General features: G+C 73.6%; 55 protein-coding genes and 1 riboswitch (2 of these 56 running past the window's edge). Of the genes, 37 read left to right on the top strand and 18 right to left on the bottom strand.

The features are described from left to right. Positions 1-615, top strand: the final stretch of a protein-coding gene (locus AB0C04_RS13530) for a SpoIIE family protein phosphatase (RefSeq protein ID WP_357052949.1). It extends 3024 nt beyond the left edge of the window; only the last 615 of its 3639 coding nucleotides appear in the window; its start codon lies beyond the left edge, outside the window; the stop codon is at positions 613-615. Positions 616-640: 25 nt separating this feature from the next. Here the strand turns inward: AB0C04_RS13530 and AB0C04_RS13535 are convergent, their stop codons facing one another. Then, positions 641-955 carry an STAS domain-containing protein gene (locus AB0C04_RS13535; RefSeq protein ID WP_357052951.1) on the bottom strand — a complete coding sequence of 105 codons (315 nt, stop codon included), beginning with the start codon at positions 953-955 and terminating at the stop codon, positions 641-643. A 94-nt stretch (positions 956-1049) separates the two neighbouring features. Between AB0C04_RS13535 and map the strand changes: the two genes are divergently transcribed. Beyond that, positions 1050-1907 (top strand): type I methionyl aminopeptidase, encoded by an 858-nt coding sequence (gene map, locus AB0C04_RS13540; protein ID WP_357052955.1) that lies wholly within the window; start codon positions 1050-1052, stop codon positions 1905-1907. Continuing rightward, on the top strand, positions 1904-2620 hold the full coding sequence (locus AB0C04_RS13545; protein WP_357052958.1) for a VIT1/CCC1 transporter family protein: 717 nt from the start codon (positions 1904-1906) through the stop codon (positions 2618-2620). Before map ends, AB0C04_RS13545 begins: the two co-directional genes overlap by 4 nt. Positions 2621-2629: 9 nt before the next feature. Here the strand turns inward: AB0C04_RS13545 and AB0C04_RS13550 are convergent, their stop codons facing one another. The 7 genes from AB0C04_RS13550 to AB0C04_RS13580 all read right to left on the bottom strand — a co-directional run bounded on the left by AB0C04_RS13550 (position 2630) and on the right by AB0C04_RS13580 (position 9126). Beyond that, positions 2630-3367 (bottom strand): nucleotidyltransferase domain-containing protein, encoded by a 738-nt coding sequence (locus AB0C04_RS13550; RefSeq protein WP_357052961.1) that lies wholly within the window; start codon positions 3365-3367, stop codon positions 2630-2632. 116 nt (positions 3368-3483) lie between these two features. Then, the gene (locus AB0C04_RS13555; RefSeq protein ID WP_357052965.1) at positions 3484-3984 is read right to left on the bottom strand and encodes a nitroreductase/quinone reductase family protein; all 501 of its coding nucleotides are present in this window, start codon (positions 3982-3984) and stop codon (positions 3484-3486) included. Positions 3985-4040: 56 nt separating this feature from the next. After that, a complete protein-coding gene (locus tag AB0C04_RS13560) occupies positions 4041-6845 on the bottom strand; it encodes an FtsX-like permease family protein (RefSeq protein WP_357052968.1) in 2805 nt (934 codons plus the stop codon). Beyond that, positions 6842-7576: an ABC transporter ATP-binding protein gene (locus AB0C04_RS13565; protein WP_357052972.1), complete on the bottom strand. Its 735-nt coding sequence runs from the start codon at positions 7574-7576 to the stop codon at positions 6842-6844. Before AB0C04_RS13565 ends, AB0C04_RS13560 begins: the two co-directional genes overlap by 4 nt. After that, positions 7573-8163, bottom strand: a complete 591-nt coding sequence (locus AB0C04_RS13570) for a PadR family transcriptional regulator (protein ID WP_350869770.1) — start codon at positions 8161-8163, stop codon at positions 7573-7575. The genes AB0C04_RS13565 and AB0C04_RS13570 overlap by 4 nt, the downstream gene beginning before the upstream one ends. Positions 8164-8242: 79 nt before the next feature. Further along, entirely contained in the window at positions 8243-8680 is a 438-nt protein-coding gene (locus AB0C04_RS13575; RefSeq protein ID WP_357052976.1) for a ferritin-like domain-containing protein, read from the bottom strand. Then, positions 8677-9126: a hypothetical protein gene (locus tag AB0C04_RS13580; protein WP_357053702.1), complete on the bottom strand. Its 450-nt coding sequence runs from the start codon at positions 9124-9126 to the stop codon at positions 8677-8679. The genes AB0C04_RS13575 and AB0C04_RS13580 overlap by 4 nt, the downstream gene beginning before the upstream one ends. A 241-nt stretch (positions 9127-9367) precedes the next feature. Between AB0C04_RS13580 and rimP the strand changes: the two genes are divergently transcribed. The 11 genes from rimP (at position 9368) to AB0C04_RS13635 (ending at position 19959) form a co-directional block, all read left to right on the top strand. Then, positions 9368-10063: a ribosome maturation factor RimP gene (gene rimP / locus AB0C04_RS13585; RefSeq protein ID WP_357052979.1), complete on the top strand. Its 696-nt coding sequence runs from the start codon at positions 9368-9370 to the stop codon at positions 10061-10063. Next, positions 10060-11103: a transcription termination factor NusA gene (gene nusA / locus AB0C04_RS13590; protein WP_357052982.1), complete on the top strand. Its 1044-nt coding sequence runs from the start codon at positions 10060-10062 to the stop codon at positions 11101-11103. Before rimP ends, nusA begins: the two co-directional genes overlap by 4 nt. Before the next feature lie 15 nt (positions 11104-11118). Then, positions 11119-11451, top strand: a complete 333-nt coding sequence (locus AB0C04_RS13595) for a YlxR family protein (RefSeq protein WP_350869778.1) — start codon at positions 11119-11121, stop codon at positions 11449-11451. Positions 11452-11544: 93 nt separating this feature from the next. After that, entirely contained in the window at positions 11545-14550 is a 3006-nt protein-coding gene (gene infB / locus AB0C04_RS13600; protein ID WP_357052986.1) for a translation initiation factor IF-2, read from the top strand. A 91-nt stretch (positions 14551-14641) separates the two neighbouring features. Further along, positions 14642-14935 (top strand): DUF503 domain-containing protein, encoded by a 294-nt coding sequence (locus tag AB0C04_RS13605; protein WP_350869781.1) that lies wholly within the window; start codon positions 14642-14644, stop codon positions 14933-14935. A 180-nt stretch (positions 14936-15115) separates the two neighbouring features. Beyond that, positions 15116-15604, top strand: a complete 489-nt coding sequence (rbfA, locus tag AB0C04_RS13610; protein WP_357053705.1) for a 30S ribosome-binding factor RbfA — start codon at positions 15116-15118, stop codon at positions 15602-15604. Positions 15605-15642: 38 nt separating this feature from the next. Next, positions 15643-16671 (top strand): bifunctional oligoribonuclease/PAP phosphatase NrnA, encoded by a 1029-nt coding sequence (locus AB0C04_RS13615; protein ID WP_357053708.1) that lies wholly within the window; start codon positions 15643-15645, stop codon positions 16669-16671. 73 nt (positions 16672-16744) lie between these two features. Continuing rightward, a complete protein-coding gene (locus AB0C04_RS13620; RefSeq protein ID WP_357052990.1) occupies positions 16745-17158 on the top strand; it encodes a hypothetical protein in 414 nt (137 codons plus the stop codon). Continuing rightward, positions 17158-17367: a DUF6186 family protein gene (locus AB0C04_RS13625; RefSeq protein ID WP_357053711.1), complete on the top strand. Its 210-nt coding sequence runs from the start codon at positions 17158-17160 to the stop codon at positions 17365-17367. The genes AB0C04_RS13620 and AB0C04_RS13625 overlap by 1 nt, the downstream gene beginning before the upstream one ends. A 488-nt stretch (positions 17368-17855) precedes the next feature. After that, complete coding sequence (locus tag AB0C04_RS13630; RefSeq protein WP_357052993.1) at positions 17856-18374, top strand: AAA family ATPase; 519 nt, start codon at positions 17856-17858, stop codon at positions 18372-18374. Between the two features lie 244 nt (positions 18375-18618). Continuing rightward, entirely contained in the window at positions 18619-19959 is a 1341-nt protein-coding gene (locus tag AB0C04_RS13635; RefSeq protein ID WP_357052996.1) for an MATE family efflux transporter, read from the top strand. Between the two features lie 9 nt (positions 19960-19968). Here AB0C04_RS13635 and AB0C04_RS13640 read toward each other — a convergent pair whose 3' ends face one another. Continuing rightward, positions 19969-20991 (bottom strand): hypothetical protein, encoded by a 1023-nt coding sequence (locus AB0C04_RS13640; RefSeq protein ID WP_357052999.1) that lies wholly within the window; start codon positions 20989-20991, stop codon positions 19969-19971. Between the two features lie 198 nt (positions 20992-21189). Between AB0C04_RS13640 and truB the strand changes: the two genes are divergently transcribed. The 7 genes from truB (at position 21190) to AB0C04_RS13675 (ending at position 29118) form a co-directional block, all read left to right on the top strand. After that, positions 21190-22074, top strand: coding sequence for a tRNA pseudouridine(55) synthase TruB (gene truB, locus AB0C04_RS13645; protein ID WP_357053002.1), 885 nt, complete (start codon positions 21190-21192; stop codon positions 22072-22074). A gap of 80 nt (positions 22075-22154) precedes the next feature. Continuing rightward, on the top strand, positions 22155-23084 hold the full coding sequence (locus AB0C04_RS13650) for a bifunctional riboflavin kinase/FAD synthetase (protein WP_357053005.1): 930 nt from the start codon (positions 22155-22157) through the stop codon (positions 23082-23084). A gap of 226 nt (positions 23085-23310) precedes the next feature. Further along, the gene (rpsO, locus tag AB0C04_RS13655; protein WP_067302624.1) at positions 23311-23580 is read left to right on the top strand and encodes a 30S ribosomal protein S15; all 270 of its coding nucleotides are present in this window, start codon (positions 23311-23313) and stop codon (positions 23578-23580) included. A gap of 224 nt (positions 23581-23804) precedes the next feature. Then, the gene (locus tag AB0C04_RS13660) at positions 23805-26192 is read left to right on the top strand and encodes a polyribonucleotide nucleotidyltransferase (RefSeq protein ID WP_357053009.1); all 2388 of its coding nucleotides are present in this window, start codon (positions 23805-23807) and stop codon (positions 26190-26192) included. Positions 26193-26240: 48 nt separating this feature from the next. Next, entirely contained in the window at positions 26241-27641 is a 1401-nt protein-coding gene (locus AB0C04_RS13665; RefSeq protein ID WP_357053012.1) for a pitrilysin family protein, read from the top strand. A 160-nt stretch (positions 27642-27801) separates the two neighbouring features. Next, positions 27802-28575, top strand: a complete 774-nt coding sequence (dapB, locus tag AB0C04_RS13670; protein WP_357053015.1) for a 4-hydroxy-tetrahydrodipicolinate reductase — start codon at positions 27802-27804, stop codon at positions 28573-28575. 54 nt (positions 28576-28629) lie between these two features. Then, positions 28630-29118, top strand: coding sequence for a GNAT family N-acetyltransferase (locus AB0C04_RS13675; protein ID WP_357053018.1), 489 nt, complete (start codon positions 28630-28632; stop codon positions 29116-29118). An 83-nt stretch (positions 29119-29201) separates the two neighbouring features. On the opposite strand, the gene AB0C04_RS13680 is transcribed toward AB0C04_RS13675, so the two are convergent. Continuing rightward, positions 29202-31328 (bottom strand): glycogen debranching N-terminal domain-containing protein, encoded by a 2127-nt coding sequence (locus AB0C04_RS13680; RefSeq protein WP_357053021.1) that lies wholly within the window; start codon positions 31326-31328, stop codon positions 29202-29204. A 145-nt stretch (positions 31329-31473) separates the two neighbouring features. Here AB0C04_RS13680 and AB0C04_RS13685 point away from each other — a divergent pair, with 145 nt between their 5' ends. The 4 genes from AB0C04_RS13685 (at position 31474) to AB0C04_RS13700 (ending at position 35833) form a co-directional block, all read left to right on the top strand. Next, a complete protein-coding gene (locus AB0C04_RS13685) occupies positions 31474-32466 on the top strand; it encodes a substrate-binding domain-containing protein (RefSeq protein ID WP_357053024.1) in 993 nt (330 codons plus the stop codon). Positions 32467-32492: 26 nt separating this feature from the next. Further along, positions 32493-33743 (top strand): extracellular solute-binding protein, encoded by a 1251-nt coding sequence (locus tag AB0C04_RS13690; protein ID WP_357053027.1) that lies wholly within the window; start codon positions 32493-32495, stop codon positions 33741-33743. A 73-nt stretch (positions 33744-33816) separates the two neighbouring features. Continuing rightward, positions 33817-34938: a sugar ABC transporter permease gene (locus AB0C04_RS13695; protein ID WP_357053030.1), complete on the top strand. Its 1122-nt coding sequence runs from the start codon at positions 33817-33819 to the stop codon at positions 34936-34938. A gap of 1 nt (position 34939) precedes the next feature. Further along, positions 34940-35833, top strand: a complete 894-nt coding sequence (locus AB0C04_RS13700) for a carbohydrate ABC transporter permease (RefSeq protein WP_357053033.1) — start codon at positions 34940-34942, stop codon at positions 35831-35833. A gap of 44 nt (positions 35834-35877) precedes the next feature. On the opposite strand, the gene AB0C04_RS13705 is transcribed toward AB0C04_RS13700, so the two are convergent. Then, positions 35878-36258, bottom strand: a complete 381-nt coding sequence (locus AB0C04_RS13705) for a VOC family protein (protein ID WP_357053036.1) — start codon at positions 36256-36258, stop codon at positions 35878-35880. A gap of 143 nt (positions 36259-36401) precedes the next feature. Continuing rightward, entirely contained in the window at positions 36402-36983 is a 582-nt protein-coding gene (locus tag AB0C04_RS13710; RefSeq protein ID WP_357053039.1) for a GNAT family N-acetyltransferase, read from the bottom strand. A 35-nt stretch (positions 36984-37018) separates the two neighbouring features. Here AB0C04_RS13710 and AB0C04_RS13715 point away from each other — a divergent pair, with 35 nt between their 5' ends. Then, entirely contained in the window at positions 37019-38296 is a 1278-nt protein-coding gene (locus AB0C04_RS13715; protein WP_357053042.1) for a glycosyltransferase 87 family protein, read from the top strand. On the opposite strand, the gene AB0C04_RS13720 is transcribed toward AB0C04_RS13715, so the two are convergent. Further along, complete coding sequence (locus AB0C04_RS13720) at positions 38195-38749, bottom strand: GNAT family N-acetyltransferase (protein WP_357053045.1); 555 nt, start codon at positions 38747-38749, stop codon at positions 38195-38197. The genes AB0C04_RS13715 and AB0C04_RS13720 overlap by 102 nt on opposite strands. Positions 38750-38828: 79 nt before the next feature. Here AB0C04_RS13720 and AB0C04_RS13725 point away from each other — a divergent pair, with 79 nt between their 5' ends. The 5 genes from AB0C04_RS13725 to AB0C04_RS13745 all read left to right on the top strand — a co-directional run bounded on the left by AB0C04_RS13725 (position 38829) and on the right by AB0C04_RS13745 (position 44385). Next, positions 38829-40058 carry a crosslink repair DNA glycosylase YcaQ family protein gene (locus tag AB0C04_RS13725; protein ID WP_357053048.1) on the top strand — a complete coding sequence of 410 codons (1230 nt, stop codon included), beginning with the start codon at positions 38829-38831 and terminating at the stop codon, positions 40056-40058. A gap of 55 nt (positions 40059-40113) precedes the next feature. Beyond that, on the top strand, positions 40114-40632 hold the full coding sequence (locus tag AB0C04_RS13730) for a DUF2752 domain-containing protein (protein WP_357053714.1): 519 nt from the start codon (positions 40114-40116) through the stop codon (positions 40630-40632). 295 nt (positions 40633-40927) lie between these two features. Beyond that, positions 40928-41671, top strand: a complete 744-nt coding sequence (gene thyX / locus AB0C04_RS13735; protein WP_357053717.1) for an FAD-dependent thymidylate synthase — start codon at positions 40928-40930, stop codon at positions 41669-41671. Positions 41672-41717: 46 nt separating this feature from the next. Next, positions 41718-42644: a 4-hydroxy-tetrahydrodipicolinate synthase gene (gene dapA / locus AB0C04_RS13740; protein ID WP_357053051.1), complete on the top strand. Its 927-nt coding sequence runs from the start codon at positions 41718-41720 to the stop codon at positions 42642-42644. A 52-nt stretch (positions 42645-42696) separates the two neighbouring features. Next, a complete protein-coding gene (locus tag AB0C04_RS13745; protein ID WP_350869823.1) occupies positions 42697-44385 on the top strand; it encodes a ribonuclease J in 1689 nt (562 codons plus the stop codon). A 96-nt stretch (positions 44386-44481) separates the two neighbouring features. Here the strand turns inward: AB0C04_RS13745 and AB0C04_RS13750 are convergent, their stop codons facing one another. The 3 genes from AB0C04_RS13750 to AB0C04_RS13760 all read right to left on the bottom strand — a co-directional run bounded on the left by AB0C04_RS13750 (position 44482) and on the right by AB0C04_RS13760 (position 47776). After that, positions 44482-45537 carry an LPXTG cell wall anchor domain-containing protein gene (locus tag AB0C04_RS13750; protein WP_357053054.1) on the bottom strand — a complete coding sequence of 352 codons (1056 nt, stop codon included), beginning with the start codon at positions 45535-45537 and terminating at the stop codon, positions 44482-44484. 122 nt (positions 45538-45659) lie between these two features. Next, the gene (locus AB0C04_RS13755) at positions 45660-47249 is read right to left on the bottom strand and encodes a YbjN domain-containing protein (protein ID WP_357053720.1); all 1590 of its coding nucleotides are present in this window, start codon (positions 47247-47249) and stop codon (positions 45660-45662) included. Positions 47250-47296: 47 nt separating this feature from the next. Beyond that, positions 47297-47776 (bottom strand): YbjN domain-containing protein, encoded by a 480-nt coding sequence (locus AB0C04_RS13760; protein WP_357053057.1) that lies wholly within the window; start codon positions 47774-47776, stop codon positions 47297-47299. Positions 47777-47889: 113 nt separating this feature from the next. Here AB0C04_RS13760 and AB0C04_RS13765 point away from each other — a divergent pair, with 113 nt between their 5' ends. Continuing rightward, entirely contained in the window at positions 47890-50346 is a 2457-nt protein-coding gene (locus AB0C04_RS13765) for a DNA translocase FtsK (protein WP_357053060.1), read from the top strand. Next, entirely contained in the window at positions 50339-50719 is a 381-nt protein-coding gene (locus AB0C04_RS13770) for a VOC family protein (RefSeq protein ID WP_357053063.1), read from the top strand. The genes AB0C04_RS13765 and AB0C04_RS13770 overlap by 8 nt, the downstream gene beginning before the upstream one ends. A gap of 53 nt (positions 50720-50772) precedes the next feature. Here the strand turns inward: AB0C04_RS13770 and AB0C04_RS13775 are convergent, their stop codons facing one another. Continuing rightward, a complete protein-coding gene (locus tag AB0C04_RS13775; protein WP_357053723.1) occupies positions 50773-51018 on the bottom strand; it encodes a hypothetical protein in 246 nt (81 codons plus the stop codon). 119 nt (positions 51019-51137) lie between these two features. Beyond that, positions 51138-51452 carry an SMR family transporter gene (locus AB0C04_RS13780; RefSeq protein ID WP_357053066.1) on the bottom strand — a complete coding sequence of 105 codons (315 nt, stop codon included), beginning with the start codon at positions 51450-51452 and terminating at the stop codon, positions 51138-51140. Between the two features lie 63 nt (positions 51453-51515). Continuing rightward, positions 51516-51582, bottom strand: a riboswitch (guanidine-III (ykkC-III) riboswitch). A gap of 132 nt (positions 51583-51714) precedes the next feature. On the opposite strand from AB0C04_RS13780, the gene AB0C04_RS13785 reads away from it, so the two are divergent. The 4 genes from AB0C04_RS13785 to rimO form a co-directional block, all read left to right on the top strand. Then, complete coding sequence (locus AB0C04_RS13785) at positions 51715-52638, top strand: ornithine cyclodeaminase family protein (RefSeq protein ID WP_357053069.1); 924 nt, start codon at positions 51715-51717, stop codon at positions 52636-52638. A gap of 160 nt (positions 52639-52798) precedes the next feature. Beyond that, positions 52799-53365: a LemA family protein gene (locus AB0C04_RS13790; RefSeq protein ID WP_357053072.1), complete on the top strand. Its 567-nt coding sequence runs from the start codon at positions 52799-52801 to the stop codon at positions 53363-53365. Between the two features lie 11 nt (positions 53366-53376). After that, a complete protein-coding gene (locus AB0C04_RS13795; RefSeq protein ID WP_357053075.1) occupies positions 53377-55275 on the top strand; it encodes a hypothetical protein in 1899 nt (632 codons plus the stop codon). A gap of 171 nt (positions 55276-55446) precedes the next feature. After that, positions 55447-56651, top strand: the 5' portion of a protein-coding gene (gene rimO, locus AB0C04_RS13800; RefSeq protein ID WP_357053726.1) for a 30S ribosomal protein S12 methylthiotransferase RimO. Its footprint extends 280 nt past the window's final position; only the first 1205 of its 1485 coding nucleotides appear in the window; its start codon is at positions 55447-55449; the stop codon falls past the right edge of the window.

Below are 56651 nucleotides of genomic sequence, written 5' to 3' on the forward strand. Positions count from 1 at the left end.
CCGGACACGTCGTACCGGACGGTGGCGGGCGAGCTGGCCCCCGGCAGTCGGCTGCTGCTCTACACCGATGGGCTGATCGAGGACCGGCAGGTCGGCATCGACGCGGCGTTGGCGCAGCTGCGGGCGGACGCGGCGAGCCCGAGTGAGCACGTGGTGGACCTGGTCGACGGCGTGGTGGCCCGGGTCGCGGAACGGCCCCGACGCGACGACGTGGCGGTGCTCGCGCTGGAGGCCGCCGAGCTCAACCGGTTCGCGCTGCGGCTGCCGGCCGACCCGACCCGACTCAGCGTGTTGCGCAAGCGGCTGGAGGACTTCCTGGTCGCGCACGGCGTCGGCGAGACGGACCTCTTCGACCTGACCGTGGCGATCTCGGAGGCCGCCGCCAACGCCATCGAGCACCCGGTCACCCCCGCCGAGGCGACGATCAGCGTCGAGGTGGCGATCGAGGACGGAACGGTGGTGGCCACGGTGCGCGACAGCGGACAGTGGCGGGAGTCGACCGGGTCCGGATTCCGGGGGCGCGGGCTCTCGCTGATCCGCGCGTTGGGGGAACTCTCGGTCAGCCGTACCTCGAGTGGCACCGAGGTGACGCTGCGCCGGAGGTTGCAGAGCTGAGCCGCCGTCCGGCGGGCGCCGCGGCTCAGACGGGACGGAGCCAGGGCTGCTCGCCGAGGCCTGCGATCTCCAGCACCCGGCGGACCTGCCGGGACGGCAGCACGGTGAGCGTGCCCGGGAACTGCCGGGCCAGCTGGACCACGGCGTGGATCGCGGCCGAGTCGAAGAAGGTCACCGCCCGCAGGTCGAGCGTGACCCGCGCCGCGGGTTCGCGGAACGCGGCCTGGCGCATGGCGTCGGCGGTCGACATGTCGACCTCTCCCGCCACCACCACCTGGAGGTGATCGCCGTCGATCTCCGCGGTGGCGGAGAAGACAGGCGGCGCTGCCCCTTGATCCACGCAGACACAGTGGCACAGCGGGCCAGGTGGGGCAACAACCCTTCGGAGCGGGCCGTGGCGGGGCTCACCCCCAGCACGACGATAGGCTTGGGCCATGACCGTCCGTTCGCCGCTGACCCCAGGCACGCTCTCCCCGTGGCGACCGGTGCCGGCCCACATTCCTCGCCCCGAGTACGTGGGCAAGAAGGGCCCGCAGGAGTGGCGGGGGTCGCACGTCCAGACCCCGGAGACCATCGAGAAGATGCGGATCGCCAGCCGGCTGGCCGCCCAGGCGACCCAGCTCGCCGGGGAGCACTGCAAGCCGGGCGTCACCACCGACGAGATCGACCGGGTGGTGCACGAGTTCCTCTGCGACCACGGCGCCTATCCGTCGACGCTGGGCTACCGGGGCTTCCCGAAGTCCTGCTGCACCAGCCTCAACGAGGTCATCTGCCACGGCATCCCGGACTCCACCGTGCTCGCCGACGGCGACATCATCAACGTCGACGTCACCGCGTACATCAACGGTGTGCACGGCGACACCGACGCCACGTTCTGCGTCGGCGAGGTCAGTGACGAGGCCCGGCTGCTGGTCGAGCGGACCCACGAGGCGATGATGCGGGGCATCCGGGCGGTCGTCCCGGGCCGGCAGATCAACGTGATCGGCCGGGTCATCGAGTCGTACGCCAAGCGCTTCGGCTACGGCGTGGTCCGGGACTTCACCGGCCACGGGATCGGCGAGTCCTTCCACAGCGGGCTCTACGTGCCGCACTACGACAGCCCCCGGCCGACCGACGTGATGGAGCCGGGCATGACCTTCACCATCGAGCCGATGATCACGCTGGGCACCTACCAGTACGACATGTGGGACGACGGCTGGACCGTCGTCACGAAGGACCGGAAGTGGACCGCGCAGTTCGAGCACACCATCCTGGTGACCGAGGACGGCCACGAGATCCTGACCCTGCCGTGACCGACACGCCGGCCGCGCTGCGCGAGGCCCACCACGCCGACGTGTCCGGCGGATGGCTGCGACCGGCCGTGTTCGGGGCGATGGACGGCCTGGTCACCAACATCGCGCTGATCGCCGGTGTCGGCGGTGGCGGCGTGTCACCGCGCAGCATCGTGCTCACCGGCACGGCCGGCCTGGTCGCCGGGGCCATCTCGATGGGGCTGGGCGAGTACACCAGCGTCCGATCGGCCAACGAGCAGGTCGCCGCCGAGGTGGCCAAGGAGCGCCGCGAGCTGGAGCGGCACCCCGAGGCGGAGGCCCGCGAGCTGGCCGAGGCCTGGGTGGCCCGGGGGCTGCCCCGGGACCTCGCCGTGCAGGTGGCCGAGGCGGTCCGGCGCAACCCGGAGGAGGCGCTGCGGGTGCACGTCCGGGAGGAGTTGGGCGTCGACCCGGACGACCAGCCGAGCCCGTGGGCCGCCGCGATCTCGTCGTTCATCTTCTTCTCGGTCGGCGCGCTGGTGCCGCTGCTGAGCTACCTGATCGGCTTCACCAGCCTCGGGCTGGCGCTCGGGGTGGGCGGGCTCGGTCTCTTCGCCGCCGGCGCGGTGGTGGCCCGGTTCACCAACCGGCGCTGGTGGACCAGCGGGCTGCGCCAGCTGCTGCTGGGGGCGGCCGCCGCCGCGGCGACCTACCTGGTCGGCGCGTTGATCGGCGTCCAGGGTGGCCTCGGCTGAGCTGGCCGGTCAACCGGTGAGCAGGTCGTCGACGCTGCCGTCGACCGGCTGGCCACGGGCGGCCAGCTCGGCCGACTGACCGGCCAGCACCGCCCCCACCTCGGTCATGTCGGCGCCGGCCAGCCCGGTGCGGCGGACCGCGTCGCCCGGATCCCGGAAGTAGGTGCGGCTGAGCAGGCCGTTCACCGTGGCCGCGGCCAGCCGGGCCTCACCGAGCATGAGCAGCGCCTGGTCCGTCTCGTACCACTCGGCGAGCCGGGCAGCCCGGGCGTGCGCCGCGTACCCCCGGTACCAGGCCTGCCGGGCCGCGGCGCTGAACTCGGCCGGGCGGGCCCGGGCCAGCCGGCCGAGGTGTTCGTCGCGCAGGGTCCGCAGCCAGCCGGTCGGGTCGTGCAGCGGGCAGGTGGTGACGTACCGGTCGGCAGTCAGCGGCCAGAGCGGGGAGATCACCCGGGCCTGCCGGAGGTAGTCGTCGGCGCCCGCCACGGTCAGGTCGACCAGCACACCGTCGACCCGCCGGGTGGCCGGGGCCGGGCCCGCGTTCGGCCGGTAGGTCACCACCAGCAGCCCGATCTCGCGGTCGCCGCCGCCGTCGTCGTCGCCGTGGGCCAGCGGCCCGTGCACCGCGAGGGCGAGCACATCGGCCGGGAACCGCCGCTGGGCCGCCTCCGCCACCCGCTCGGCCACCGTCCACCGGGGATCGGCCAGGTGCCTGTCGAACCCGGCGTCCTCGCTGCTCGCGCTCACGCCGACCACCCCTGCCTCGCGACTGCGCGGACACCTTCACGGCGTCCGCTGCCCGCTCTCAGGACACCGCCGGCCGGCCCCGGTCGTGTGCACCGGTCGCCCCGCTGCGCACCACCCTAGCCACGGCCGTCCGCCCCGGCCGGCGCGCCGCGCCCGACCGGGGCCAGCCGGAAGATGCGGATCTCCCGGCCGCCCGCCCGGCTCACGTACGTCCGGTACGCCGGCCACTCGGTCACCAGCAACTGCCAGAGCCGGTCCCGCTCGGCGCCCGTGGCCACGTCGGCCCGGACCCGGATCTGGCGGCCGCGCACAGTCACCTCCGCCTCCGGTCGGGCGAGCAGGTTCATCGACCAGCCGGGCTGGTGCGGCTGGCCCCAGTTCGAACCGATCACCACGTAGGCGTCGCCGTCCCGTACGTAGAGCAGGGGATTGCTGCGCGGTCTGCCGGAGCGACGGCCGGTGGTGGTGAGGATGAGGGACGGGATCAGCCCGAGGGCGACCACCCGACCCCGGGTGAGCCGCCCGACCACCCGGTCGGCCGGGACGAGCAGACGGGCGGCGGCGCCGAACCAGCGGTGGTGGCCGAGGCGGCGGGTGAGGGCTCCGAGCGCGGGCACGGGGACAGTGTGCCGGCTCGGCGTTCCCGGCGGCACCCCCGAGTGTCGGACGTGGTCTAGTCCAGCCGCCGCTCGACGGGCAGCCGGGACCGGGTGAACAGGGCCGCGCCGAGCATCGCCACCAGCGGCACCAGCACCAGGACGCCGAGCGCCGACCAGGGCATCACCAGCGGATACGGATCGCTGATCGGCCAGGTTCCGGCGTACTGCCGGTTCATCGAGAACAGGATGATCCCGGCGGTGCCGAGGCCGGCCACGATGCCGAGCAGCGAGCCGAGTCCGGCGATCACACCGGCCTGGCAGAGCGAGAGCAGCCGCCGTACCGTCGGACTGGCGCCGACCGCGGCCAGGGTGGAGAGGTCGGCGCGGCCCTCGGCGGCGGCGAGCCCGGTGGCGATCCCGGCGGCGCCGACGGTGATCAGCCCGGCCGCCGCCGCGAGCAGGAGCAGCAGCGGCTCGTTCGCGCCCGGCTGGTGGCCCTTCTCCACCTCGACGACGTACGAGCCGTACGGGCGCAGGGCGGCGGTGAACCGGTCGAGCTGCCGCTGGTCGGGCCGGGCCGGCGCGGCGACCACCCAGCCGCTGGTGGACCAGGTCAGGCCGAGCCGTGCGGCCGCGGCCCGGGAGAGCAGCAGCCGTTCGGGGCCGACGGTGTCGCGCAGCGCGTACCCGGCCAGCACGCTGAGCGTGCGCGCCGGCGGGCCCGCCTCGTCGCCCCGTTCGACCGCGACCGCCACCCGGCCGTCGCGCAGGTAGCTCGGGTCGGTCACCACCGCGCCTCCGGCGCGCAGCACGGCGGCGGCCGCCGCCGCCTCGGCCGGAGCCGCGCCGGTGAGGATCGGGATCGCCGCGCCGTCGTCCACCAGCACCGGCAGGTACGGCCCGAAGTAGTTCTGGGACCGGACATCGCAGCGCGGGTCGGCGCGGGCCTGCCGCTGGTCGGCGGCAGTGAGCCCGTCGCTCGGCTGCCAGGGGCAGATCCGTTCGGGCGGCAGCACCGGGGTGACCGTGCACAGGTCGGTCGGGCCTCGCCCCGGGTCGCAGCGGACCTCGTCGAGCGGGGCCACCGCGTCGGCGCCCAGCTGGGCCCGGGCCGCCTCGGCGACCTGGGCGTGCCGGACCGGTGGCTGCTCCGGCCCGGTGCCGGTGACCAGCAGGTGCCCGATCGGCATGGTCGGCTGGTAGGTGGCGGCGTCGCGGGCCGTGTCGCTGGCCAGGAAGGTGCCGAGGGCGACGCTGCCGGCCACCGCGGCCATCACCGCGGAGATGGCGGGCGCGGCCGACGCCCGGTTGCGGCTGGCGTCGCGCAGCGCGATCCGGGGTGCCAGGGGCAGTGTCCGGCCGAGCCGGGCCAGCAGCCCGATCAGCGTGGGAATGCAGAAGACCAGTCCCAGCTCGCCGAGGATCAGCCCGGTGAGGATGACCGGTGGCGTGCTCCGGGCGGCGCCGAACGCGGCGAGCGCCGCGCCGCCGGCCGTGAGGGCCAGCCCGAGCACCAACCACCGCCCCCGGTGCCGGGGCGCGGTCCGCCGCCCGGCCAGCCCGGCGACCACGTCCTGGCGGGCGGCCGTCCAGGCCGGGGCCAGCGCGGCGAGCACCCCGGCCAGCACCGCGACCCCGGCGATCACCGCGAGCGCGGCCGGCCAGCACCGGTAGCCGCCGAAGCGGGCGCCGAAGACGTACTCCTCGACCAGCGGGCGGGCGGCGAAGGCGGCACCGACCCCGAGCGCCACGCCGGCGGCGGCACCGAGGCAACCCAGCACCACCCCGTCGGCCAGCACCACCCGGCGCAGCTGGGCGGCGTCGCCGCCGGCCACGGCGACCAGGGCCAGGTCCCGGCGCCGCCGTCGTACGCCGACCGCGAAGGCCGGCCCGACCAGCAGCACCACCTCCAGCAGGCCGAGCCCGCCGACCAGTACGCCGGTGCTCACGTCGGCGGGGTCGGCCAGTCCGCGCCGCTCCGGCCAGTATCCGGGGCCGGCGGTCGCCGGAGCCCGCGCGGTCACCACGATGCCCCGCTCGTTGAGCCGGTGGACCAGGTCGGCGTCCAGCACCCCGGGCACGTCGACCAGCCAGGTGGTCTCGGCTTCGGGATCGGTGCGTTGCCCGGCGGTGGGGTGCAGGGCGAGCAGCGGACCCAGGTCGTCCGGGAACTCGACCGTCCCGACCACCCGGTACGACCGGGAGCCGTCGGCGTTGGTGACCTGATCGCCGACCCGGGCGTCGAGACGGCGCAGGGCGGCCGGGCTCGCCGCGATCTCGCCCGGGGCGGCCGGCACCCGACCGTCGCGCAGGCGCACCGTGCTGCGGGCGAGCGGGTCGGTGAGGTCGAGGGTGCGTCCCTGCACCGACTGGTCGCGGTCGCCGATCCGGAACGTGACCGGCGTCCAGAGGCGTACCTGGGTCGCCCGGCTGCCCGGCCCGAGCAGCGCGGTCACCTGCTCGGCGGTGGCTGCGCGGCCGGGCGTCGCGTACTCGGCGTCGCGGGGGTGCCAGGCCTCGCCCCACTCGTCCTGGACGACCGGCCGGTCGCCCACCCAGCGCAGCGCCGCGTCGGCGACCCCGAGCTGCCGGTCGACCCGCTCCTGAGGGGTCAGCTGTCCCATGTCGTAGCTGGCCGCGAGGAACGCCAGCACCAGCACCGGCAAGGTGATCATGGAGAACACCAGCGCGGTCCGGCCCCGAGCCCGGCGTGCCTCCCGCCGGGCGATGCGCAGGGCCGCCCGCCAGGAGCCGACCAGCTCGGCCACCCGCCGCCGGCCGTCCGGTCCGCCGCCTCCCGGTGCGCCCGGCCGCCGGTCGCCCGGCCCTGGTCGGGCACCGGCCCGCAGCCGGGTCCGTACGCTGGCGCGGACGCTCACCGCCCGCTACCGCTGAGCAGTTGCTCGACGCTGCCGAGCGGCGCCGTCGTGTCGACCAGCACCCCGTCCCGCAGGAAGATCACCCGGTCCGCCCAACCGGCGTGCCGCGCCTCGTGGGTGACGAGCAGCCCGGCCGCGCCGGCGTCGACCCGGCGGCGCAACAGGTGCAGCACCGCCTCCCCGGTCTGCGAGTCCAGGGCCCCGGTCGGCTCGTCGGCCAGCACGAGCCGCCGCTCGCCGACCAGGGCGCGGGCGATCGCCACCCGCTGCTGCTGGCCGCCGGAGAGCTGGTCCGGGAAGCGGTCGCCCAACTCGGGCAGGCCCACCTCGGCGAGCGCGGCGAGGGCCAGCTTGCGGGCCCGGCGTACCCCGGTGCCGTCGAGCTCCAGCGGCAGCGCGACGTTCTCCACCGCGCTCAGGCTGCCCAGCAGATTGAGGTCCTGGAAGATGTAGCCGACCCGGCGTCGGCGCAGCTGGGCCAGGCCGCGGCGGTCCAGCTGCGACAGCGGCTGCCCCTCGACGCGCACCTCGCCGCCGGTGGGGCTGTCCAGGCCGCCGGCGAGCGTCAGCAGGGTGGACTTGCCGGAGCCGGACGGGCCCATCACGGCCACCAGTTCGCCGGCCCGGACGGTCAGGCTCACCCCGCGCAGGGCGTGCACGGCGGCCGCGTCGGCCCCATGGGTGCGGTGGACGTCACGCAGTTCGAGCACGGCGACGTCCGGTCCGCTCACCGCCGCGCCTCCTCGTCGACCGGGTGCACCGCCTGAGCCGGCGGTGCGGTCGCCTGCCGGCCGGGGTCGGGCGGGCGGTACCGCACCAGACTGGTCTCGCAGTGGTCCAACCAGCGGACCTCGGCCTCGGCCTGGAACACCATCGCGTCGAGCACCAGCCGCCAGGGCAGGTCCTCCGGCCGGTCGCTGGCGTACTTCAACCGGGTCAACTCCTGCAGGGCCCGCATGGTCGCGCTGCGCTGCGTCTGCACGACCGACCGCACGTCGACGCCGGGGGTGGTGAGCGCCAGCGCCAACTTGATCGCCAGCTCGTCGCGCGGCCGGTCGGTACGGCTGACCGGGGTGGCGAACCAGAGCGCCAGGTCGGCCCGCCCGGCGTCGGTGATCTCGTACGGGCGCTGGCCGGCCTCGCTCTCCGGCAGCGGGCGCACCAGCCCGTCCCGCTCCAGGCGGGAGAGCGTGGTGTAGACCTGCCCGATGTTCAGCGGCCAGGTCGAGCCGGTCGACTCCTCGAACGCGGCCCGCAGCTGGTAGCCGTACATCTTGCCGCGTTCGAGCAGGGCGAGCAGCCCGTGACGGATGGACATGGCCCGGAGTATGCATACCTGGTATGCGACCCGCAAGCTGGGCGGGGGTCGTCGGCGACGTCCACCCGGCGGAGACCGGTCAGGTGGGTCGGCCGGGGAACGGAACGGTCAGCGGGGTGAGCCCGGCGGCGCGCCGCCACCTGGTGGCCCGCACCGCGTAGTCGAGCAGTGCGTCCAGCGCCTGGTCCCGGTCGGCGCCGGTGGTGGCGGCCAGCGCCGCCCGCCAGTGCGCCGCCGTGCGCTCCTCGACCTCGACCGCCAGCCGCAGCGCACTCGCCCGGTCGGTGACCGGGAACGGCAGGGCGTACCCGGCCTGGTCCGGTGGCACCGTCCCGCCCGTGGTGCTGAGCTGCACCACCAGCGCGTCGCGGCGACGCCGGTGCGCGGACTCGGACTGCCGGGCGACGGTGCGGACGGCGCCGGAAAGCCGGATCCCGATCGGGCCGTAGGCGTAGATCGCCGCGTACTCGGCGGTCAGCGCCGCGCCGAGCGCCTCGGCCGTGCTGAGCGCTGTCACTTCAGTGCCTCCAGGTGGGTGGCCCGGGCGGCCGCGACCGAGCCGAGCAGGGCGGCCCGCTCCGCGGGTGCCGCGGCGCAGGCCGTGACGGCGGCGTCCCGGCCGGCCCGTTCCCGCTGCACCAGGGCGGCGAGCGCGGCGTCCGGGTCGGCCGACGGCGGGCCGCTCGGTGCCGCGGTGGTCGAGGGGAGCGTCACCCCGATGACCCGGGCCAGCTCGGCGGCGTGCGCCTGGTGCGCCTCGGCGATCGGGGTGAGCCGGTCGGCCAGGTCCGGGTGGGCCCCGGCGGCCTCCCGGTAGCTCGCGGCGAGCGTCAGCGCCTCGTCGAGCAGTGGTCGCAGGGGATCGGCCGCCGGGGCCGGCCCGCCGTCCCGGTCGAGAAGATCACAGCCGGTCAGCGGCACCGCCGCGCCACCGAGGGCCAGCACGGCCCCGGCGCGCAGCAGTCGTCGCCGGGAATGCCCGGATGTCCCGTTGCGCTGTGCAGTCATGCCCGTTGCCACCGGACAAGTCAACACCATGTCCGGTCGTGCCCGGGTCATCGGCGTCGGTGCGCCGCCCGGCCGGGTGGCCGCCAGGCGCGTTACGCTCTGCGCAGCCACCGGCGCGTCCGCACCGGTGGCGTGCCGGCATTGGGCGGGACGACCAGGCAATCGGGTCGCCGTCGATCAGGAGAAGGGTGCGGAGATGACGCAGCGTGGCCGTGCCACCAGGTCGACCGGGCGGCCCCGCGGTGGCGAGCGCCCCGGTGGCGGTGACCGGCCCCGCGGGGGTGACCTCGCCGCCCGGCGCAACCGGTTGCGCGAGGTGATCGAGCCCGTCGTCACGGCCGTCGGCTACGACCTCGAGGACCTCACCGTTTCCCGGGCCGGTCGACGGCACGTGGTGCGGGTGATCGTGGACGCCGACGGCGGGATCAACCTGGACGCCGTCGCGGACGTGTCCCGGGCGGTCTCCGCGGCGCTGGACGCCGCGGAGGAGTCCAGCGGCGACATCGTCGCCGGGGAATACCAGCTCGAGGTCAGCTCGCCGGGCGTGGACCGGCCGCTCACCCTGCCCCGGCACTGGCGACGCAACGTCGGCCGGCTGGTCAAGGTGACCACCCGGGGCGCGGGCGCGCTGCCCGGCCAGCGTGGCGAGCAGCCCGCCGGCGAACGGCAGCTGACCGGCCGCGTGGTCGAGGCCGACGACGAGGGCGTGGCGCTGGAGACCGATGCCGGCCGCGCGGAACTGACCTACGCCGAGCTCGGCCCCGGTCGGGTGCAGGTCGAGTTCAGCCGCCTCGACGAGATCGAGGAATCGGACGAGCTCGACGACACCGGCGAGACCGGGAATTCAGACGACATCGACGACGAAGATGATGTGGAGGACGAGGAGAGGTGAACATCGACCTCGCGGCGCTGCGCGCACTGGAGCGCGAGCGGGAGATCCCGTTCGACACGATCCTCGCGGCGATCGAGACCGCGTTGCTGACCGCCTACCGGCACACCGAGGGCGCCGAGCCGCACGCGCGGGTGGAGATCGACCGCAAGTCCGGCGCGGCCCTGGTGTACGCGCAGGAGGTGGACGACGAGGGCGCCGTGGTGCGGGAGTGGGACGACACCCCGCACGACTTCGGCCGGATCGCGGCGATGACCGCCAAGCAGGTGATCCTCCAGCGGCTGCGGGAGGCCACCGACGAGGTGCACTTCGGCGAGTACGTGGGGCGCGACGGCGACCTGGTGACCGGCGTGGTGCAGGCGCACGAGGCGCGGGCGGAGAAGGGCATCGTCAGCGTCGACCTGGGCAAGCTGGAGGGCGTCCTGCCGCAGTCCGAGCAGGTGCCCGGCGAGCGGTACGTGCACGGTGAGCGGATCCGGTGCGTGGTGGTGCACGTGGCGAAGGGCCTGCGCGGGCCGCAGATCACCCTGTCCCGGTCCCACCCGGCGCTGGTGAAGAAGCTCTTCGCGCTCGAGGTGCCGGAGATCGCCGACGGCACCGTCGAGATCGGCGCCATCGCGCGTGAGGCAGGTCACCGTACGAAGATCGCGGTCCGCTCCGCGGCCCCCGGGGTCAACGCCAAGGGCGCCTGCATCGGCCCGATGGGCCAGCGGGTCCGCGCGGTGATGAGCGAGCTGCACGGCGAGAAGATCGACATCATCGACTGGTCGGACGACCCGGCCACCTTCGTCGGCAACGCGTTGTCGCCGGCCAAGGCCCTGCGGGTCGAGGTGGTCGACCTTGCCACCCGGACCGCCCGGGTGACCGTGCCGGACTTCCAGCTCTCGCTGGCCATCGGGCGGGAGGGGCAGAACGCCCGACTTGCGGCCCGGTTGACCGGTTGGCGGATCGACATCCGCTCGGACGCGGAGCAGGCGAACCCGGCCGCCCGGAGCGGAGCTGATCACGTCCCGGAGCCGGGCGGCGCGATCTCCGGCAGCTAGGGGTAGACTTTCTCAGTGACACGACGCGCGCAGCCGGAGCGCACCTGTGTGGGTTGCCGGCAGCGAGCGCCGGCGAGCGAACTTCTGCGGGTCGTCGCGGTCGGTGACGAGGCTGGCTACAGCCTCCGCCCCGATCCGATTCGCAGACTGCCGGGTCGGGGCGCGAACATGCACCCGGATCCGGCCTGCTTCGCGCTGGCAGTGCGGCGACGCGCTTTCGGGCGTGCGCTGCGCGTCGCCGGGGTCCCCGACCACGGCGAGCTTGCGGAGCACATCGATGCGTCAACCACGACGCCCGGTCAGCCCGACCGGGCGCGGGTCGCTAGCAAGGTAGGACGACCGACATGAGCACACGATGAAGTCCCTGAAATGACCAGGCTTCAAGTGCACGAGTGAGGTCGCTGCGGGTGCTGCCCGCACGACCTCGGAGTGAGGAGTGCAGTGGCAGGCAAGGCCCGCGTTCACGAGCTTGCAAAAGAGCTCGGGGTCGAGAGTAAGACCGTTCTCGCCAAGCTGAAGGAAATGGGCGAGTTCGTGAAGTCCGCGTCCAGCACCGTCGAGGCGCCCGTCGCCCGGCGGCTGCGTGGCGCATTCGTCGCGTCCGCCGGTACCTCGGCGCCGACCGCCCCGCCGGCGGCCGCCCCGAGCCCGGCACCGACCCCGACGCCGTCTCCGACCCCGGGCGCGCCCCGGGTCTCGGCCAAGCCGATGCCGCCGCGGCGGCCGGCCGCGCCGGCACCCGGTCCGAAGCCCAAGGGGCCGACGCCCGGTCCGGCGCAGCCCGCGGCCCCGGTCGCGAAGCCGGCGAGTGCGCACGACATCGAGGTGGCGGCCGCCGAGGCGCGTGCCGCCGCGCTGAAGGCTGAGCAGGAGGCCGCGGTCAAGGCCGCCCAGGCCGCCCGCCAGCAGCAGCGGGAGAACGTCCGCCGGGAGCCTCCGGCCGAGGGCGGTCCCCGTCCTGGCCCGCGTCCGGGTCCGAACGCGGCGCCGCCGCGTCCGGGTGCCCCGGCCGCCGGTCGTCCGGGCGCCCCGACGCCGGGCCCCGGTGCCCGTCCGGGCGGTCGTCCGCCGGCGCGCGGCGCCGGTAACAACCCGTTCGGCATCCAGGGTGGCCAGCAGCAGCGGCCCCCGGCGGCCGGCGCGGGTGGTCCGCGGCCCAGCCCGTCGGGCATGCCGCCGCGGCCGAGCCCGGCCTCCATGCCGCCTCGGCCCAGCCCGGCCTCCATGCCGAGCCAGCGTCCGTCCACGGGCCGTCCCGGCCCCGGTGGCGCGGGTCGTCCCGGTGGCGGCGCCGGTCGTCCGGGTGGCGGCGGTGGCGGTGGCTTCCGCGGCGGTCCCGGTGGTGGTGGCGGTGGCGGTGGTGGCTTCCGCGGCGGTCCCGGTGGCGGCGGCGGTGGCGGTGGCTACCGTGGCGGTCCCGGTGGCGGCGGCGGTGGCGCTCCCGGTGGCGGTTTCCGGCCGGGTGCTCCGGCCGGTGGCGGCGGCCGTCCGGGTGCCGGTGGCCGTGGCCGTGGCGGCGGCGCCGCGGGTGCCTTCGGGCGTCCGGGTGGCCGGCCGACGCGTGGCCGCAAGTCCAAGAAGCAGCGCAGACAGGAGTTCGACAACCTGTCGGCTCCGACCATGAGCTCGGGTGCTCCCCGGGGTCAGGGTCAGGTCGTCCGGCTCTCCCGTGGCGCCTCGCTGTCGGACTTCGCCGACAAGATCAACGCCAACCCGGGTTCGCTGGTCCAGGAGATGTTCAACCTGGGCGAGATGGTCACCGCGACCCAGTCCTGCTCTGACGACACCCTGCTGCTGCTGGGTGAGCACCTCGGCTTCGACATCCAGATCGTCAGCCCGGAGGACGAGGACCGCGAGCTGCTCGCGCAGTTCAACATCGACCTCGACGCCGAGGTCGCGGAGGACCGCCTGGTCAGCCGTGCGCCGGTGGTGACCGTCATGGGTCACGTCGACCACGGTAAGACCAAGCTGCTCGACGCGATCCGTAAGGCGAACGTGGTGGCCGGCGAGGCGGGTGGCATCACCCAGCACATCGGCGCCTACCAGGTCCACGTCCCGCACGAGGGCGAGGACCGGGCGGTGACCTTCATCGACACCCCGGGTCACGAGGCGTTCACCGCCATGCGTGCCCGCGGTGCCCAGGTGACGGACATCGTGGTGCTGGTGGTCGCGGCCGACGACGGCGTGATGCCGCAGACCATCGAGGCGTTGAACCACGCCAAGGCGGCCGACGTGCCGATCGTGGTGGCGGTCAACAAGGTCGACAAGCCGGAGGCCAACCCGGACAAGGTCCGCCAGCAGCTGACCGAGTACGGGCTGGTCGCCGAGGAGTACGGCGGCGACACCATGTTCGTCAACGTGGCCGCGAAGCCGGGTATCGGCATCGACGAGCTGCTCGAGGCCGTCCTGCTGACCGCCGACGCGTCGCTGGAGCTGACCGCTCCGATCGACGGGCCGGCGCAGGGTGTGGCGATCGAGGCGCACCTCGACAAGGGTCGCGGTGCGGTGGCGACGGTGCTGGTGCAGAAGGGCACCCTGCGGGCGGGCGACTCGATCGTCGCCGGTGGGGCGCACGGCCGGGTCCGGGCGATGCTCGACGAGAACGGCAACCAGGTCGCCGAGGCGGGTCCGGCTCGTCCGGTGCTGGTCCTCGGTCTGACCGCGGTGCCGGGCGCCGGTGACACCTTCCTCGCCGCGGCGGACGACCGCACGGTGCGGCAGATCGCCGAGCAGCGGCAGGCACGGCGGCGGGCGGCGTCCTTCGCCAACTCGCGCGGCCGGGCCACCCTCGAGACGCTCATGGAGCAGCTCAAGGAGGGCGAGAAGACCTCGCTCAACCTGGTGCTCAAGGGCGACGGCTCCGGTTCGGTGGAGGCCCTCGAGGACGCGCTGTTCAACCTCGACATCCCCGAGGAGGTCCAGCTCAGGATCATCCACCGGGGCGTCGGCGCGATCACCGAGAGCGACGTCATGCTCGCGAGCGCCTCGTCCGAGGCGGTCACGATCATCGGCTTCAACGTGCGGGCTGCCAACAAGGTCCGCGAGATCGCCGACCGCGAGGGCGTGGAGATCCGGTACTACACGGTCATCTACCAGGCCATCGAGGAGATCGACGCGGCGCTCAAGGGGCTGCTCAAGCCGGAGTACGAGGAGGTCGAGCTGGGCTCCGCGGAGATCCGCGACGTGTTCCGCTCGTCCAAGATCGGCAACATCTCCGGTTGTATCGTCCGCTCCGGTGTCATTCGCCGCAACGCGAAGGCACGGCTGCTGCGCGACGGTGCGGTCGTGGCGGACAACCTCACGGTCAGCTCCTTGAAGCGGTTCAAGGACGACGCGACGGAGGTCCGGGAGGGCTTCGAGTGTGGTCTGACCCTGGGCGGGTTCAACAACGTCCAGGTCGGCGACATCATCGAGACCTTCGAGATGCGGGAGAAGCCGCGCGCCTGATCCTGCGGTGACAACGCTGATCAAGGGGTTTACGCCGGAAGGCGTAAACCCCTTGATCATGCGGGGTGGCATCCGGGTATCGTCCGGGACGATGTTCACCGGAACCGCGGTCTTCGACCTGCTGCTGCCGGGCGACTCCCGGTCGCTCAAGGCCAAGAGATCATACGTACGGCCGATCGTGGCGGCGCTGCGTCGCTTCGAGGTCTCGGCCGCTGAAGTGGGAGCGCTCGACCTGCATGGTCGAGCCGAGATAGCGGTCGCCGTCGTGGCCGCCGAGGCGGCGCACGTCGGCGAGGTGCTCGACTCGTGCGAGCGCCTGGTGGCCGGCCGACCGGAGGTCGAGCTGTTGTCGGTCCGGCGGCGGCTGCACGGCGCCGACGACTGAGGCCGCCGCCGGGCGGGGCCGGCCGACGAGGGTACGCGGTACCGGTCGGTGGCGCCGCCGCCGGCGACGCGCGGTGTGCCGGGGGCCGCGGGTAGTGTTCGAGATGTTGGCCGGTCGGGGGCCGGGTGGCAGGTGCCGCCCGTTTCCGGCTGGGAGCGGGACACCGTGGAGGTGGCGGAGATGACGGATCCGGCCAAGGTACGCCGGCACGCGGAGCGGGTGCGCGAACTGGTCGCGTCGGTGGTGCGGAGCCAGATCAAGGACCCGCGGCTCGGCATGATCACCATCACCGACGCCCGGATCACCGCCGACCTGCGCGACGCCACGGTCTTCTACACCGTGCTCGGCGACGCCGCCGCCCAGTCGGGCACGGCCGCCGCGCTGGAGAGCGCCAAGGGTCTGCTGCGCAGCACGGTGGGCAAGGCTCTCGGGCTGCGTCACTCGCCGACGTTGACCTTCGTCCTCGACGACGTGCAGGACCAGGTCAAGCACATCGACGACCTGCTCGCCGCCGCCCGCAACGCCGACGCCGAGGTGCAGCGGCTGGCCGCCCAGGCCAAGTACGCCGGTGAGGCGCAGCCGTACCGGCTCGACGAGGAGACCGACGAGAGCGACGAGGTCGCCGAGGACGAGGACGACAACCCGCCCGCGGGCGGGGATCGGCGGTGACCGGGGCGGGTGTTCCGGCCGGCGCCGTCGTCGAGGCGGTGCCGGAGACCGGCCCCACCCCTGCCGACTGGGCCGCCGCCGAGGCGCTCATCCGTGAGCTGCCGCCGGACGGCCGGGTGCTGCTGATCTGCCACGTCAACCCGGACGGCGACGCGCTGGGCAGCATGCTCGGCTTCGGCCTGGGCCTGCGGCGGCTCGGCGTACGCCGGATGCAGGCCACCTTCCCGGGGCCGCCGGAGGTGCCCGAGCCGTTCCGTGGCCTCCCGGGCCTCGACCTGCTGGTGCCGGCGACCGAGGCGTACCCGGATCCCGATCTGGTCATCTGCTTCGACGCGGCGAGCGAGTCGCGCCTCGGCGAGCTGGTCGACCGGCTCGACACCGCGGGTGCCGCGCTGGTGCTCGACCATCACGCCTCGAACACCCGCTTCGGCGGGGTACACCTGGTCGATCCGCGCGCTGCGGCCACCTCGGTGGTCGCCGAGCAGCTGCTGGCACGGTGCGGCGTCCCGCTGGACGCCGGCATCGCCGAGTGCTTCTACGTCGCGCTGACCACCGACACCGGTTCGTTCCGGTTCGACGCGACCACGCCCGAGGTGCACCAACTGGCTGCCCGGCTTCTCGCGACCGGCATCCGTCCCGGTGAGATCTCCCGGCGGGTCTTCGACACCCGGCCGTTCGGGGCGGTCCGGCTCTTCGGCGAGGTGCTCGGCCGGGCGCGGCTGGAGCCGGCCGCGGCCGCCGGCCGGGGACTGGTCTGGACCTGGGCCACTCTGGACGACCTGGCCCGGCACGACCAGCGTGCCTACGTGCTGGAGGCGCTGATCGACTCGGTGCGCTGCACGGCCGAGGCGGACGTGAGCTGCGTGCTGAAGCAGACCGCGCCCGGCGAGTGGGCGGTCTCGATGCGCAGCAAGGGGGCGGTGGACGTCAGCCGGGTGGCGGTGGCGCTCGGCGGTGGCGGGCACCGGTTCGCCGCCGGCTTCACCGGGCGGGGCGCGGCCGAGGAGGTCGTGGCGGCGATCCGCGGGCAGCTCGACACGGCGCTGATCCCGACCGCCGTGGGCTGACGCCGGGAAGATCGGGGTCAGCTCCGGGAGCGGCACCCTTCCCGCACTCGCCGCGGGCGGGGAGAATCACGGAATGGAGCAGCCCCACGACCTCACCGTCACCGTCGAGGCGCCCCGCGCCTGGGACCGTCCCGCCGTCTCCGTACCCGTGCTGGTCTGCCTCTCCCTGGTGGGCGGCCGGTTCGCCTCCTTCTCCACCGAGGCCAATCTCTACACGCTCGGCACCGGCGGGGTGCTGATCTGGCTCGGTCTGAGCAACCGGGTGCCGCGCCGACCGGCACCGGCCCGGCTGAGCACCGGCGCGGCGTGGTGGGCGCTACCGGTGGTGATCTTCGGAGTCTTCGAGGGCGCCACCTTCGTGCTCGCGGCGGGCGATGATTTCCCCACCTTCTCCCGGCTCGCCGATCCGCTGCTGGAGGACCAACTGGCCCGCTCCGCGGCCTGGTTCGCCTGGCTCGCCGCGTTCTGGGGGCTGGTGCGGCGATGATGCGGGCGCTCGCCATCGGTGGCTTCCTCGCCGCGATGGCGCTCTTCGGCACCATCGAGTGGCTGGCCCGCCGGGAGGGCTCCCGGATCCCCACTCTCGGCGAGGTCTGCGCGTACGTCATGCGCTACGAGGTGGGTCCGGTGCCGGTGGGCCGGATCGGTCTCTTCGGCTTCTGGTGGTGGCTGGGTTGGCACTTCCTGGCCCGCTGACGTCGCGGTCCCGACTGTCCAGATGCCGGGAACGAGGCGCAGCCCGGCTGACTGAACGCTAATTTGGGAACGGCCCTCGCCGCGTTGATCGGCGCAGGTCACGGGGGTGGCGCCACACCCGGTGCCGCCTCTCTCCAGGGTCGACCGACCCGGGCTCACGCTGCCCAGCCGGCCGCTCCGGCAACCCCGGACCGCCGTCGAGGCGCTCAGCAGGACCGCCCGTGAGGGCCGCCGTCCGTCGGTGGCTCGCACCCTGGAAGGGAGCACCACGATGCCGAGCAAGCCCAAGACCGAGACCACTGACGACGCCCGCGAGCAGGCCCGCCGCGCGCTGCAGACGTCGATGGACACCCGTCAGTGAGCCGTACCGTCCGGCGGTGACGCCGCCGACGCGCCGCGCCGACAGCGTCACCGCCCGTCCGGCGTCGATGCCCTGACCCGACCGGCGCCGATACCCGCCGGCCCCCGGCGGGCGCTACCGTCGCCCAGTGCACCGGATCCTGGTCGTCGGCAGCGCCGGCGCCGGCAAGACCACCCTCGCCCGCGAGATCGCCCGCCGGCTCGATCTTCCACTGATCCACCTTGACCGGCACTTCTGGCAGCCCGGCTGGACGGCGCCCGGCGAGGCCCGCTGGCGCGAGACGGTCGCCGAGTTGGCCGCTCGACCCGCCTGGGTGATGGACGGCAACTACGGCGGCACTCTCGACCTGCGCCTGCCCCGGGCCGACCTGCTCGTCTTCTGTGATCCGCCCCGGCTGCGCTGCCTCGGCCGGGTGCTGCGCCGTCGTTGGGCGCACCGCGCCACCCCGCGCGACGACCTGCCCGTCGGCTGTCCGGAGCGGATCGACCTTCAGTTTCTCCGCTACGTCTGGCGCTATCCCCGGGACTCGCGGCCCCGGCTGCTCGCCGCGGTCGCGTCCCGGGCCCCGGACCTGCCGGTGGTCCGCCTGCGCGGCCGCGCCGATGTCCGCCGCTGGCTCGCTTCCCTGCCCGCCGCCCCGCCCTGATGCCCAGGACACCCTGCGGTCCGGCTACCCCGAGTCACTGACGTCGCTGCCGAAGAAGATCGACACCTTGTCGGCGACATTGCGGTCTCCAACGCCTCAGGACCCCCCACTATCGGCGGCGATACGGAGTGGATCACCACCTGAGGGCCGTTCGGTACCGAGATCTGAACCGGCCGGCGGGCGACTGGCGTAAGTCATCAGCCGTCTTGCGCTCCTTACGGAGGTCGTGCCAGGATCGGCGGCGATGAGCCAGCCAGCCGCCCCCGTCACCGCGCCCGCCACCGGCGGGTCCGTCTCGCCGCGCCGGATCGCCGCGCTCGCCCTGCCGGCCCTCGTCGTGCTCGCCGCCGAGCCGCTCTACGTGCTCGTCGACACGGCCGTCGTCGGTCATCTCGGCCGGGTTCCGCTGGCCGCGCTCGCCGTCGGCGGCACCGTCATGACGCTCACCGCCTGGCTCGGCACCGTGGTCGCGTACGGCACCACGGGCCGCTCCGCCCGCCGGTTCGGCGCCGGCGACCGGGCGGCCGCCGTCGCCGAGGGCGTGCAGTCGTCCTGGCTCGCGTTCGGCGTCGGGCTGCTGGTCGCGATCGCCATGCAGCTCGGCGGCGGGGCGCTGGCCCGTACCCTCGTCGGCGCCCCCGGCGAGGTGGCCGACGCCGCAGCGCAGTGGCTGCGGATCGCGTCGCTCGGCGCCCCGGGCCTGCTGCTCGCCGCGGCCGGCAACGGCTGGCTGCGCGGCATCCAGGACACCCGTCGCCCGCTGCTCTTCGTGCTCGGCCCCAACCTGCTCTCCGCGCTGCTCTGCCCGCTGCTGGTCTACCCCGCCGGGCTGGGTCTGGCGGGCTCAGCGGTGGCCAACGTGGTGGCGCAGACCATCGCCGGTGGGCTCTTCGCCGCGGCGCTGATCGCCGAGCGCGTCTCGCTGCGGCCCCGGCCCCGGCTGATCCGGCAGCAGCTGGTGCTCAGCCGCGACCTGCTCATCCGCGGCGCGGCGTTCCAGGCGAGCTTCCTCTCCGCGACGGCCGTGGCGGCCCGCTTCGGGGCGGCTGCGGTGGGGGCGCACCAGATCGCCCTGCAACTGTGGTTCTTCACCGCGCTGGTGCTCGACGCGCTCGCGATCGCCGCCCAGTCGCTGATCGGCGCCGCGCTCGGCTCCGGCGACGCCGCCGCCGCCCGGGCGCTGGCCCGCCGGATCGGGCTGCTCGGCGGCGTCTGCGGCCTCGGTTTCGCGGTGCTGATCGCCGCCAGCGCCGGGGTGCTGCCCTCCTGGTTCAGCTCCGACCCGCAGGTCCGTGAGCAGGCGATGGTGGCCTGGCCGTGGTTCGTCGCGATGCAGCCGCTGGCCGGGGTGGTCTTCGCCCTGGACGGCGTGCTGATCGGTGCCGGCGACGTCCGATACCTGCGCAATCTCACGGTGGTGGCCGCGCTGGGCGGCTTCCTGCCGGCGATCTGGCTGGCCTACGGGCTCAATCTGGGGCTGGGCGGCATCTGGGCCGGGCTCACCCTCTTCGTGGTCCTCCGGCTGGTCGCCCTGCTGCTGCGGCTGCGCTCCGGCGGCTGGGCGGTGGTCGGCGCGGTCCGCTGACCGGTGGCCTCAGCACTCCTCGCCGTCGCCCGGACGCCAGTCGGGCTGGTAGACGTCGCCGGTCGGGCCCGGGGTGGGGATACGGATACCCAACCGGTCCCGCTCCGCGAGCGCCAGGTAGCCACGGTTGAGCGCGGCGCAGTCGGCGTTCTGCAGGGTGCTGGCGGCCTCCTGCACCCAGAGGCCACGGGAGGCCGGCAGGACGTCGGCCGGCAGCGGCAGGTGCCAGACGACCCGGTCGCGGACCGTGACCAGCTCCGCCCCGGGCGGATACTTCTGCGCCTGCCACAGGTCGAAGGAGTAGACCCAGAGGAAGCTCGTGGTGATCTCGAGGACGCGGATGCCGTCGCCATCGGTGGTCGAGCGGTAGGTGATTGTGCCCTTCGCCCGGACGCCGTCCTGCTCCACCCAGTCCGGGTCGGCGTCCCGGTCGATCCGGGTCGCGTAGTTCAGGGCCACGCCGTCGGCCAGGTCGCCCTGGATGTCGGCCCGGTCGTCCGGGGCCAGCAGGGCGAGGAAGGGCTTCGCGTCGTTCGCCGCGACCATCGAGCGGTCGAGTCGCGCCTCGATGAGCGCCTGCCGTACCCGGCCCAGCCCGTCCGCGACCTGCTTCGTGCTGAACGGCCCGGCCGCGCGGGCGGCCGGCAGCTCGATCGCGTCGGCCCCCACCGCGAAGGACTCCGCGGGGGTGCCGACGTACACCCCCAGGGTGTTGCCGCTGGCGTCGGTGGGTCTCGCGTCGACGGTCCGGTCACGGCGGGGCAGCAGCGGTTCGCCGTCGCTCATCCGCTGGCGGAAGCTGATCCCGCTCACGGCCAACACCACGACCAGGCCGGCGGCCATCAGGGCGCCGACGCCGCCGAGCAGCTTGCCGCCGTGCTCCTCCCAGCCCAACCGGAACCGTTCGGATCCGGTCAACGGGCGCTCCGTCCGCGGCTCACGCATCCAGTCCGGGATCCGAACCGGCGGGTCGTCGTCCACGTCGGGCACGACGGTGCGGGTCGAGGTGGGGGCGGAAGGATCGATGCTCATACGGGGTCGGTCCAGGGGGCGAGGCGGCGAGGGGCGCATGATCATCGCATCCGCCGGTGCCCGGTGCGGGCCGCGATCGCTGCCACCGGGTGATCTGAGCCTTCCGACCGATCTCCGTACCAGCCGAACGCCCGAGCACGCCGGCGGTGCCCGGCCAGGCAGCGGCGCCGGTGGGGTCGTCTGGCAGGCTTGGGTGTCGTGAGCACAGACGGTCTGATCGTGGTCGACAAGCCCGGCGGCATGACGTCGCACGACGTGGTGGCGCGGATCCGCCGGTTGGCCCGGACCCGTCGGGTGGGCCACGGCGGCACGCTCGACCCGATGGCGACCGGGGTGCTGGTGATCGGCGTGGGCCGGGCCACCCGGCTGTTGACGTACGTGATCGGCGCGGGCAAGAGCTACAACGCCACGATCCGGCTCGGCCAGGCCACCGTGACCGACGACGCCGAGGGGGACGTGATCTCCACCACCCCGGCGGGGCGGCTCACCGACGAGGCGATCCGGGACGCGCTCGCCCCGCTGACCGGCGAGATCGACCAGGTGCCGAGCGCGGTGAGCGCGATCAAGATCAACGGACAGCGGGCGTACAAGCGGGTACGCGAGGGGGAGACCGTCGAGCTGCCGGCCCGCCGGGTCACCGTCTCCCGGCTGGAGCTGCTCGCCGTCCGGCGGGACGAGCCCGACGTGGTCGACGTGGACGTCGACGTGACCTGCTCGTCCGGCACGTACATCCGGGCCATCGCCCGGGACGCGGGCCTCGCCCTCGGGGTGGGCGGGCACCTGACCGCGCTGCGACGTACCGCGGTGGGCGGCTTCGGGCTCGCCGAGGCCGCCACGCTCGATCAGTTGGAGGAGCGCGCGCCGGAGGTGGTCACGCTGCCGCTCGCCGCGGCGGCCGAGCGGTTCTTCGCGCGTCGGGACGCCACCGCCGCCGAGGCGACCGTGCTCTCCCACGGCGGGCCGCTGGACCCGGCCGGCATCACCGGGCCGTACGCCGTCTTCGACCCGGCCGGCGGCCTGATCGCTATCGTCAGCGAGCGGGACGGCCGCGCCCGCGCGGAGATCGTGCTCGCGCCGGCCTGACGGCGGGGCGGGGCCGGCCGTGGTCGGCGGGTTCGCGGGGCCGGCCGGCGGGGCCGGACGGAGAGCAGGGGAGGAGCGGCATGCAGCGGTGGCGGGGGTACGACGCGGCGCCCGGCGGGTGGGGGCGCTCGGTCGTCACCATCGGTGTCTTCGACGGCGTGCACAAGGGGCACCAGGCGACCATCGGGCACACCGTGGCCCGGGCGCGGAAGCTGGGCGTGCAGTCGGTGGTGGTCACCTTCGACCCGCACCCGGCCGAGGTGGTGCGCCCCGGCTCGCACCCGGCGGTGCTCACCGAACAGGCGCGCAAGGCGGAGTTGATCGAGGCGCTCGGCGCCGACGTGCTCTGTGTGGTGCCGTTCACCCCCGAGTTCTCCCGGCTGCCGGCCGAGGCGTTCGTGCACGACGTCCTGGTCGAACACCTGCACGCCGCGCTGGTGGTGGTCGGCGACAACTTCCGCTTCGGCCACAAGGCCGCCGGTGACGTGGCGCTGCTGGAGCGGCTGGGCCGGACCTTCGGCTTCGGGATCGAGGCCGCCCCGCTGGTGGCCGGGGACGGCACCGTCTTCTCCTCGACGTACATCCGCTCGTGCGTCGACGCCGGGGACGTGGGCGCCGCGGCGGCCGCGCTGGGCCGGCCGCACCGGGTGGAGGGCGTGGTGGTCCGGGGCGACCAGCGCGGCCGCGAGCTGGGCTTTCCGACTGCCAACCTGCTCTGCCACCGGTACGCCGCGATCCCCGCCGACGGGGTCTACGCCGCCCGGCTGATCCGCCGGGGTCAGCGGGAGCCGCTGATGGCGGCCGTCTCCGTCGGCACCAATCCGACCTTCTCCGGCCGGGAGCGGCGGGTGGAGGCGTACGCCCTGGACTTCGACGGTGACCTCTACGGCGAGCGGCTGGCGCTGGACTTCGTGGCGCACCTGCGCGGTCAGGTGCGCTACGACTCGATCGAGCCGTTGATCGCCCAGATGCAGCAGGACGTCGAGCGGACCCGCCGGGCGCTCGGCTGACCACCCCGGGCGCCCGTCGGGTGCTTCCGGCGGCGCGGCGCGAACCCGGCACGTGGCCCTTGACCGGGTGCTCCCGGCGACAACTGGTAGTCTGGCGGGGACGTCGGATGACCGACGTGGGGCCTCGCGTGCCTGCTCGACGCCGCGGGTGCGAGGTACCGGTCCGAGTCCGGTCCACCGGACGGACGGCGGACACCACTGATCAACCCATCGAAACAGGGAGAACATGGCGCTCGACCAGGAAGCCAAGGCCAAGATCCGCTCGGAGTACGCGACCGCCGAGGGCGACACCGGTTCGCCGGAGGTGCAGGTCGCGGTCCTCACCAAGCGGATCGCTGAGCTGACCGAGCACCTGAAGGTGCACAAGCACGACCACCACAGCCGCCGTGGGCTGCTGCTGCTGGTCGGCCGTCGCCGTCGGCTGCTCAACTACGTCCAGAAGAAGGACATCAACCGCTACCGGTCGCTCATCGAGCGGCTCGGCCTGCGCCGATGACGTGACGGGGGAGTGGCCCACCGGGCCGCTCCCCCGTTTCCGGTACCACAGAAGAACAGGGCCGCGCGACCACCCGACAGGGAGCCGGTCAGCGTACCGGTCTCCGGTAGTGGCCCCCGGGAATCCCGGCATCATGCCGGCCACCCGGGCGCTTCGATCGAAGACCGGCCGTCTGAGCAGCTCCCCGTGTCGTGGGCCCACGACGCGAAGGAGCACGACAGCACATGACCGAGACCAACCTCGGCACCGAATCCCGCACCGCCGTGATCGACAACGGGTCCTTCGGCACCCGTGAGATCACTTTCTCCACCGGCCGGCTCGCCCGTCAGGCCGCCGGCTCCGTCGTCGCCCAGCTGGGCGAGACGGTGGTCCTCTCCGCCACCACCGCCGGCAAGCAGCCGAAGGAGCAGTTCGACTTCTTCCCGCTGACCGTCGACGTCGAGGAGCGGATGTACGCCGCGGGCCGGATCCCCGGCTCGTTCTTCCGCCGCGAGGGCCGGCCCAGCGAGGACGCCATCCTCACCTGCCGGCTGATCGACCGGCCGCTGCGCCCGTCGTTCGTCAAGGGCCTGCGCAACGAGGTCCAGGTCGTCGAGACCGTCCTCGCGCTCGACCCGCAGCACCCGTACGACGTCGTGGCGATCAACGCCGCCTCGATGTCCACCAAGCTCTCCGGCCTGCCGTTCTCCGGGCCGATCGGGGCGACCCGGGTCGCGCACATCGACGGCCAGTGGGTCGCCTTCCCGACCCTGGAGGAGCTGGCCCGGGCCACCTTCGACATGGTCGTGGCCGGCCGCACCCTGCCCGACGGCGATGTCGCGATCATGATGGTCGAGGCCGAGGCGACGCCGAACGCGGTGACCCTGATCGCGGGCGGCGCCACCGCTCCGACCGAGGAGATCGTGGCCAGCGGCCTGGAGGCCGCGAAGCCGGCGATCCGCGAGCTGTGCCGCGCGCAGAGCGAGCTGGCCGAGGTGGCCGCCAAGCCGGTCGCCGAGTTCCCGGTCTTCCTGGACTACCAGGACGACGCCTTCGCGGCGGTGGCCGACCTGGCCCGCGCCGAGGTGGCCGAGGCGCTCCAGATCGCCGGCAAGGCCGACCGCGAGGAGGCCCTGGACCGGGTCAAGGCCAAGGTCGCCGAGGAGCTCGGCGGTCGGTTCGAGGGTCGGGAGAAGGAGCTCAGCGCCGCCTTCCGGTCGCTGACCAAGTCCGAGGTGCGCAACCGGGTGCTGCGCGAGCAGATCCGCATCGACGGCCGCGGCCCGCGCGACATCCGTCCGCTGACCGCCGAGGTCGGCGTGCTGCCGCGGGTGCACGGCTCGGCGCTGTTCGAGCGCGGCGAGACCCAGATCCTCGGCGTCACCACGCTCAACATGCTGCGCATGGAGCAGATGGTCGACACCCTCTCCCCGGAGAACCGCAAGCGCTACATGCACAACTACAACTTCCCGCCCTACTCGACCGGTGAGACCGGCCGGGTCGGCTCGCCGAAGCGGCGGGAGATCGGCCACGGCGCGCTCGCCGAGCGGGCGCTGATCCCGGTGCTGCCGTCGCGCGAGGAGTTCCCGTACGCCATCCGGCAGGTCTCCGAGGCGCTCGGCTCCAACGGCTCCACCTCGATGGGTTCGGTCTGCGCCTCGACGCTGGGCCTGCTCAGCGCCGGTGTGCCGCTGAAGGCGCCGGTCGCCGGCATCGCCATGGGCCTCATCTCCGACGAGGTCGACGGCAAGACCCAGTACGTGACGCTGACCGACATCCTCGGTGCCGAGGACGCGTTCGGTGACATGGACTTCAAGGTCGCCGGCACGCCGGAGTTCGTCACCGCGCTCCAGCTCGACACCAAGCTCGACGGCATCCCGTCGGACGTGCTGGCCGCCGCGCTGCAGCAGGCGAACGAGGCCCGGCAGACCATCCTCGGCGTGATGCAGGCCGCGATCGAGGCGCCGGCCGAGATGTCGGAGTACGCGCCGCGGGTCACCACCGTCAAGATCCCGGTCGACAAGATCGGCATGGTGATCGGCCCGAAGGGGCAGACCATCAACGCGATCCAGGACGAGACCGGCGCCGAGATCTCCATCGAGGACGACGGCACGATCTACGTCGGCGCCACCAACGGGCCGTCGGCCCAGGCGGCGGTCGACCGGATCAACGGGATCGCCAACCCGACGCTGCCGAAGACCGGGGAGCGGTTCCTCGGCACGGTGGTCAAGACCGCCGCGTTCGGCGCGTTCATCTCGCTCCTGCCGGGCCGCGACGGCCTGCTGCACATCTCCAAGGTGGGCGACGGCAAGCGGGTCGAGCGGGTTGAGGACTTCCTCAACGTCGGCGACCGGGTCGAGGTCGAGATCGCGGACATCGACGCCCGCGGCAAGATCTACCTGGACAAGGTCCGCCCGGAGGGCGCCGAGGCGCCGGCTGCCGGTGAGGCCGCCGGTGGCGACCGGCCGGCTGGCCGGGACCGGGGCGACCGGGGTCCGCGTGACCGGGGCGACCGCGAGCGCGGTGGCGACCGGGGTGCCCGTGGCCCGGAGCGCGGCGACCGTGGCGAGGGCGGCGGCGGCGAGGGTGGCGAGGGCGGCGAGCGTCCGCGCCGCCGGACCCGGCACAGCTGACCGTCCGTACCGCAGCACCTCCACCCCTCGTCGATCTGGGAGCAACACGTGAGTCGGGCCATTCGTGCGCCGTTTCCGCCGGATCGACGGGGGGTGGCTCCGTCCGGGGCCGCCGGGGCGGGTCGCTCCGGCGGCGCCGCCCGGGCGGTGACCCGGACGATCAGCGACGACCCGTTGGGCGGCACGGTACGGCGTACCGTGCTCCCCAGTGGGCTGCGCGTGCTCACCGAGGCGATTCCGGCGATGCGCAGTGTGTCGTTCGGCATCTGGGTGGCGGTCGGCTCGCGGGACGAGACCGGCCCGCAGTCCGGTGCCGCGCACTTCCTGGAGCATCTGCTCTTCAAGGGCACCCGCAAGCGCAGCGCGCTGGAGATCTCCTCGGCGATCGAGGCGGTGGGCGGCGAGACCAACGCCTTCACCACCAAGGAGTACACCTGCTACTACGCCCGCGTGCTGGACGAGGACCTGCCGCTGGCGATCGACGTGATGTGCGACCTGGTCGCCGACTCCGTGCTGGAGGAGGCGGACGTCGAGACCGAACGGGGCGTGATCCTCGAAGAGATCGCCATGCACGACGACGAGCCCGGTGACGAGGTGCACGACCTCTTCGTCCAGGCCGTCTACGGCGACCATCCGCTGGGCCGGTTGATCTCCGGCACCGAGGAGACGGTCACCCCGATGACCCGGCGGCAGATCCAGGACTTCTACCGCAGCCGCTACACCGCTCCGCAGATCGTCATCGCCGCCGCCGGCAACCTGGACCACGCGGCGGTGGTCAAGCTGGTCCGGCAGGCGCTGCGCGACACGCCACTGGACACCGACGCCGCGGTGCCCGCGCTGCACCGCCCGACCACCCCGGCCGTACGCACCCAGCCGGCGGCCACCCTGGTCGAGTCGAAGGAGACCGAGCAGGCGCACATCATCCTCGGCTGCCCGGGCATCGACCGGGCCGACGAGCGCCGGTTCGCCCTGGGCGTGCTGAACAACGTGCTCGGCGGGGGTATGTCCAGCCGGCTGTTCCAGGAGATCCGCGAGCAGCGCGGCCTGGCCTACTCGGTCTACTCCTACGCGAGCCAGTACGCCGACACCGGCCTCTTCGCCGTCTACGCCGGCTGCGCGCCGGGCAAGGTGGACGAGGTGCTCCAGCTGACCCGCGCCGAGCTGGCCCGGGTGGCCGCCGGCGGGCTGACCGAGGCCGAGGTGGCCCGGGGCAAGGGGATGTCCAAGGGGTCGTTCGTGCTGGGCCTGGAGGACACCGGCTCGCGGATGAGCCGGCTGGCCAAGGGCGAGCTGCTCTACGGCGACCTGATGCCGGTCGACGAGCTGCTCTCCCGGGTCGACGCGGTGACCGTCGAGGAGGTCAACACCCTCGCCGCCGAGCTGCTCGCCCGGCCGATGTCCCTGGCCGTGGTAGGCCCCTTCGCCCCCACCGACTTCAGCACCCCCTGACCCCGCGCGCCCCCTGCCGGCGCCGATCATGCAGTCGTGGTGCCAGGTTGAGCCGTATTCGCGCGTTTCGTCACCCAGCACAACTGCATGATCGACGCGACAGTCCAGGGTGTGCGGACTGCGGGGTGGGGGGCGTCTTGATTGGGATAGGTTGTGGCCCGTGAGTGACGAGCAGGAGAGAAACCCGGTCGAGCCGCTGCGGGTGGGCGTGCTCGGCGCCCGGGGCCGGATGGGCGTCGAGGTGTGCAAGGCCGTCGACGCGGCGTCCGACCTGGAGTTGGTGGCGATGATCGACCAGGGCGACGGCCTCTTCGCCGCCTCGGACGCCGGCGCCGAGGTGGTCGTCGACTTCACCACCCCGGACGTCGTCATGGACAACCTGCACTGGTGCATCGACCAGGGGATCAGCGTGGTGGTCGGCACGACCGGCTTCACCGAGCAGCGGCTGGAGCGGGTGCGCGGCTGGCTGGCCCGCAGGCCCGGGGTCGGCGTGGTGATCGCCCCCAACTTCGGCATCGGCGCGGTGCTGATGATGCAGTTCGCCGCCCGCGCGGCCCGACACTTCGAGTCGGTCGAGATCATCGAGCAGCACCACCCGCGCAAGCTCGACGCGCCCAGCGGCACGGCGACGCACACCGCCCGGCAGATCGCCCGGGCCCGGGCCGAGGCCGGTCTCGGCCCGGTGCCGGACGCCACGAAGGACGAGGTTCCGGGTGCCCGCGGCGCCGAGATCGACGGGGTGCGCGTGCACGCGGTGCGGGCCACCGGGCTGGTCGCGCACCAGGAAGTGATCTTCGGGACCACCGGCGAGACGCTGACCATCCGGCACGACTCGTACGACCGGGCCTCGTTCATGCCCGGGGTGCTGCTGGCCGTCCGCGCGGTGCGCAACCGCCCCGGTCTCACCGTCGGCCTGGACGCCCTGCTCGACTAGTTCGGCGCCGATTATCGCGTGGCCGCCATGCCGGCGCGGTCCTAGGCTGCCCCGGTGATTGATGCTGACTACCGCGATCGGGACGGGCGCCGGGTCACCCTCCGCCCGGTGGACGACGACAACTGGCGGGCGGTGGCCGACGTCGCGCCCCGTGACGACCAGCGGAACTGGGTGGCCGCGCTGGCCGCCCGGTACCTGCTGCTGACCAGTCACAGCGAGGTGTGGCGATCGCTCGCGGTGTACGCGGACGAGACCGTCGTCGGCCACGTCATGTGGGGCGTGGACGACGACGGTTCACACTGGATCGGCGGCATGGTGATCGACGCGGCGGAGCAGGGCCGGGGAGTCGGCCGGGCCACCGTGGCCACGCTCGCCGGCTGGCTGGCCGCTCGGGACGGCAACCCGCCGGTCCGGCTGTCGTACCACCCGGAGAACACCGCCGCCGCGGCCCTCTACACCGCGCTCGGCTTCCGCCCCACCGGGGTGATGGAGGACGACGAACTGGTGGCCGAGCTGACCACCCCATCCACCCCCACCCCGTGACCGGTCGATCATGAGGTCTGCGGCGGCTCTGGAGATCGGGATCGCCGCAAACCTCATGATCGACGCTGGTGGGAAGGGCCGGGTCAGGGGTGGGTGGGGGTGTTGGTTGGGGCGGGGCGGGGGGCGGGGACGGTCGGGGTGGCGGGATCGGTGATCAGGGCCAGTGAGGCGGGTAGGCCGGTGACGGTGGGGTGGCCGGCTCGGTCGACCGTCACCGTGACCGGGGCGCCGGCGACCCGCAGCCGCTCCACCGTGACCGCGCCCAGCTCCGGCCCGGCCAGCGGCGCGAGCCGGACCGTGCCGCCGGGCACGTCCGGGTAGAGCCCGGCGGCGGCCTGGAGCAGCAGCACCCCACCGGCCGCGGCCCAGGCCTGCGGCCGGCACGCCGCGGGGTACGGCACCGGCCGGCCGACCAGCGACCGGTCGTCCCCGCCGTAGAGCTCGGGCAGCCGGTAGTCGAACGCCTCGGCCGCGCCGAGCAGCCCGTCGGCGAGGCCGAGCGCGGCATCCCGGAAGCCGGCCCGTGCCAGGCCGGCGAGCACGATCGCGGTGTCGTGCGCCCAGATCGACCCGCAGTGGTACGACAGCGGGCTGAACCCGGCGTCGTCGGTGGACATGGTGCGCAGGCCGAACCCACCGGCCAGCGCCTCGCTGCCGAGCAGCCGGGCCACCTGCGCCTCTTCCTCGCCGGAGAGCAGGCCGGTGCCGAGCAGGTGGCCGATGTTGCTGGTCAGCGAGTTGACCGGGCGCTTGTCCCGGTCCAGGGCGAGCGCCGGCTGGGGACCGTGCGGCCCGTCCACCCAGAACGCGGCCCGGAACCGGCGGGCCAGCCGGTCGGCGTACCCGCGCCAACGCTCCCCGCCGGGGCGGTCGAACGCGTCGAGCAGCGCGGCGGCGTGAACGGCCGCCTCGTGCGCGTAGCCCTGCACCTCGGCCAGCACGATCGGCGCGGTGGCCAGGGTGCCGTCGCGGAACCGGACGGCGTCGCCGGAGTCCTTCCACCCCTGGTTGGCCAGGCCGTGCCCGGTGGTGTCGATGTACTCGACCAGCCCGTCGCCGTCGGCGTCGGCGTGGTCGGCGAGCCAGCCCAGCGCCGCCTCCAGGTGTGGCAGCAGCGGCTCGACCTGTTCGGCCGGCAGGCCCCAGCGCCAGGAGTCGTGCAGCAGGTTGATCCACAGCATCGTGGCGTCGACCGTGCCGTAGTACGCCGGCGGCAGCCGTAGCCCGTCGTCCAGCGTGAACTCGTGCCGCCGCAGCTCGTGCAGGATCTTGCCGGGCGCCTCGCCGGTGCTCGGGTCGACCCGGCTGCCCTGCCGGCGGGCGAGCACCCGGAGCGTGCTGGCGGCCAGCTCGGTGCCGAGCGGCAGCATCATCCGGGCGGCCCAGAGGCTGTCGCGCCCGAAGAGGGTGAGGAACCAGGGCACCCCGGCGCCGAGGAAGACGTCGTGCGGTGCGCCGGTCTCGGCCAGCCGCAGGCCGCGCAGGTCGTCCAGGCTGCGGTCGAGGAGCCGGGCCAGCCGTCGGTCGTCGGCCCGCAGCGCCGGCCGGGACCAGGTGGGCTCACCCGGCGGACAGACCACCACCGCCCGCGGGTCGTCGACGGTCAGCCGCCAGTGCAGCACCGCCGTGCCGCCGGGCGGCAGGTCGACCGGCCAGGCCAGCCGGGGCGTGCTGGCCCGCTCGCCGGTGGCCTCGGCCTCGGCGTCGTCGCCGGTCACGGTGACCGTGATGCCGTCGGCCGCCCAGGTCAGCTCGCCGGGCCGGCCGGTCTTGGCGGTCAGCGCCTCGGTGGCGTCGCCGGACTTGACCACCTCGATCGGGGCCAGGTCACAGCCGAGCTCGAGGCTGACCCGGGCCCGCACCGGCACCGAGGCGGTGGAGACGATCCGCAGCTCCTCGGTGAGCCCGCGCGGGGTGAGCCGGCGCAGCCGTTCGATCCGGACGGTCGGGTCGGGGGTCGGGTCGCCGAGCCACCGGGCCAGGTTGACGAAGCGCACGGCGTGCGGGCCGTCGGCGCCCTGGGTGAGGCCCTCGGGTTCCCGGTCGTCGACTCGCAGCTCGGCCCGGGAGAGCACCCGGGCGTCGGCGTGGAAGACGCCTTGGACACCGGCCGGGCGGATCTGCCCGGTCGCGTCCCCCAGCGCGCTGGTGGGGGCGAGGACGGTACCCACCAGCTCGTGCAGCAGGGGTTGCAGAAGGCGTTCGGTCACGGGGCGGCTCCAAATCCTTTGGGGGCGGGACGGACGTCTTGACAACTCGTCCCGGGCGGTGCAAAGTGCGAAACATTCCAGAAACTTGAACGATCTAATCCTGCCGTATCCAAATTGGATCGTTCAAGATGGCGAGAGGGATTTTGTGGCCGAAAAGGTGACCATCGCGACGGTGGCCCGGCACGCCCACGTGAGCCGCCAGACCGTCTCCAACGTGATCAACGCGCCGCACATCGTGCGCGAGGAGACCCGGCAGCGGGTCCAGGAGGCGATCAGCGTCCTCGGCTACCGGGCCAACCAGGCGGCCCGGCAGATGCGCACCGGCCGCTCCCGGTTGATCGCCGTCCGGATCGAGCCGACCCGGGACGGCATCAACGGCTCGGTCCTCGACCGGTTCCTGCACGGCCTCACCGAGGCCGCCGAGACCGCGGGCTACCGCACCCTGCTCTACACCGCCGCCGACGACCAGCAGGAGATCGCCACCTACGACGACCTGCTCAGCGCGTACGACCTGGATGCCTTCGTGCTGACCGGCACCGACCACGGTGACAGCCGCACGGCCTGGCTCGCCGAGCGCGGCGTGGCCTTCGTGACCTTCGGCCGGCCGTGGGACGACCCGACCGCACACCCGTGGGTCGACGTCGACGGAGCCGCCGGCACCGCCCGTGCCACCGCCCACCTGTTGACCCGCGGCCACCGCCGGATCGGTTTTCTCGGCTGGCCCGCCGGATCCGGCGTCGGCGACGACCGGCGGGCCGGCTGGCGGGAGACGCTGCGCGCGGCCGGCATCGATCCGACCGACCTGGACCGGGCGACCGAGGACGGCGTCGCCGAGGGCGAGCGGTTGATGCGCGACCTGCTCGTCGCCGCCGAGCCGCCGACCGCCGTCGTCTGCGCCAGCGACTCGGTCGCGCTCGGCGCGATGCAGGCCGTCCGCGGCACCGACCCGGCGGTCGCGGTGATCGGCTTCGACGACACCCCGGTCGCCGCCGCGATCGGGTTGACCAGCGTCAGCCAGCCTCTCGCCGAGGCCGCCGCCAGCTGCGTGGACCTGCTCACCGCCGTCCTCGACGGCGACCACCAGACCCCTGCCCCCGTGCTGCTCCAGCCCTCGCTGGCCCTGCGGCACACCGCTTAACCCCCTTCCCCCAACAGGAGAACCAGATGGCACCTCGAACCCTCACCCGGGCGACGGTGGCCGGCCTCGCCGCCGTCGCCCTGCTCGGCTCCGCCGCCTGTGGCAGCGGCTTCGACGACAACTCGGGTGACGCCGCCCAGTCCAGCGGCCCGGCGAACATCCAGATCCTGATCGGCTCCTCCGGCGACGCGGAGACCAAGGCGGTGCAGGAGGCGGCGGCGAAGTGGGCCAGCAGCTCCGGCAACACCGCCACGGTGACCGCCGCGCAGGACCTCACCCAGCAGCTCGGCCAGTCCCTCGCCGGGGGCACCCCGCCGGACGTCTTCTACGTGGACGCGACCCGGTTCGCCGACTACGCCAGCGTCGGCGCCCTCGAGCCGTACGGGGACAAGATCAGCAACACCGGCGACTTCTACGAGAGCCTGCGCACCACCTTCACCTACGACGGCAAGTTCTACTGCGCGCCGAAGGACTTCTCCACCCTCGCCCTGCAGATCAACACGGACCTCTGGACGAAGGCCGGCCTGACCGACGCGGACGTGCCGACCACCTGGGACCAGCTCACCGCGGCCGCACAGAAGATCAAGGCGAATGGCCAGGTGGCGCTGGCGCTGGGGGACACCCGGGACCGGATCGGCGCCTTCATGGTGCAGAACGGCGGCTGGCTGATGAGCAAGGACGGCAAGCAGCCCACCGCCGACACGGCGGAGAACCTGGCCGCCCTCCAGTACGTCAAGACGATGCTGACCACCGGCCTGGCCCGCTACCCCAAGCAGCTCGACGCCGGCTGGTCCGGCGAGGCGTTCGGCAAGGGCAAGGCCGTGATGACCATCGAGGGCAACTGGATCAAGGGCGCGCTGCAGAACGACTTCCCGAACGTGAAGTACAAGGTCGTCCCGCTGCCGGCCGGCCCGAAGGGGCAGGGCACGCTCTCCTTCACCCAGTGCTGGGGGATCGCCGCCAAGTCGGCGCACAAGGAGCAGGCGATCAAGTTCGTCGAGGCGATGACCAGCGGCGAGCAGCAGATGGCCTTCGCCACCGCGTTCGGCGTGATGCCGTCCCGACAGTCGGTGCGTGACCAGTACACCGCCGCCTTCCCGGCGGACAAGCCCTTCATCGACGGCGTCGAGTACGCGCAGGGCCCGGTGAACGCACCGAAGATGGACAGCGTGCTGCGGGACCTGGAGGCCGGCCTGCAGGCCCTCGCCAACGGCGACCCGAAGACCGTCCTGACGAACTTCGACAAGAACGCCAAGGCGGCGCTCGGCGGCAGCTGAGGCGATGGTGCGGGGGGCCGGGGAGATTCCGGGCCCCCGTACCCGCCTCCGCCCGGACAGGGAGGGAGGGGAGATGGCGACCGAGGCAATCGCGGCGCCGGCCACGGCGGGCGGTGACGCGCCCCGTCGGCGCGGCCGCGGCACCCGCAGCAACGAGAACGCCGCCGGCTGGCTCTTCATGGCCCCGGTGATCGTGATCCTCGGGCTGTTCCTGCTGCTGCCGATCCTGATGGCGCTCTGGGTGAGCCTGACCGACTGGAACGGCCAGGGCAGCCCGTTCACCGCCGACGTGCCGTTCGTCGGCACCGAGAACTACACCCGGCTGTTCACCGAGGACGGGCTGGACCGCCGCGACTTCATGACCAGCATCCGGAACAACATCTACTACGTCGGCATCGTGGTGCCGGTGCAGACCGCGCTCGCCCTCGGCCTCGCGCTGATGGTGAACAACCGGATGCTCAAGGGGAAGGGCTTCTTCCGTAGCGCCTTCTACTTCCCCTCGGTCACCAGCTCGGTCGCGATCAGCGTGGTCTTCCTCTTCCTGTTCGCCAACTCGGGCGTGATCAACAACCTGCTCGGCTTCGTCGGCATTGACGGGCCGGAGTGGTTCGCCGACTCCCGGGGCGTCCTGCATCTGCTCTTCGGTGCGGTCGGCGTGGACTCCCCGCCCGCCGCGATGACCGCCGGCGGCCCGCTCGGGCTGACCTGGTGGGACTGGCTCTCCGGGCCGAGCGTGGCGATGATCTCGATCATCACGCTGGTCATCTGGACCACCTCCGGCACCTTCATGCTGATGTTCCTCGCCGCGTTGCAGAACGTCCCGGTGACGCTGGACGAGGCCAGCACCCTGGACGGGGCGACGCGCTGGCAGCGGTTCCGGCACGTCACCCTGCCGATGATCAAGCCGACCACCTTCCTGGTGCTCACCCTCGGCCTGATCGGCTCCTGGCAGGTCTTCGACCAGGTCTACGTGATGAGCCAGGGCGATCCGGCCAAGACCACCCTTACGCCGGCCTACCTGTCGTACCGCACCGCGTTCCGGGACTTCGACTACGGCTCCGGTGCGGCGATCTCGTTCGTGCTGTTCCTGATCATCATCGTGCTCACCCTGATCCAGCGCCGGGTGCTGGCCGACCGGGACCCGGTCGGGCGGCGGCGCGGCTGGTGGCGTCGGCGCGTACCGGAAGGGTCGTGACATGGCCGTGCTGACCGACCGCCCGCCGGTCGCGGCGGCGCCCGCGCGGCGCGGCCGCCGCCCCGCCCGCACCCTGGTGTCCCGTTTCCTGGGGTACGCCACGCTGGTCTTCTTCGGGCTGGTCTTCCTCTACCCGTTCGTCATCCAGCTCGCCAACTCGCTGAAGGCCGAGCCGGACGCGGCGGCCAACCCGCTCTCGCCGTTTCCCGACCCGCTGACCCTGGCCGGCTTCGAGCGGATCTTCGCCGGCACCAACTTCCCGCTCTGGGTCGGCAACTCGCTGCTGGTCACCGTGCTGGTCACGGTGGGTCGGGTGTTCTTCGACTCGCTCGCCGGCTACGCGCTGGCCCGGCTGCGCTTCCGCGGGCGGGCCGGGCTCTTCGCCGCGATCATCGCGGTGATGGCGGTGCCCGGCGTGGTGCTGCTGATCCCGAAGTTCCTGGTGCTCAACCAGCTCGGCATCTACAACAGCTACGCCGGCCTGATCGTGCCGTTGCTCGTCGACGCGGCCGGCGTGTTCATCATGAAGCAGTTCTTCGAGTCGATCCCGGTCAGCGTCGAGGAGGCGGCCCGGATCGACGGGGCAGGAGTCTTCCGGACCTTCTGGTCGGTGGTGCTGCCGATGGCGAAACCGGCGCTGATCACCCTGACCATCCTCTCCTTCCAGGGCTCCTGGAACGAGTTCCCGCACAGCCTGGTGGCGGTGCAGGACCCGAACCTGTTCACCCTGCCGCGCGGCCTGGCCGACCTGGTCAGTGGCTCCCTGGGCAAGGGCAGTCAGTATCCGCTCAAGCTGGGCGCCGCCCTGTTGGCCACCATCCCCGTCGCGATCATCTTCGTGATCTTCCAGCGCTACTTCGTGCGCGACGCCAACGACGGCTCCGACAAGGGCTGAGCGACCGGTGGCGGTCCGCGGGTGTGCCGGGGACCGCCACCGGCTCAGCTCTGCTCGATGACCGACATGATGTTGCCGGCCGGGTCGGTGAACCAGGCGATGGTCGGCCCGTTACCGCGCATGATCCCCTTCTCGTCCTGCGGCATCCCCTCGTAGCGGGCGAAGGTCACCCCGCGAGCGGTCAGCTCCTCGACCGTCGCGTCGACGTCCTCGACCGGGAAGTTGAGCACCGTGTAGCTGGCCGGCGCGTGGTCGGCCTTCGGATAGACCAGCACCGGGCGGTCCCCGGCCAGGTGCAGCGTCAGCAGCCCGCCCATCGCGTCGTCCCGCGTCACCCGCAGGCCGAGGGTGTCGGCGTAGAACCGTTGTGCCTGGTCGGTGTCGTCGACCGAGAAGCCACTGAACGCCCGCGAGTCCGCGAACATGGTCGTCTCCCTCGTCCGGTCGTGCTCCGTCGGTGGGTCGTGCCGGGCCGCTGGGCCCTTCCTGCGTCACAGTAGGCGCGCGGTCTGACGTGCGCGGGCGACACGACGGTGACGGGGGAGTGGAGGACCGATCGGCGGTGCGGTCAGTCCGCCTCGACCGGCTCGGTCGGGACCGCGACGTGCAGCCGCAGTTGGGGAACCAGCATGTCGTCGACGTCCAGCGCACGCACCGCGCCGTCCGGCTCCCATCCGGTGCTGGTGAGGAACTTGCGGGTCGCCTCGTCGGCGTCGAACGCCCAGGCCACCGCGCGGGCGGCGGCGTCCTCCCGCCACAGGTCCACGCTGGCGGCGAGCAGCCGGCTGCCGTGCCCCCGCCGGCCCCAGCGCGGCTCCACCAGCAGGTCGGTGACGGCCACGACGCCGTCGCCCAGCGCCTCGGGCGGCTCGCCGGGGGCGAGCGCCTCGGCGTCGGCCGGACCGGAGGCGGCGAACCCCACCAGATACGATTGCTCGGCCTGTTCGACGGCGACCAGCACGCGGTGGGCGCCGGAGGGCGGCTCCTGCACCGCGGCGGTCCACCGCCGGGCGAGCCACGCCTCGTCCAGGTTGTCGAGGACGTGCCGGGGGAGGATCCGGCGATAGGCGACCCGCCAGGTCGCGAGCTGGATGCGTGCGATCTCGCCGGCGTCCTCGGGACGCGCCGGGCGGACGTACCCGAGAGCCATGGGACGTGAGCCTACGCAGGGCGAGGGAGGCGACGGTGGCGCAGGGTGCCAGAAGGACGACCGGGCAGGTCGTGGGCGTGCTCCTGCTCGCTGTGGGGGTGGCCGCGTTCCTCTCCGTCGCCGCCGTCCGGCACGGCTTCTTCGACCTCCAGGTCTACTACGGCGCGCTGACCTGGTGGGTGCACGACGGCGGGGAGATCTACGACTACCTGCGTCCTTTCACGCAGTACGGCTTCACCTACCCGCCGTTCGCGGCCCTGGTGATGTTGCCGATGGCGTACCTGCCGTGGGTGGCGGCGATCGTGGTCAGCGTGACCGCCACCGTGGTGGTGACCGCGGTGCTCCTCTGGTGGCTGCTCGACCCGATCGTCCGCCGGGCCGGCTGGACCCCCTGGTTCACCCTCGCCGTGGCGCTCTGCCTCGCCGCCGCGTTCGAGCCGATGCGCGAGACGGTCAACTTCGGCCAGGTCAACATGCTGCTGCTCTTCCTGGTCGCGGTCGACCTGCTGCGGCTGCTGCCGGCCGGCAACCGGTGGGCCGGCATCGGTATCGGGCTGGCCACCGCGATCAAGCTGACCCCGGGCATCTTCATCGTCTACCTGCTGGTCACCCGGCGCTGGCGGGCCGCGCTCACCGCGATGGCCACCACGGCCGGCGCGAGCCTGCTCGCCGCCGCGCTCTTCCCGGACGCCTCCCGCGAGTTCTGGACCGAGGCGCTCTGGAACACCGGCCGGGTGGGCGAGTTGGCGTTCGTCTCCAACCAGTCGCTGCGCGGCGTGGTCGCCCGGCTCAACCCGGAGCACCCGAGCACGCTGGCCTGGCTGGTGCTGGTGCTCGGCACGCTGGCGCTCTGGGCCTGGCGCTCCCGCCTCGCCGCCGCGGCCGGCGACGAGGCGACCGGGCTCGCCCTCACCGGCGCGCTGATGTGCCTGGTCAGCCCGGTGACCTGGGTGCACCACCTGGTCTGGCTGCTGCCGGCGCTGATCCTGCTGGTGGAGAACGCCGTGCGGGCGCCCGCCGGCGGCCGTCGGCGCCGCCTGCTGCTGGTCGCCGCCATCGTCGGGTACGGGTTGCTGTGCAGTCGGATCGTCTGGGCGTGGGAGAAGGACTTCACCGGGGTCGACGGTTTCCTGGGCAGCAACACCTACGTCTGGATCAGCCTGGCGGTGGTGGCGTTCCTGCCGGTCCGCCGCTGGGCCGCGCGGGACGGGTCAGCCGCCGAGGCGTCCGGCGTACCGCAGCTCGACCAGGCCGACGGGCGGGCGCCCGCCGGCCAGCGGCACCGGATAGGTCGACCGCTCACCGTCCGGTGACAGGCCGGCCCGCTCGCAGAACCGGCGGGCCCGGTGGTTCTCCGCCAGCACCCAGAGTCGGTAGGCCGACCATCCCCGGGCCGCCAGGCCGTCCCGCGCCGCGGTCAGCAGCGTCTCGGCGGTGCCGTCCCCCCAGTGCGCCGGCTCGACGAAGAGGGCGAGCACCTCGCCGCAGCCCGGGTCGAGTTCGGCCCGGTCCTGGTTGACCCGGTACGGGCCGAACGAGGTGAAACCGACGACGTCCCCGCCGTCCGCCTCGGCCAGCAGGGTGGTGAACGGATGCTCCGGGTCGGCCGTGCCGACGTCGCGGCGGCGCTGCGCCCAGGCCGCCACGTTCAACCGCCGCAGCACCTCGTCCGGCATGATCCCTGCGTAGCCGGCCTGCCAGCCGTGCACGTGCACCCGGGCGACCGCCTCGGCGTCGTCCGGCTCCTCGGAGCGGATGGTGAGCATTGCACCGTTCTATGCCTCACGGGGCGGTAGGTCCAGTATCCCGCTGCGGCGTCGTACCCATGAATTAAGGTCGCCGACGATGACCGCACCGGAATCACTCTCGCTCGCCCAGGCCCGGCGGGTGGCGCTCGCCGCCCAGGGCTTCGCCGACCCGCCGCCCGCCGGCGTGTCGACCCGTCGGCACCTGCGCCGGGTGCTCGACCGGGTCGGGTTGATCCAGATGGATTCGGTCAACGTGCTGCAACGCGCCCACTACCTGCCGCTCTACAGCCGGCTCGGGCCCTACCCGACCGAGCTGCTCGACACCGCGGCCTACCGCCGTCCCCGGGAGCTCTTCGAATACTGGGGCCACGAGGCGTCCCTGGTCCCGGTCGCGTTGCACGCGGCGCTGCGCTGGCGGATGGCCCGGGCGCGCAGCGCGTCCTGGGGCGGCATGCGGCGCATCGCCGAGGAGCAGCCCGAGCTGGTCGCCTGGGTGCGCGACGAGGTGGCCGCCCGGGGGCCGTTGACCGCCGCGGAGATCGAGCACGACGCACCCCGGGAGACCGGCAACTGGGGCTGGAACTGGTCGGCGGTGAAGCGGGCGCTGGAATACCTGTTCTGGGCCGGCGAGGTCACCGCGGCCGAGCGCACCAGCTCCTTCGCGCGCCGCTACGACCTGCCAGAGCGGGTGCTGCCGGCGGCGGCGCTGGACGCGCCCACCCCGACCGACGCCGAGGCCTACCGGGCCCTGGTCGCCCTCGCCGCCCGGTCGCTCGGGGTGGCCGCCGAGCCGGAGCTGCGCGACTACTTCCGGCTGCCGTTGCTCGGGGCCCGGCAGGCGATCGCCGAGCTGGCCGAGGCCGGCGAGCTGCTGCCGGCCACGGTGGCCGGCTGGCGGCAGCCGGCGTGGCTGCACGCCCAGGCCCGGCTGCCCCGGTGGGTCCGCGGCAACACACTGGTCAGCCCCTTCGACCCGCTGATCTGGGAGCGGGCCCGCACCGAGCGGCTCTTCGACTTCAGCTACCGGATCGAGATCTACGTGCCGGCCCCGCAGCGGGTCTACGGCTACTACGTGCTGCCGTTCCTGCAGGGGGAGCGGTTCACCGCCCGGGTCGACCTCAAGGCCGACCGGAAGTCCCGGGTGCTGCTGGTGCCGGCCGCCTGGGTCGAGCCCGGCGCCGACCCCGGCGAGACCGCCGTGGCGCTCGCCGCCGAGCTCTACCGGCTCGCCGGCTGGCTCGGTCTCGACGCGGTGGCCCCGCCCACCGGCGGTGACCTGGCCGGCCCGCTGGCCGCCGCGCTGGTGGGCGTCGCCGGTGTACGGTGACCCCGTGACGAGCGTTGACGGCGCGGCCGGCCCGCCGCAGCCACCGACGGGCGCGCTGGACGCCCCGCCTCAGCCGTGGCCGGCCGGGCAGGTTCCGCCCCATCCGGCGCCCTACCCGATGCCGGAGCCCGACCGGCTCACCCGGTTCGTGGTCCGGCTGCACGACCGCTCGCCGCGTTGGGCGGTGCCGCTGGCCGCGGTCGGCTGCGTCGCCGCCGGCATCGGCTACGCGCTGATCAGCGACCCCACCCACTCGTCTCCCGACGCCGCGCCGACCTGCCTGCTGAAGCTCACCACCGGGCTGGACTGCCCGGGCTGCGGCGGCACCCGCGCGCTCTGGTACGTGCTGCACGCCGACCTGCCGGCCGCCGCCCGGCACCACTTCCTCTTCGTCTTCGCGCTGCCCTTCCTGGCCTACCTCTTCGTGGCCTGGGCCGGCCGGCAGGCGTTCGGCTGGCGCCTGCCGGAGCTGCGGATCAGCAGCAAGGTGATCGGTGGGTTCCTCGCCGCCTGGCTCGCCTTCTCGGTGCTGCGCAACCTGCCCTGGGCCCCCTTCACCTCCCTCTACGTCTGACGGCCCCGGCTGGCCCGGCCCGGCTCCGCCTGCCGGGGCCGCCGGGCCTGGGCTGTCCCCGGTGTTCCGAAGCTGTCGACCTGCTCCAGATATGAACACCCGGGGTGCGGGCTGCCGTCACCGGGACGTGGTTCAGATATGGAGCAGTTCGACAGGGCCGCAGGATGACGCGACCGGCGTCGAGCGGGCCTTCCGCGGGGCGTCGGGCGGCCGGTGATGGTGACTGACGTTGCACCGGGGCGAGCCGGACTTGGGCCGTGCCGCCGCCACCACTACAGTCCCAGGCATGCCGGAGATGGTGCAGCCCCAGGTGAAGCTCGTCGCGTGGACCCACTTCGAGGCGCCGGACGAGGTGCCGTGGTCGACCGACGCCGACGGCGGCCAGGCGCTCGCCGAGTTCGCCGGGCGGGCCTGCTACCAGAGCTGGAAGAAGCCGAACCCGGCCACCGCCACCAACGCCGGCTACCTGGCGCACATCCTGGAGGTCGGCCACCTCTCGGTGCTGGAGCACGGCTCGGTGACCTTCTACTTCACCGGGGTCTCCCGCTCCTTCACCCACGAGCTGATCCGGCACCGGCACTTCTCGTACTCCCAGCTCTCCCAGCGATACGTCCCGGAGCGGGACGCGGCCATGGTCGAGCCCGCGGTGATCGCCGAGGACCCGGAGCTGCACAAGAAGTTCGTCGAGGCCGCCGAGGCGAGCGTCCGGGCGTACACCGAGCTGCTGGAGGGGCTGGAGCAGCGCTTCGCCGACGAGCCGAACCCGACCCTGCGGCGCAAGCAGGCCCGGCAGGCGGCCCGGGCGGTGCTGCCCAACGCCACGGAGACCCGGATCGTGGTGACCGGCAACTACCGGGCCTGGCGGCACTTCGTCGCGATGCGGGCCTCCGAGCACGCCGACGTGGAGATCCGCGAGCTGGCGGTGGAGTGCCTGCGCCAGCTGCAGAAGGCGGCCCCCAACGTCTTCGCCGACTTCGTGATCACCACCCTCCCGGACGGCACCGAGGTGGCGTCCAGCCCGCACGCCGAGCTCTCCTGAGCCCTTCCCCGGCGGGCGGCCGAGGCTCGTCCGCTAGGTTGGAAGCATGACGCACGACCACCCTGACACCCCCGCCCGGGCGGTGTCCCGTCCCTTCGGGCGGGTGCTCACGGCCATGGTGACCCCGTTCACCGCCGACGGCTCGCTCGATCTTGACGGTGCCGCCCGGCTGGCGAACCATCTGGTCGACGAGCAGGGCAACGACGCGCTGGTGGTCAACGGCACCACCGGCGAATCGCCGACCACCACCGACGCGGAGAAGGAACGGCTGATCCGGGCGGTGGCGGAGGCGGTCGGCGACCGGGCCAAGGTGGTGGCGGGGGTCGGCACGAACGACACCCGGCACACCATCGAGCTGGCCGCCGCCGCCGAGAAGGCCGGCGCGCACGGGCTGCTGGTGGTCACGCCGTACTACAACAAGCCGCCGCAGAGCGGGCTGCTGCGTCACTTCACCGCGGTCGCGGACGCCACCGGCCTGCCGGTGATGCTCTACGACATCCCGCACCGCTCCGGCGTGCCGATCGCCACCGATACCATGGTGCGTCTCGCCGAGCACGCGCGGATCGTCGCGGTGAAGGACGCCAAGGGCGATCTCACCGCGACCAGCTGGGTGACCAGCCGCACCAACCTCGCCTTCTACAGCGGCGAGGACTCGCTCACCCTGCCCGCGCTGGGCGTCGGCACGGTCGGCGTGGTGGGCACCTCCACGCACTTCACCGGCGCGCTGACCAAGCAGATGATCGAGGCGTACGACGCGGGGGAGAACGCCGCGGCGCTCGCCCTGCACCGGCGGCTGCTGCCGCTGTACACCGGCATCTTCCGTACCCAGGGCGTCATCCTGGTGAAGGCGGGCCTGGCAGCGGCCGGCCTGCCCGCGGGCCCGGTGCGGCCCCCGCTGGTGGACGCCACCGACGACGAGATCGCCCAGCTGCGCGCCGACTGCGCGGCGGCGGGTCTGGAGCTCCCTGAATGACCGAACGACACTACGGACGCCGAATGACGGCGTCCAAGAATGAGGTGGACGCGTGACCGAGGCGCACATCGAGGCGGAACTCCCCCCACCGCTGCCGGAGGGCGGACTGCGGATCATTCCGCTCGGCGGGCTCGGCGCCATCGGTCGGAACATGACCGTCTTCGAGTACGACGGCAAGTTGCTGATCGTCGACTGCGGGGTGCTCTTCCCCGACGTCGAGCAGCCGGGCGTGGACCTGATCCTGCCCGACTTCGGGCCGATCCTGGACCGGCTCGCCGACGTCCAGGCGATCGTGCTCACCCACGGCCACGAGGACCACATCGGCGCGGTGCCCTACCTGCTCGCCCACAAGCCGGACATCCCGCTGGTCGGTTCGCAGTTCACCCTGGCCCTGGTCGAGGCGAAGCTCGCCGAGCGGCGGATCCAGCCGTACACGCTGACCGTGCGCGAGGGCGGCCGGGAGCGGCTCGGCCCGTTCGAGTGCGAGTTCTTCGCGGTCAACCACTCGATCCCGGACGCGCTCGCGGTGGCCATCCGCACCCCGGCCGGCCTGGTGCTGCACACCGGCGACTTCAAGATGGACCAGCTCCCGCTCGACGGCCGGATCACCGACCTGGCCGGCTTCGCCCGGCTCGGCGCCGAGGGTGTGGACCTGCTGCTGTCGGACTCCACCAACGCGGAGATCCCCGGCTTCGTCACCCCCGAGCGGGAGATCGGGCCGGTGCTCGACTCGATCTTCGCGAAGGCCAAGGGGCGGATCATCGTTGCCTCGTTCGCCTCGCACGTGCACCGCGTGCAGCAGGTCTTCGACTCGGCGATCGAGCACGGCCGCAAGGTCGCGCTGATCGGCCGGTCCATGGTCCGCAACATGGGCATCGCCCGCGACCTCGGCCTGCTCAACATCCCGGCCGGCCTGGTGGTCAGCATCGAGGAGGCGACCACGCTGCCGCCCGAGCAGATCGTGCTGATGTCCACCGGCTCGCAGGGCGAGCCGATGAGCGCCCTGGGCCGGATGGCCAGCGGCGACCACCGGCACATCACCATCGCCCCCGGCGACACGGTGGTGCTGGCCAGCTCGCTGGTGCCCGGCAACGAGACCTCCGTCTACCGGGTGATCAACCGGCTGGCCCGGGCCGGCGCGGTGGTCGTGCACAAGGACGTCGCCAAGGTGCACGTCTCCGGTCACGCACCCGCCGGTGAGCTGCTCTACCTGCTCAACGTGGTCCGGCCCAGCAACCTCATGCCGGTGCACGGCGAGTGGCGGCACCTGCGCGCCCACGCCCGGCTCGGCATCGAGTCCGGGGTCGCCGCGGACCGGGTGGTGCTCTGTGAGGACGGCGACGTGGTCGACCTGGTCGAGGGGCGCGCCGCCCTGGTCGGGCGGGTGAAGAGTCGGTACGTCTACGTCGACGGCCTCGCCGTCGGCGACGTCAGCGAGTCGCTGCTGACCGAGCGGCGGATCCTCGGTGACGGCGGCTTCATCGCCACCACCGTGGTGGTGGACTCGGTCACCGGCAAGGTGGTGGCCGGCCCGACGCTCTCGGCGAAGGGCTTCTCCGAGGACCCGGAGGCGTTCAACCCGGTGATCCCGCTGGTCACCGAGGCGCTCAACCGGGCCGCCGCGGACGGCATCACCGACCCGCACCAGCTCCAGCAGATCGTCCGCCGGACGGTGGGGCGCTGGGTCAACGACGCGTACCGCCGGCGACCGATGATCGTTCCAACGGTGGTCGAGGTCTGACCGGCGCCGATCAACGTCGACCCGGGTCGGCTCCGACGTCCCCGTGAACGTCGGTGCCGACCCGGGTCTGTTTCGGGCGGCCTGCGGGCCGTCGGCTCAGCCGCGGGCGAGGCGACGCCGGAGCAGCAGCAGACCGGCTCCGAGGGCCAGCAGCGCCGCGCCGAGCAGGGCGTACGTCAGACCGGCCGGCCCGGTGCGGGGCAGTTCCCCGGTGCTCTGGCCGACCGGTGCCGCGGTGGGCGTACCCGTGGCACTGGCCGGCGGCGCGGTCGTGGGCGGGGTGCCGGCGCCGGCGAGCCGCAGGGTGACCGAGGTGTCCGGGTTGGTGTAGCGGTTGCCCGGGCCGAGGAAGACCCGGACCGTCTTGCTGCCCCCGGTGACGGCCAGCCGTAGCCGTACCGTCTCGGTGGCGCCGGCGGCCAGCTCACCGGTGCGCAGCACCTCGCAGCCCGCGCCGTTCATCCGGCCGCTCTCCGAGCAGCCCGGCTCGATCACCCGGACGCCCTGCGGCGTCATGACGTTCAGCGAGTACCCGCCGAGCCGGAAGGTGCCGGCGTTGGTCACCCGCGCCGTCACGGTGGTCTCCCCGTTGACGACCGGGCCGGCGCTGGCCCGCAGCCGCAGCGCGATCTTGTCCGGCCAGTTGACCCGGAACTCGGTGGGCCGTCCGGTGGCGCCGGCCGCGTCCCGGCCGGCGACCGTTCCGTGCGCGCTCACGCCGAACACCGGCTCGGGCGTGGACGAGGTCACCGTCAACCGGTACTCGCGTCTGCCGCCGGCCGGGATCTGGGCGCCGCCGCAGGTCCAGTCCTGGCCGGAAGCGCCGGCGGAGCGGCAGTCCCCACGCCCGGTCAGCTCCGTCGACGGCGGCAGGCGCAGCACGAAGAAGCCCTTCGCCGCCGCGGCTCCCTCGTTCACGACGGTGATCGCCAGCGGCCCGGACGGCCGCCACGGGTCCTTGCTGAGGAAGACGATGTCCGCCCGGGCGAGGATGGTCGGCTCGCCGGCCCGGGCGTTGGCGCTCGGCGAGGAGGTGGGGGATGACGACGGGGTGGGAGCCGCCGGGGCGTGCGCGGCGGCGGGCGCGGCGAAGGCGGTCAGGCCGAGCAGCGTGGCGGCGGCGAGGGCGCTGGCGCGGAACGGACGGATCATCGTGGGCTCCCGGTTCGGTGTGGGTGACGGTGACATCACCCCCGTGCCGGGAGCGGGGTTGCGTCGCTGTCGGATCGCCGCCTGTGACAACTCCGGCTGCAACCGCCAGGGCCGCTCGCGGGTCAGGGTAGGGCGGCGACCGCGTCCGCGTACGCGACGCCGGTGGTCACCGCCGCGTCCAGCAGGACGGTCAGCTGCGCCGGGGCGACCCCGTGCGCCAGATCGGTGCTGACGTCGCCGGCCAGCGCCAGCTCGACGCCGAGGTCGTGCACGTAGGCCTTGGGCAGCAGCCGGTCGTGGTTCCACGCGTTGCAGAACGCGTACGCCTCGGTCCGCCGCCCCGCCGGCAGCCGGCGGGTGGCGAGCGCCCGGGCGTGCAGGATCTCACCTCGCTCGCCGACCTGCCGGAACTGGATGACCGCCGCGCCCCACCGGCCGACCACCGTGCCGCCGTCGTCCACCGCGTACCGGTCGCCCCGGCGGTCCAGCGCCTTCGTGATCATGGACAGGGTCAGCGGCGCCGGTTCCAGTTCGGGCGGCTCCTGATCGTCCGGCGGCGCGTCTGCGGCGTCGTCGGCCGGGTCGGTGTCGGCGGGCAGTGGCGCCGGCGTGGCCACCGGCCGCTCGGCCAGCCAGGCCGCCATCCGGCCGGACTGGTGCCCGGTGCCGTTGCGCGCGTCGAAGCTGCCGGCCAGCTCGGTGGCGATGCCGAGCAGCACGGCGCCGAGCGTCGCGACGTCGAGGTCGGTGGCCGGTCGGTCGCCGAAGGCCGGCCGGTGCACCGTGCGCCCGCCCAGCCCCGCCTCGACGGCGAGCGTGCAGACCAGGGCGCCGGCCGCGGCGAACTCCATCGCGGGAAGGTCGTCGTGCGGCTGGTCGAGCCGGGGCAGCTGCTCGGCGAGGATGTCCAGTCCGCGGCCCGGATGCCCACCGATCGCACAGAATCGCAGGTGCGCGGCGAGGTGCGGGAAGGCGGCGCGCTCCCGGCGGTGCCGCCGGTAGGCCCGCACGTGCGCCGCGCCGGCCCGCTCCGGCTGCCCGGTGCGCAGCCAGGGCAGCAGTGCCACGACCAGCGCCCGCTCGGGCTGGTCGGTGCAGTCGACCGTGCCGTCCAGCACCTCCCGTAGCTCAGCCAGCGCGGCGGACCACTCGCCCCAGCCGGCGAGCAGCTCCGCCCGACGGGCCGGCGCGCAGCCGGGGCAGCCGTCGGCCGGCCCGGGCTGGGCCGCGGCCCAGCGGTCGTACCAGTCGCGCGCGGTCGGCTCGTCACCCAGGTGGTCGGCGATCCGGCTACGCAGCTCCGCGACCGCCTCGGCGTCGGCGCCGACCCGGCGGGCCAGGTCGTCCACGGACCGCACCTGGTCCAGCCCGACGCGTGGGGTGCCCAGCAGCGCCTCGACCGCGCAGCGCTGGTGGCGCAGGAGCGAATCGGCCTCGACGTCGCTGAACAGCTCCGGGCGGCGGTCGAGGACGGCCAGGCAGCGCCGCACCGGCTCGACCAGCCGCCACCGCTCGCCGTGCAGCAGCGCCGTCTCGATCAACGCGAACCGGGCGTCCACCGCGGACCGGTCGTCGCCGCTCGCGTCGGCCTGCGCGGCGATCCGCTCCAGCTCCACCAGCCGGGCCGGGCCGTCGGGCAGGTCCCGGGCGTCGGCGAGCGCGGCGGTCAGCTCGCGGTTGCGCGGTGCCGGCCCACGGTTGCGCCCGACCAGGTCGGCGAGGTCGCCCAGGCCGCCGGGTCGCCGCTCGCCTGGCCCGGTCACGCCACGACCCCGCCGGGGAGCTGGCGGACCCCGGCGGCGAGTTGACAGCCGGCGGTGATGCCGCAGTCGAGCAGCTGGTCGAGCTGGTGCGGAGTCACCCCCCGCTCCAGGTCGGTGATCACCTCGCCGCAGATCCGGGCCCGACCGCTGTCGTCGACGTGCACGAACGCCTTCGGCCAGAGTTGGTCGTGGTTCCACCCGTTGCAGAACTCGTAGAGCGCCGGAACCTGCTCGATCGGGAAGGTCGGCGCGACCATGGTGCGGATCTGGAGCAGTTCCCCGGCGGCGCCCAGCCGGAGGAACCAGATCAGGTTGTCCTCCCAGCGGCCGACCAGATCGCCGTCGGAGTCCGGCGTGACGACGTACCCACGGTTGCCCAGCACCGCGGCGATCAGCTCGCCGGTCAGCGGCCGCAGCCGCCGCGGGTGCCCGGCCAGCGGGTCGTCCGGACCGTCCTCGATTCCCGGCGACGCCATCGGGCATCCCTTCTGAGGCAGATATCACGGCTTGCAGCGGAGTCCGTGCTGCGACGCGCGGACACGACCCGGAAAAGCGGCGTTCTGCCGGGCCGCGCCGTTACGGTGATGCTATGGCGGGCCGTACCTCTCAGGCGAGCCGGCGGCGCGGCGCGTCGCCGCGCGGTGCGACGAACACTCGCGCCCGTCAACCGGCGAAGAAGACCCGCGCCCCGGTCCGTCGCCGCACCCGGCCCTCCCGCCCCGGCCCCGCCGTCTACGTCGGACGGGCGGTCGGTGCGTTGTGGATGGGGCTGGCGCACGGCGTCGGCTGGGCGTTCCGGGCGGCCGGCCGGCAGGCGGCCTCGGCCCGCGACCTGGACCCGGAGCACCGGCGCGACGGCGCCGGGCTGCTGCTCTTCGGGCTGGCCCTGCTCAGCGCGGTGGGGATCTGGTTCTCCGGCGCCGGCCCGGTGGGTGCGCAGCTGGCCGACACGGTCCGGCTCTTCCTCGGCGCGATCTCCGTCGTGGTGCCGGTGCTGCTGATGATCGGCGCCTGGCGGCTGATGCGTCAGCCCGGCGACCCCGAGCACCGTGGCCGCGGGCTGGTCGGCTGGGGTTCCATGCTGATCGCCACCGCCGCCGTGCTGCACATCGGGCAGCAACCGGTCGACCCGGGCCAGCGTGACTTCGCCGGCGGCCTGGTGGGCGCCGGGGTCGGCAGCATGTTGGAGCGCGCGGTGACCGCCTGGGTCGCCGTGCCGCTGCTCATCCTGCTGCTGCTCTTCGGCCTGCTGGTGGTCACCGCGACGCCGATCAACAAGATCCCGGAGCGGCTCGGTCTGCTGGCCGGCACGCTGGTCGCCGCACCGTCCACCCCGGACGCCGAGGAGACTCCGGTGAAGCCGGCGCGCAAGCGGCCCGCGAAGCGGGTGCCGCCGCCGCTCGACCCCGACGACTTCGACGACGACCTCGAGGGCGCCGACCTCCAGGAAACCCTCGTGCTGCCGCGCAAGGCGCCGGGCAAGGTGCCGGCCAGCCGCCGGCCGGTGGAGCCGCCGGAGCACTCGCCGGCGCCCCCGACCCGGGCCGAGCAGCTCGCACTGACCGGCCTCGCCGGCGACTACACCCTGCCGCCGGCCAACATGCTGAGCGGCGGTGCGGCGCCGAAGACCCGGAGCAAGGCCAACGACGAGGTCATCGCCGCGCTCACCGGCGTCTTCGACCAGTTCGACGTGGACGCCGCGGTGACCGGCTTCACCCGCGGTCCGACGGTCACCCGCTACGAGGTCGAGCTGGGTCCGGGCGTCAAGGTCGAGCGGATCACCCAGCTCTCCCGCAACATCGCGTACGCGGTGAAGTCGCCGGACGTGCGGATCCTCAGCCCGATCCCGGGCAAGAGCGCGGTCGGCGTGGAGATCCCCAACACCGACCCGGAGAATGTGGCGCTCGGCGACGTCCTGCGCTCCCGGACGGCGACCAGCGACCACCACCCGATGGTGGTGGCGCTCGGCAAGGACATCGAGGGCGGCTACGTGGTCGCCAACCTGGCCAAGATGCCGCACATCCTGATCGCCGGCGCGACCGGCGCGGGCAAGTCGTCCTGCCTCAACACGCTGCTGGTGTCGATCCTCACCCGGGCCACCCCGGACGAGGTGCGGCTGCTGCTGATCGACCCGAAGCGGGTCGAGATGACCGGCTACGAGGGCATCCCGCACCTGGTCACCCCGATCGTGACCAACGCGAAGAAGGCGGCCGACTCGCTCGACTGGGTCGTCCGCGAGATGGACATGCGCTACGACGACCTCGCCGCGAACGGGGTCCGGCACATCGACGACTTCAACCGCAAGGTGCGCAACGGCGAGATCAAGGCCCCGCCCGGCAGCGAGCGGGAGATGCGGCCGTACCCGTACCTGCTGGTGATCGTGGACGAGTTGGCCGACCTGATGATGGTCGCCCCGCGCGACGTCGAGGATTCGGTGGTCCGGATCACCCAGCTGGCCCGGGCCGCCGGCATCCACCTGGTGCTCGCCACCCAGCGCCCCTCGGTCGACGTGGTGACCGGCCTGATCAAGGCCAACGTGCCGTCCCGGCTGGCCTTCGCCACCTCGTCGCTGGCCGACTCCCGGGTCATCCTCGACCAGCCCGGCGCGGAGAAGCTCCTGGGCCGCGGTGACGGGTTGTTCCTGCCGATGGGCGCCTCGAAGCCGATCCGGATCCAGGGCGCCTGGGTCACCGAGCGCGAGATCGCCGACGTGGTCAAGTTCTGCAAGGACCAGCGGGAGCCGGAGTTCCGGCCGGACGTGCTGGCCCCGGCGCAGGAGAACAAGAAGAAGATCGACGAGGACATCGGCGACGACCTCGACCTGCTCGTGCAGGCGGTCGAGCTGGTGGTCACCTCGCAGTTCGGCTCGACCTCGATGCTCCAGCGCAAGCTCCGGGTGGGCTTCGCCAAGGCGGGCCGGCTGATGGACCTGATGGAGACCCGGGGCGTGGTCGGGCCGTCCGAGGGCTCCAAGGCCCGCGACGTGCTGGTCAAGCCGGACGAGCTGGAGGAGGTCCTGGTCGGCCTCCGTGGCGGCGATGACTGACGTGGCGCCACTGGCCGAGGAGATCTTCCCGATCCTCACCACCGGGGACCTCCCGGCGGCGCTGCGCTTCTACCGGGACCTGCTGGGCGGCACGGAGACCTACCGCTTTCCCGAGTCGGGGGAGCCGGCCTACGTCGCGCTGAGCCTCGGCACCGGTCAGCTCGGCATCGGCCGGCAGGACGAGCCGGGCACGCTGACCAACGACCGGGTGACGCTCTGGGTCTACGTGGCCGACTGCGCCGCCGCCGTGGACCGGCTGCGGGCCGCCGGCGTGACCGTGGTCGCCGAGCCGGCGGCACAGCCGTGGGGCGAGCGGATGGCGGCGGTGCTCGACCCGGACGGCAACCGGGTGCTGGTGGCCGACCGAGGCTGACCCCGGACAGCATCGGGCCCGCCGGCGTGCGGCGGGCCCGATGTCGTGGTGGATCAGGAGTTGAGGATGGCGGCGGCGATCACGGTGCCGAGGATCGCCCCGACCACGCTGGCCGCGGCGGCGTACCAGCCGAGCGGCTTGTCGCCGAGCACCGCGCCCACGATGCCCAGGATCAGCCCGAGCACGCCGAAGATCAGCGGAGACACGAAGATCGCGAGGACGGCGAAGACGAACGCCACGATCGTGCAGATGCGGGCGGCGCTGCTGCGGGGTCGGGCGGTGGTGGGAATGTCGGCCATGATGTCCTCCATGGTGAGAGCCTTGTCGGTCGCGGCCCTGACTACCCATTCCGGCCGTCCGATACGCATCCGGGTCGATACCGGCCCTGTGGCCGAGCGGTTTCCGGTCGTCGGCCGCCTCAGTGGAAGATCTTCAGGCCGACCACGCCGGCGATGACCAGCAGCAGGCAGGCGATCCGGGGCAGGCTGGCCGACTCGTGCAGCGCCACCATGCCCACCACGGTGGTGCCGACCGCGCCGATGCCGACCCAGACGGCGTAGCCGGTGCCGACCGGGATGTCGCGCAGCGCGTACGCCAGGCCGGCCATGCTCAGCACCAGCGTCACCGCGAAGACCGCCGACGGCACGGGGCGGCTGAACCCGGCGCTGCGGTCCAGGGCGATCGCCCACGCGGTCTCGAGCAGTCCGGAGATCACCAGCACGATCCAGGCCATCGCGTCACCTCTGCGGGGAGCGCCCGGACCACCGGGGCCGGGACGAGTCGGGTCTGTACGTCAGCCGGGGCGTCTTCACCTGACCGGGTACGCCCACCGCTCGTCCGGGGTGGCCGAACCGGGCCACCGCAGCCGACGGTAGCACCGGGCGTGGCCGCCGCCGGGCCGGACCGGGGTGGACCCCTCCCGACACGCCGGGGCGGAGTGAACAAAGCCACCGCGCGTTGACCTGAAGCTGACTTCAGCTTGCAGGATTGCCGTCATGACCGTGCTCTTCACCGACTCCGACGTGTCCGCCGCGCTGGACGCCGCCACCACGGTCGACGCCATGCGCGCCGCCGTGCTGGCCGCGTACGACGGTCGGCTGGTCGCCCCGCCGCGCGCCTCGGCCTCGCTGGGTGGGGGCCGGATGGTGCTGACCGCCGGGCACCTCACCGGCGAGTGGTACGGCTACCGCTCGTACGACACCTTCGGCCACCCGGAGTCCGAGCAGTTGGTGGTGCTGCACGACGGACGTACCGGGGCGGTGCGGGCGGTGGCGGTCGGCGAGGAGCTGGGCTCGCGGCGCACCGGCGGCCTGGGGGGTGTGGCGGTGGACGCGCTGGCCCGACCCGACGCGGTGACGCTCGGCGTGATCGGCTCCGGCCGGCAGGCCTGGACGCAGGTGTGGGCCGCCGCAGCGGTGCGCCCACTGCGCGAGGTGACCGTGCACAGCCGCTCGGCCGCCCGCCGGGAGGCATTCGCCGCCCGGGTCCGCGCCGAGCTGGACGTACCGGCCCGAGCGGTCGACTCGGCCCAGGCGGCGGTCCGCGACCGCGACATCGTGGTGCTCGCCACCACCAGCGAGGCACCGGTGCTCGACGCCGCCCACCTGGCCCCGGGCACCCACGTCAACGCGGTCGGCTTCAAGCAGCACGACCGCGCCGAGTTCGGGCTCGATTTGCTCGACAGCGCCGCTCTCCTGGTCACCGACTCGCCCGCTCAGGCGGCCGCGTACGACCCGCCGATGCTCGCCGCGCTGCCCGCGTACGCCGGACGGCTGCATGACCTGGGCGCGGTGCTCGCCGGGGCGGTCCCCGGCCGGACCGACGCGGACCAGATCTCCGTCTTCTGCTCCACCGGCCTGGCCGGCACCGAGGTCTACCTGCTCGACCGGCTGGCCCGGGTGGGTGCCGCGACGGGCTGACCGGTAAGGCCCCGGCAGCCCTCGGACGCCAGCGCGGGCGGTCTGTCCGAACAGTGGACGGTCGCATGGGTGACAGGGCTGAGTTGCTGGCTCGGGGAACCGATCATGATGGGTGCGACGCCGTGATGCGCGCGGCGCAGCAACCCGAACGTGAGGTGACATGAACCTCGGGCTGGTGCTGATAGCCGTCCTGGTGGTGCTCGTCGTCGTGCTGCTGATCGTCGCGATCGGCGGCTACAACCGACTCGTCCGGTTGCGGGCCCAGGTCCAGGCGTCCTGGGCGCAGGTCGACGTCCAGCTGAAACGCCGGCATTCCCTGGTCCCCAACCTGGTGGCGACGGTGCAGGGCTATGCGGCGCACGAGCGGGCGACGCTGGAGGCGGTGACCAACGCGCGTGCCGCGGCGGCGACGGCGTCTGGCGGTGGGGCGGCGCGGGTCGACGCCGAGGGCACCCTGACAGCGGCGCTCGGGCGGCTCTTCGCCGTCGCGGAGGCCTACCCGCAGCTGCGCGCGAGTGAGAACTTTGCCGAGCTTCAGCGCGAACTGGCCGCCACCGAGGACAAGATCGCCTACGCGCGGCAGTTCTACAACAGCGCCGTCCAGTCGCTCAACACCGCCGTGCAGACCCTGCCGACCAATATCGTCGCCGGAGTGGGCGGCTTCCGTCCGGAGCCGTACTTCGCCGCGACCGGCGCGGAGCGCGCCGACGTCTCCGTCCAGTTCTAGCCGCCGCCGCGATGGACGTTCCCGACCCCGTCATCGAGATCGGCCTGCCGTTCGCGAGTCTCGCCGTCTGGGCCGCGGTCTACTGGATCACCCGGCTTGCCAGCCGACCGGCCGCCGTGACCCCCGCACCCGCGGCCATGGAGTTCCCCGGCCAGGAGCCACCGGCGGTGGTCAGCCTGCTGGCCAACCGGTGGCGGATCACCGTCGACGCCGCCGAGTCCACCCTGCTCGACCTCGCCGCGCGCCACTACCTGGAGCTGCGCCAGACCGGCCCGGACCCGCGCCACACCACGGTGCACCTGGCTGGCCGCGCTCCCGAGGACCTCAACCGGTACGAGCGGCAGGTCTTCGACCGGGTGGCCGAACGCGCGGTCGACGGGGTGGTGCCGTTGACCGCACTGGGGTTCGCCGACGCCGGACGGTCCGCCGCCTGGTCCAAGCGATTGCGTCGATCGGTCCTGGCCGACGCCCGGCGGCTCGGGCTCTCCCGCCGGCGGTTCTCCCGCACCCTGGTCGTCCTGCTCAGCGTGCTCGGCGGTGTCGCCGGCGCCGGGGTCGCGGCCGGCGCCTGGCATTACGTGACCCGCTCCGGCGAGGACCAGTTCGGGTTCGTCGCCGCGTTCCTCGTCACCACGGTCGCGCTCGCCGGCGTCGCGGTCCGCGACCTGGGGGAGCGCGACACCCCGACCGGCCGGACCGTCGCCGCCCGCTGGCTGGGCCTGCGCGCCTGGCTCGCCGGGCACGAGTCCTTCGCGGACCTGCCCCCGGCCGCCGTCGCGGTCTGGGACCGCTACCTGGCGTACGGTGCCGCGCTCGGCGTCACCCGGGTGGCCTCGCACGTGATCGACCTCGGCATGGCCGACCGGCGTCGCCTCTGGTCGTCGTACGGGGGCCGTTGGCGGCGGGTCAGCGTCAGCTATCCGGGTGGTCTTCCCCGGTACGGCCAGGCGCTGGGCTGGATCGTCTTCCGTGCCCTGATCGCCGCTCTGCTGGGCTGGACGTTCGCCCGGGTGGTCGGCGGGTTGTTCCTCGACTCGGCCGGGCAGTCGTCGAGCGATGGGCGGGCGTCATGGACGCGGCTCGCCGAGGCCGGTCCGGTCACGCTCGGCATCGTCGCCCTCGGGTTCGCGCTGCTCGGCCTCGCCGGATACCTCCTCCTCCGGGCACTGCTCGACCTGGTCGCCCCGGCCACGGTCACCGGCGAGGTGCTCTGGCACCAGGTCTGGCAGCGGCAGAGTTCCGACGACGGTCCGGGGCGGCCGATCAACCATCACCTCGTCATCGACGACGGCCACGGTGACCAGCTTCGCGCCTGGATCCTGCCGCAGCAGATCGCCGGTGAGTGCCGGCTCGGTGACGTGGTCACCGCCCGGGTCCGGCCGTGGACCCGGCGGGTGATCGGGGTGGGCGTCCAGCGGGCCGCGCCCGAGCCCGCCGATCTCGGTGCGGACGCCGACGACGAGACCTTGGCCGACGCCGATCTGCCCGCCACCGCGACTCACGCCGCGGTCCGGCCGGACCGGCTGCTCACCGCCGCGGAGGTGAGCGCGGCGACCGGTCGGCGGGTGTCGTTGGCGCGGGCGGAGGGGACCGCCGGCCAGGTGCGGGGAATGGCCGCGTTCGTCGACGGCAGGGGAGCCACCGTGCTCGGTCTTCACGTCGGGCGGGGAGTGACGGCGCAGTTCAACATGACGCTCGGCCGGGCCACCGGTACGCCGCTGCCCGGTGTGGGTGACGAGGCGTACGCCGGCCCGGACCGGGTGGTCGGCCGGCGCGGTGACCTTGTGCTGCTCCTGCTCCGCGGGCCGGGCGGCGGCGGGATCGAGGCCGCCCAGCTGTCCGGTCTGCTCGCCACCGCTCTCTCCCGGCTGCCGAGCGAGCCCGCCCCGCAGCCCAGCGGGGCCGGCTGAGGGGTGGGCCGGGCAGCCGAGCCGGTTGCGCGGCCGGGCCTTTCGCCAGGCCGCCGGGCAGCCCACGTGCGTGGGACCACCTGATCGGCCCGGTACCCTCGGAGGGTGTCTGCCATCTCCTCTTCCGACAACTCCAGCTCGCCGCGTCTCGCGCCGCGCCGCGACCCGGAGCTGTCGTCCGCCGCCGCGGGCCGCCGCGTCGCCCTGCTGACATTGGGCTGTGCCCGCAACGAGGTCGACTCGGAGGAGCTGGCCGCGCGGCTGCACGCCGACGGTTGGCAGGTCACCACCGACGGCGAGGGGGCCGACGTGGTGGTCGTCAACACCTGCGGCTTCGTGGAGAAGGCCAAGCAGGACTCGATCCAGACCCTGCTGGCCGCCGCCGGGACCGGCGCCAAGGTGGTCGCCGCCGGCTGCATGGCCGAGCGGTACGGCCGGGAGCTGGCCGACAGCCTCCCCGAGGCGCAGGCGGTACTCAGCTTCGACGACTACCCGGAGATCGCCGCCCGGCTGGACGCGGTGGTGGCCGGCGAGACGGTGACCGCGCACACCCCGCGCGACCGCCGTGAACTGCTGCCGCTCACCCCGGTGAAGCGTCGCGAGGCGGCGGTGTCGCTGCCCGGGCACGGCACGCTGGCCCGGACGGCCGTGGAGACCGACGAGCACACCCCGGCGCACCTGCGCCAGGTGCTGCGCCGCCGGCTGGACACCGGTCCGGTCGCCTCGCTCAAGCTGGCCAGCGGCTGCGACCGCCGCTGCGCGTTCTGCGCCATCCCCGCCTTCCGCGGCGCTTTCGTCTCGCGTACGCCGGACGAGCTGCTCGCCGAGGCGGAGTGGCTGGCCAAGACCGGGGTCCGGGAGTTGGTGCTGGTCAGCGAGAACTCGACGTCGTACGGCAAGGACCTGGGCGACCCGCGGGCGCTGGAGAAGCTGCTTCCGCAGCTCGCCGGGGTCGACGGCATCGTCCGGGTGCGGGTGAGCTACCTCCAGCCGGCCGAGACCCGGCCCGGCCTGGTCGAGGCGATCGCCACCACGCCGGGTGTGGCGCCCTACTTCGACCTGTCGTTCCAGCACTCCAGCGAGCCGGTGCTGCGCCGGATGCGCCGGTTCGGCTCCACCGACCGCTTCCTGGAGCTGCTGGCCGGCGCCCGGTCGCTCGCCCCCGAGGCGGGGGCGCGGAGCAACTTCATCGTCGGCTTCCCGGGCGAGACCCGCGCCGACGTCAGCGAGCTGGTCCGGTTCCTCACCGAGGCGCGGCTCGACGCGATCGGCATGTTCGACTACAGCGACGAGGACGGCACCGAGGCCGCCGGGCTGCCCGGCAAGGTCTCCGCCGCCACCATCAAGCGTCGCTACGACCGGCTCAGCGCGCTCGC

The organism is Micromonospora sp. NPDC048909, assembly GCF_040649635.1.
GTDB lineage: Bacteria > Actinomycetota > Actinomycetes > Mycobacteriales > Micromonosporaceae > Micromonospora.

Bases quoted from the DNA above. Each gene is read 5' to 3' on its own strand.
- AB0C04_RS13765 (WP_357053060.1), top strand. From the start codon at position 47,890: ATGGCGGGCCGTACCTCTCAGGCGAGCCGGCGGCGCGGCGCGTCGCCG.
- AB0C04_RS13785 (WP_357053069.1), top strand. From the start codon at position 51,715: ATGACCGTGCTCTTCACCGACTCCGACGTGTCCGCCGCGCTGGACGCC.
- rimP (WP_357052979.1), top strand. From the start codon at position 9,368: ATGACGCAGCGTGGCCGTGCCACCAGGTCGACCGGGCGGCCCCGCGGT.
- rbfA (WP_357053705.1), top strand. From the start codon at position 15,116: ATGACGGATCCGGCCAAGGTACGCCGGCACGCGGAGCGGGTGCGCGAA.
- AB0C04_RS13780 (WP_357053066.1), bottom strand. From the start codon at position 51,452: ATGGCCTGGATCGTGCTGGTGATCTCCGGACTGCTCGAGACCGCGTGG.
- AB0C04_RS13705 (WP_357053036.1), bottom strand. From the start codon at position 36,258: ATGTTCGCGGACTCGCGGGCGTTCAGTGGCTTCTCGGTCGACGACACC.
- AB0C04_RS13570 (WP_350869770.1), bottom strand. From the start codon at position 8,163: ATGTCCATCCGTCACGGGCTGCTCGCCCTGCTCGAACGCGGCAAGATG.
- AB0C04_RS13750 (WP_357053054.1), bottom strand. From the start codon at position 45,537: ATGATCCGTCCGTTCCGCGCCAGCGCCCTCGCCGCCGCCACGCTGCTC.
- AB0C04_RS13620 (WP_357052990.1), top strand. From the start codon at position 16,745: ATGGAGCAGCCCCACGACCTCACCGTCACCGTCGAGGCGCCCCGCGCC.
- thyX (WP_357053717.1), top strand. From the start codon at position 40,928: ATGGTGCAGCCCCAGGTGAAGCTCGTCGCGTGGACCCACTTCGAGGCG.
- AB0C04_RS13790 (WP_357053072.1), top strand. From the start codon at position 52,799: ATGAACCTCGGGCTGGTGCTGATAGCCGTCCTGGTGGTGCTCGTCGTC.
- AB0C04_RS13760 (WP_357053057.1), bottom strand. From the start codon at position 47,776: ATGGCGTCGCCGGGAATCGAGGACGGTCCGGACGACCCGCTGGCCGGG.
- AB0C04_RS13605 (WP_350869781.1), top strand. From the start codon at position 14,642: ATGTTCACCGGAACCGCGGTCTTCGACCTGCTGCTGCCGGGCGACTCC.
- AB0C04_RS13710 (WP_357053039.1), bottom strand. From the start codon at position 36,983: ATGGCTCTCGGGTACGTCCGCCCGGCGCGTCCCGAGGACGCCGGCGAG.
- AB0C04_RS13640 (WP_357052999.1), bottom strand. From the start codon at position 20,991: ATGAGCATCGATCCTTCCGCCCCCACCTCGACCCGCACCGTCGTGCCC.
- AB0C04_RS13660 (WP_357053009.1), top strand. From the start codon at position 23,805: ATGACCGAGACCAACCTCGGCACCGAATCCCGCACCGCCGTGATCGAC.
- AB0C04_RS13700 (WP_357053033.1), top strand. From the start codon at position 34,940: ATGGCCGTGCTGACCGACCGCCCGCCGGTCGCGGCGGCGCCCGCGCGG.
- AB0C04_RS13650 (WP_357053005.1), top strand. From the start codon at position 22,155: ATGCAGCGGTGGCGGGGGTACGACGCGGCGCCCGGCGGGTGGGGGCGC.
- AB0C04_RS13635 (WP_357052996.1), top strand. From the start codon at position 18,619: ATGAGCCAGCCAGCCGCCCCCGTCACCGCGCCCGCCACCGGCGGGTCC.
- AB0C04_RS13775 (WP_357053723.1), bottom strand. From the start codon at position 51,018: ATGGCCGACATTCCCACCACCGCCCGACCCCGCAGCAGCGCCGCCCGC.
- map (WP_357052955.1), top strand. From the start codon at position 1,050: ATGACCGTCCGTTCGCCGCTGACCCCAGGCACGCTCTCCCCGTGGCGA.
- AB0C04_RS13720 (WP_357053045.1), bottom strand. From the start codon at position 38,749: ATGCTCACCATCCGCTCCGAGGAGCCGGACGACGCCGAGGCGGTCGCC.
- AB0C04_RS13795 (WP_357053075.1), top strand. From the start codon at position 53,377: ATGGACGTTCCCGACCCCGTCATCGAGATCGGCCTGCCGTTCGCGAGT.
- AB0C04_RS13625 (WP_357053711.1), top strand. From the start codon at position 17,158: ATGCGGGCGCTCGCCATCGGTGGCTTCCTCGCCGCGATGGCGCTCTTC.
- AB0C04_RS13725 (WP_357053048.1), top strand. From the start codon at position 38,829: ATGACCGCACCGGAATCACTCTCGCTCGCCCAGGCCCGGCGGGTGGCG.
- AB0C04_RS13690 (WP_357053027.1), top strand. From the start codon at position 32,493: ATGGCACCTCGAACCCTCACCCGGGCGACGGTGGCCGGCCTCGCCGCC.
- AB0C04_RS13770 (WP_357053063.1), top strand. From the start codon at position 50,339: ATGACTGACGTGGCGCCACTGGCCGAGGAGATCTTCCCGATCCTCACC.
- AB0C04_RS13695 (WP_357053030.1), top strand. From the start codon at position 33,817: ATGGCGACCGAGGCAATCGCGGCGCCGGCCACGGCGGGCGGTGACGCG.
- rpsO (WP_067302624.1), top strand. From the start codon at position 23,311: ATGGCGCTCGACCAGGAAGCCAAGGCCAAGATCCGCTCGGAGTACGCG.
- dapA (WP_357053051.1), top strand. From the start codon at position 41,718: ATGACGCACGACCACCCTGACACCCCCGCCCGGGCGGTGTCCCGTCCC.